Source organism: Mycobacterium numidiamassiliense (genome assembly GCF_900157365.1).
In the GTDB taxonomy this organism is placed as follows: Bacteria; Actinomycetota; Actinomycetes; order Mycobacteriales; family Mycobacteriaceae; genus Mycobacterium; species Mycobacterium numidiamassiliense.
The window spans coordinates 681,819-731,060 of the sequence record NZ_FUEZ01000004.1 but is presented as its reverse complement, the minus strand read 5'-3'; the positions used below and the strand labels follow the sequence as shown (position 1 = coordinate 731,060).

The following is a 49,242-nucleotide window of genomic DNA, read 5'->3' as shown; positions in this document are numbered from 1 at the left end:
CTCACCTATCCACCGGCACCGCCAAATGTGTATAAAACACACACCCCGCACCAAACAAGACACCACCACGACCCCCGACATCACACTCCTCGACTAACCCGGCACCTCGCCCCCACCAACCCGCCGACCTGAAATAGCGAGCAACCACGAACCACAAAGAAAACCGCGCCACTACCTACCGAGTCAATCCACCTCGCGCGCGATCACGGCGCGAACGGCGACCCCACAAACACCAACACGCACACCAACGATCGGTGCAATTCGCAACAACGCTGTCCCGCATTGCATTTCGCAGAACAGTAAATAAGCGTCACTTATCCATGAAATGTAGCTGCACCCGAGGTTCACCGGCGTCCATGTACCGGAAGACGAGTTCGGGCACGGCTGGCCCCGCTTCGCGCAGGCCTCGAGCTCGGCGGCGACGCCCGCTTTGGCGCTGTTGGCGGCGTCGTCGGCCGGCTCGACCCACTCCGACCACTCCCGCAAGGGAAGATTCGGAGTCTACCCACACTCGGTGTACTCATGCGACGAGTACCCCCAGGGTCCGTCAATACTGCTGGAAAAAGCTCTGTACGGTTCCCGAAACTTCTCTCACACACGGCTTCGTTCAGGCTTTAATCTCAGGCTGAGCGGAGTGAAATAGTTTGTCAGATAAGATTTTTCGGTTGCGTAGGCGAGTTCTGGAAGGGCGTTAGTCGCCATTGTCGGCCAGCCACGCTGATAACGCGGCCTCGGCAAGCTCGTCGTCTGTGAGCTCGAGTTCCCGAGCGCGCTGTTGCACGTCTTCGAGGAGGTGCGCGCCGACCTTCCCCGGGATTTTCTGTGCTTCTCCTGCAGGTTGCGGCGTTGGTGCGGTGCGTAATTCGTCTCGGGGGAACAGGTCGATGAGGGACATCATCTGTTCGGCCTTGATTTCCATTGGCTGTCCGCGGACTGCCCACCTCAGGACTTTGGCATTGGCCGACTCTTTGCAGACGCCTTTGTTGTGTACGAAGTCGTTTCGGATGAGGCGGAGGTCGCCGAAGTAGTCGATCAACACGTCACTGGTGCGAATTTTCGCCTCCGCGCGTTGGTCGAAGTATCCGGCGATTCGCTTTCGGAACTGTTCGTCCCAGAGAGCGAATGCGTAGGCAAACCATTGCGCGTAGGCGACAGCTTGAACCTCGGGGTAGTTGTCGAGGGTTTGCCGACCTCCCACCGCCATCCAGATGTTGGCGCCAGAGTCAATGGCGAAGACGAGGTCTTGCATGTGGATGCGGCCGGCATCAGCCTTGTCGACGTAGGTGAGCGTCTTGGCGTCGAAGTAGTGTCCAACGTCGTGGTCCCGGTGGCCTTGCAGGAACCGTTGGTGCTGTTGCACCCATTCGTGCACCTTTTCGACGAGCACGTTGTGGGAGGTCATGGTCACGACGAGGGATACCAGCAGTGCACGCTCGAGCTCGTCGATGATTTCGTCGATCGATGGATTCGGGTCAGTAATTCGCCCTTCGAGGAGCGGTATCGCGGCCTCGGCGGCGGAGTCCAGAGCGTGGAGGCTGTCGGGGAAGCCGTCTCCGAAGGTGAAGTCGCGCAGTACTCGCGACACGTCTTCGAGGATCTGTTTCAGCCAGGAGTCCCCGCTGAGACGCTGGCTTTCGAAAGTGAGGGTGAGTGGATCCCGCGCTTCTAGCGTCATCACTCGCCGATCTCTTTCGCTGATGACGCGCACGTTCGGCATCTGGGTAGCAGCTTCGACATAGCGGTCAATGGCCTGGCGTGAGAGCCCCAGCACGGCGCGGGCCTTGCGCAGCACCGTGAGCCATCGCCTACTGCGACTTTGCAGATACATCGGCGTCCTCCTCGGTTCTGTCGAGGCCGAGCATCATTCAGCATGGGTCTCTTACTCTCGTGGAGGAGACCATAATGCCCTGCTACGACATTGAGGTGACCCGTGAAGGCCGCTGGTGGGAAATCCGCATTCCGGCTCTCGATGGCGTAACGCAGGCTAGTCCGTATGACGGCTCCTACCTGGTCGTCGGCAAGGTCGATTTGGTCGACGTCGCGATGGCGCCGCCGCAGTGGTGGCGGGGGACTGGGCCGACTCCGAGGTTCGAATATCGGGCCCGGGCCGGCACAATCCGCGAGCTGGGCATTCTCGATGCCGAGTCCGCGCCCGCGGTCGATGCGTTAGCACAAGAACTGGCCGCACGGTACGGCGTGCCAGTCCACACCTAGCCGTGTACAGCTACGCGCATTATGGGTCCAGTTGCGCACGTAGTTCTATGATTTTCGCGTGGTGAGCTGCTAGACGCGGTGACCTACCAATCCACGACGGCCGTGTTGCCGTTAAGGCATCCCCAACCTCGATGCAGACGATTCCTAGAACTTGCCGCAAGTAGGCTTCGCCTCCGGCGACAGCGAAGATGCGATCGATGGCGTCGGCGGCGGCCGTGAACTGACCGAGATGTAGATCCGCGATGACCTCGAAATTGTCGAGCATGATGATTTGATGCACAGCGGAAAGCTGGCTTCGTGCCGACTGGATCACTGCCAGTGCAGGAGCGAATTGACCGCTCTTCAAGGCCTTTTCGATCGTGTTGATTATGGCTGAGTCTGGGATCTTCGACAGCCGTTGACGCTTAGCGATCGCGGCTAGCTGTTCGGCAAGCTCACGGGCCTCGGAAGTGCCAAAGCCGTTGATTGACTGTGCTGCTTGGATTGCTAAGGGATAGACAACGTCGCCACGCTTGGGCTGGTCAGTGAACTGCTCAAGAGTCGTGAGTTCCGCGATGGCGCGTTGCGCCATCCGGGCAGCTATGTCAAAGCCTAGATTTCCGAGCTTGGCATCGGATATCGCGTCGCAGGCAGCCTTCGCGACCGCCCCGCGCGCATACACGGTAAGCGTCACGTCTGCAGACTCTTCGAGAACCTGGTCGAGCAATCCGACGCCACGTTGATACTCTCCGCGTACGGCATAGCAGTTGGCGATCTCAGCCCTCAAAAATATTTTGGCACAACGGAATACGTAGAAAACCTGAGCGTTAGCATTTTCGGTGACGGTGATGTCATCGACAAGTTTGAGTATCCATTCGCCGTGTGTGAGTAGCTGTTCGACAGGGAAAAATGCGCCTGTTCGGCGAAAGGCGATGATCCATCCGTACAGGCAACCCATGAAATCACCGAGTAGGGCGATGAGGTCGGCCTCACGGGGCGCTGCCTGCTGATGGATCGTCCGCAGGATCTCGTGAACGAGCGGATGAATATTGATCGTGTCACTCGCCGGATTGGATGCCCCCGACGCATCAATGTAGAGGCGTCGCTGTGCGATCGTCTGTGTCCTCAGATTTGTGAGAATCGCATTTCGACGCTGCTGGCTAGCCACTACCGGTGACGGCGGATTGGTCAGATCGATTGTCACGGAATCAATGTCGACAGTCTGCAAGACTAGGTTCAGTGGGATGAGCTCCGGCGCGAAGAATGCTGAATGATAGACAAGGAGTTGGGTCTCGCGCTTATAAGCACCGCCGGCGCCCGCAGTCTCTCCGAGTCGGCTGACCGCGAACCGAATTGCCGCGAACGCGGTCTTATCAAAGTCCCGGGGCCTTGCTGAGTCGTCGTCGAGGAAGTCCGCAAGACTTGCGAAGTACTTAGCTGAAAGCTGACTGATGTCCTCGTCGGCATTACGAAAGTATGATGCTGCCATAGCAATTGCGAGTGGAAGCCGCTCAAGCCGATTAACGACATCCCGGACCACGTCAGAATGGGCCCCTGATTCGAGGCCAGCGTAGGCTTCAAAGCATTCCACCGCCTCGTCTTCTGTAAAGGATCCGACATGTAGTTGGGTTGCCGTCGGCGCCCAGCCCGTACTGTCGTTTGTGGTCACGACCACCAAGCCACACCCGCTTGTCGGAATGAATGACGCTATGTCCCCTGCGGATTGCGCGCCGTCGAAGACAAGTATGAAAGGCCCGCTCCGGCGCGACATTTCAGTCTGGAAAGCGGCGCCGAGGTCGCTCGCCGAAGCGACGTCGACTTCTAGCCCCGCCAGGACGTCTTTGATCCTGGCCTGCACAAGGTCGACCGAACGGGAATCGACCCAGCACACTTCTTCAAAGAAGTGCCTGTTGAGGTGGCAGAAGTCGGCCGCAATGGTGCTCTTCCCGAAACCGGTGACACCCGTGAGTATTACAACTTTGGGGTTGCGCGTCGTCACTGACTCAGTGAAGAGTTCGGTGATAGTGGCCAGTTCATCGGTTCGCGCCACGGCTGAGACAAGTCGGGGAACCTCGATGAGAGGCACGCCCCAGTCAAATCCCCTTAGGGCGTGAGCTACTTGAGTATCGGGTAGACACAGCAACGCTTTGAGGTCTTCACCATTGAGCCGACGTGATGATAAACCTGCTGCAGATTCGAAGATCGAATCCATCAGCAGCGCGGCCAGTAACCCAACCGAGCGTTCGCCAGGCCCCAAGGCCTGGTCTCGGCGTAACTCGCGAATGAGCTCCAGGATCGCCTGTTTGATGTCCATGGCACTTCGCTGATCGCGCAATACAACTCGGGCCGGGTCTGATTGTCCGCCCGTGATCTCGTCCGCGACGACGACATAAACCTCGTGGCCGTCTGACGACATCGTCGGCGGCCCGCAAGATTCGAGGAGCTTTTTCGCAAGAGGCTTGTTGGTCAAAATCACAGCCTCGCCAGCACTTGTTCCTAATCGCTCGAAAAACAACGACGCGTCCGAGTACCTCAGCGGATTCGTACCCGAGGGAGTCTTTGAGGACTTGACCTGCACGCGCCGAACCACGTTGCCGTCGACCTCTATTCCGAAGTCGACGATGTCATCGTCAGCATCGCTGGCGTTTCCGAGATCTGCGCGCGTCGGTTCGACGATTAGCGCGAGTCCAGTGAGATTGTCGGCACGTTCCTTGACGATGTGGAGAATTTCCTCCGCTGCTGCGAGGTACTGTCGCCGAAAGCCGTAAGCGGCGATCGTGCCGCCATCAATCGTCACTGTCGATCCTCGCCGGGTGCGGCAGCGCCGTGCAGCCACTGAACAGCAATGGCACGGGACTGCACAGGATGTGGGTCACTAGATGCGTTCCAACCCGGGAGCGCCGACGATCCATCGGCACTGGAGGAATTCTGGCGCATTTGGGCTTAGCGCCGTGGTGATCGTCCGGGCGGTGCCGGCCGGATCCGGGTAGGCATCTCCAAAGATGACTGCCCGGATGCAGTTTCCTAGCGGGAGATTGATGGGTGTGTCGAGCTCGTGGTTTTCGAGATCGCGATCAACGACGGCTAGTCGGAGCTCCCTCTCGTAGTCCCACTCGGTGTTCTTGGTCATGTGAAGGCCGGACATCGTGTACCTGGTTTCGAGGAAGTTGTATAGCGCCTCGTCCAGTGCGGCTTGGTCGGCGAAGGCGCCAGTGATGTCGATGCGAATTGGCCTGTCGGCGTAATTGATTCGCCCCCAGTTGCGATATCGGCTGGTCTTGAACCCAACGTGTTCTTCGAGGGCTTCGCAAACTGCGGGAAAGTCAAGGACCAGACAGACGCCTTCGTGGGCATTCGCGTAGTTGGCCCACATTGGCGCTTTGGCCCATCCTCGGTGAAACAGCGAGTCCGGCTCGGCGTCTGGGCTGCGGTCCCGGTCGAGGCTCAGTGACATCAGGTGGGCGCTGCGCCGCAGCACGTCGTCAAGGCGCTGTGTCATCTCGGCATTGGTGTAGGGATGGATCGCGGTAAGACTCCCAGTCGATTCCCACTGCTTCGCTTCGCGGGGGTCGTTCATATTCGACCAGACATTCATGCGCAGGCCGCGGTATCGGATGGTCGCGTCCAAGCCGTCCGAACCCATGTACCGGAATACGTATTCGGGCAGTCGATCCCGGGGCAGCGCCGGGATGGTTGGGTCCGTCAGCCAGTCAAAGAGGCTCGTCACAACGTCAGTCTGGCACCGAATGCTTTGCCTATCGTGCTCAGGCACAGGATCAGAGCGTGGGTCGGATGGTTACTGCGCGGTGATGAAAGTGCGTACATTGCTGGGCCAGGTCCAATCCCATTGTGGGTCCTGCGTAGCTGGCCACTGTGTACCGATGGGGCCGACGGGGCAACCAGTAGTGAAAAGTAGGTCCACTGTGGCTGGCTCCAGCTGGGTCTGCTGGGCGGCCTGCTTGAGCTGGGTGCGTTGTTGGGCCGATCGGCGTGACCACCACTCCTGCAACTGCTTCTCGGCGAACATCGCGTAGTCCTACCTTTCGGATTTACGATGGAACTGTGACCGATCCATCACAGGCTGCCGAAAATCAGCCTAGACCGCAGGCCGAGTCGACGCCGGAGCCTCCTCCGGACGATCTTGGGTGGGTCGAGTTCGAGTTCGAGTTGCGGAGTCAAGACCCGCGCGGCATCGAGCGCAGGATCATCGAGCGCGGGGACTAGTCGAAACCCCGCCGTATGACCACCTCGGGCAGCGAGATTTACGCCGCGTTCATCGATGCGGCATTGAAGGCCGAGAATGATCGCCGCGATTCTGTTAACACTCGAGCCGCCTCGGCAGTCACTAGCGCCACAGGCCTGATTACTTTGGCGCTCGCCGTATTTGCCGTGCTGGTGGGCAAAGACCACGCCTTCCCTGAGTGCGCCAGGCCCTTCCTCGTTGCTGCTCTAGCGTTCCTTCTCGGCGCAGGGGCATGTGCTGTCGCAGCCGGATTCCCGTGGCGCGGGTATGTCGTTAAGGCTCGCACGCTCGACAAGATGATTAACGCGCGCCGCAACGATTCCGAAGAGGTAGCGCGTCGTGCGGTGTCTTATGCCAACATGGTGACGCTTGTGGCGGCCAGGGCCGGGACGACCGTCAAGGTGTGGCTGCTGCTTGCCGCTGGAATCTTTCAGATCCTTGCTATCGGCGCTCTCGGATTCTGCATATGGGCAGTCGTGACCGATCAGCCCGATTCCGACGACCCGGCGCCTGCTTCCTATCTCGACTACATCGGTGCGGCCGCCAGCAGTCGTTTCATCAGTTCCCCCTTGTGATTGGTTGGGTGATCGACCAGTCTCAGCCGCCCGACGGGGGGGAGGTTTTAGCGACGCCAGTGAAACGTCTCGTTCCGGGCCATCAGCTGACGGTGCTCCCAGCCGGCCCGTGCAGCCAGCAGCTTTCCGGCGTCCGGCCACCAGGACCGACCCCACCAGTGTCTTGCTAGACCCCTTTAGGGCATGGAATCCGACACTTTGAGGCCTTCTGGCTGATAGCCCGCCGGCGCCACGACCGCGAAGGTCGGCTGACCATCGAACTGGAAATGGACGGTGCTGCCGTCAGCCAGTTTGAGCCAAACCGTGCCGTCCTGTTCCTTCGTGTAGTTGTTCAGGAAATTGAAGATGTCGGCAACCGACTGGTCCTCGTCCAGGTCAAACACTGACCCGTTGATATGCAATTGCGCCACCTGTCGGGTGTCCCTCCTATTGGGCGTATTTGCCGCAGGATCGCGGCGAGGTCGATGCTATCCCCGCCACCCGTTACCCCTTGGCCTAGTTTGTTCCCCTGACCGGTTCTGTGGTCGACCAGTGGTCGGCCGCCCGACGGCGACGAACGGGTGGAAGCGTTCGCTGCTGAAAGACGGCCTTGGCGATCTGCCGCCGGTGCTCGAAGTCGGCCCGAGCGGCGATCGCGTGGCGCTGGCGCTGGCGCCGGTCCACGACCACCGCGCATACCACGATCAGCACCGGCACGAAGAACCACGGGTAGGCCAGCAGCACGCCGACGACCGTGTACCCGGCCGGCAGCGCGAACAGCACCGCGGCGATCGGATGCCGATCCGCCCAGCTGCCGCGGGAGGTGTGGGCCTCAAGCCCACACCTCCGGCACGCGGTCATTGGCCCTCGACCAGTCCGAAGCCGGCAACATGGCCGGTCCACGCATCAACCTCAGCGGCAGCATCGAGCAGAACCGATGCCAGCTTTCGGGCCTGCTCGCTGGTGAGTCCTTCGCCGATGTACGGGCAGATGTCGATGCGTGGCTCATCCTCGCCGTTGTCGACGCTGCCGTCGGGCAGCTGCATCCCACTGGTCCGCACTTCGGCGATTACTTCGGCCGCTCCGTTCAGCACGACACGGTCCACGCCGCGAAGAGGCGGCACTCGTTGTCCCAAAACGCCCAAGCGTCTTCGTCAGCCATGGCTCCGGCGGGCAGCGGGACGTCAGGTCGCGGATTGAGTGTGGTGGTCATGGCTAGCTACCTCTCAGATAGGTTGCTAGCTCCGTAATCGGCTGGCCCATATTTGGCCCATGGCGTCCGGTGCGGGTCCGGGTTATGGCCCTTGAACTGCATCGAACGTGGTGCGCGATAATGGGATTGAACCAGCTATCCCCCATGCTCCGACACGTTGATGGATAACCGCTGTTATCCGTCAGCTATACGTGTACCTCACTCTCGGTCAGAGTTGCCCGCAATGCGGCGGCATGCCGACACATCTCATGGACGGTCGCTGAGATAAATAAATCGGGGTGTGGCACATCGACCTCGCGTCGGAAGGCGGCGTAAAGCACAGCCCGGTTCGCCGCCTCGGCGCAAGACCGGATCCCGCCACCGAGCAGCTCCGGAACGGTATGGCCTGCGTATTCCTATGGTCGGTGCTTGGTCGGTGAACGCGCGACACGCCGTGGTTCCGAGTGGTACCGGATGGTGCTAAATCGGCTGCTCACGGCACCCTTCGCCTTCCCCATGAGGAGGGCTTTCAGGCTCTCCTAAAACCACTGTCGGCGATTAGGCCGAAGGAGCGCAGATCTCCAACGAAGGCTTTGAAACCATCCGTGTCGATGCAGGTCACCTGAGGCTGGGATCGTTGACCGTCGATGGGTCCGAACCAGAACCACCGAGCGTCGGGTACGACAGCCCCACCAATTTTGCCGTCACTTTGCCGTCAACCCCCACGAATCGGGGCGAACAACGGCGGACTGCCACGAATGCGTATTCGCAGGTGGCGGGCATGCACGAATACCTCCGAACCCGGCCGAATTGGGCTTCACTCGCCTTGTAAGCGAGCGGTCGTCAGTTCAATCCTGACAGGGGGCTCAGACCTTCAGTTCCTCTCGGTGCCGGCAGAGGCGCTTCCGGCGTCGGACAATCGTGCGGTTGCGACGTCCTTGCCCACATTTTGCGGGGCGGCCCGACTTCAGCGTTACCCAAACCGCCAACTGACTAGCGTGTCTCGGGGGTCGCTTTAGACTTGGCGGGGTGGCGGATGTGCTGCACGTCGGCAATGAGGGGCTGCAGCTATTTGCAGCGCACTGCGCGATGGTGTCAGCGGAGTTGGTCGCCGCGACCCCGCTGCCCGGCGTTGGACTACCAGTCCGAGCGACGTCTGGCGTTGTCGGTGCTGCCCATGCGGACCTCGATAAAGCCATCACGGTGCTGTCGGAAAGAGCGCAGGCAAGTACGGCCAAAGCCGCTCTGCCTAGCGCCCACTTTGCACTGACCGACGCTTCTGGTGCGCAGCAAGTCGCTGCTATCAGTGCCTCGATATCTCAGGTTTAACCAGTGGCGGGGGTCGGTGGCAGTGGAGTGCCAAGCCTGTCGGAGGTCCAAGCCTGGGATGTCGCTCACCTGGAAAGTGCGGCCAGCAATTGGAAAGCGACTGCCGAGCTGTGGGAGTCCTCATTCAGCTCGATTCATCGGGCTTCGGTGTCGCCGGGCGGGGCGGTGTGGGAAGGTGTCGCAGCTGAGGCGGCTCAGGAAAGAGCCTTCGCTGATCTGGTCAAGGTACGAGGGCTGGCTGATGTCCTCCATGAATCCGCCGCGATAGCGCGCAGGGGAGCTGAGACTCTCGATTCTGCCAAGCGCAGTGTGCTTGATGCGGTCGAGGAGGCTGACAGCGCCGGATACGTGGTCGGCGAGAACCTTTCGGTGGCTCCACCACGAGGCGGTATGGCGGCTCAGGCCCAAGCCCAGCTATACGCCGCCACCATTCAAGATCGCGCCGCGCAGTTGGTCGCCCAAGACAAAGCAATCGCGGCCAAAATCGCCACCGCGAGCGCACCTTTGAATAGCGTCAGTTTCCCCGAACCGCAGGAGTCGCTTCCGGCGCGGGCGCTCGGCGCCGGTTTCAAGTTGGACCATGAGTGGGATCCCTACACCGATCAACCCGCGCATGGGCCCTTCGAACCAGTCACGCCAGCACCACCGCAGTACGATCCGAAAACCGGAACGGTCCAAGGCGGCGGGGGCGGCGGCGGTCCCATCGGCGGAAAAGGCGGCTTTGGCACGGGCGGCGAAGACGGTGGCGGGGAGCCGCAAAATGTGCGGGACACACTGCAACAGATCGATGCGGGAAGATGGCCTGGGTCAGCCAACGCCCCGGGCACCAAGGGCGGAAGCCGTTGGGACAACGACCCGCCTGAACCCGGCCAACACCGACCACTGCCGACAACGGACTCGTCAGGCAAACCGATCATCTACCAAGAATGGGATGTCAATCCGAAGGGGTCCGGCAACCGCGACTCGGAGCGCATCGTTACTGGCAACGACGGATCCGCGTGGTATACCACTGACCACTACCGCACGTTACACCGGATTCGATAGCGGCAGCAGACACTATGAACTTAGACCAATTCATCTCCCGGGCCGCCGGACACGGCCCTTGCGTGGGCGTGCATCGTGAGATGCCATCACCGTTGGCGGCACCGGCTAGTGTCGAGGTCCGAACGGTCGACGGGGCACTGGTCAAAACCCTCGACGGGCTCTATGACGCCTTCGCGGAGGTTTGGCATTTCCCGCCCTGGTTCGGGCGTAATGCGAATGCTTTCAATGACTTCATGCGGGACCTGGACAACATGGTTCAAACAGCTACCGGAAGGCAGCAGCCTGCTCGCGGGTACGTGACTGACGTGACCAATGCTCACCTACTGTTGATCGAACAACCGGAAGCGTTTTCATGGTTTGCCAATAAAATGGCGTTCTACCGCGATTACTACCGTGACGAACTCAGCCCGCCAGCGGCCTTCGGCTTATTGCTTTCCGCTCCCGCCGACAAGCGACACGAAGTCCGCGAACGCTGGATGTCCGTCGGCATCCAAGTCGCGGAAGTAGACGTCTAAACACGTCCGGACGCGCCTGGAACGCACGCCGATCGGCCCGCCCTGGCTGATCGGGCCCGATTATTCGCGCCGGCGTCGCGTCGCCGCGCATCGCGGCCATCGACTGACCGTGCGGCCTGGCGAGGATCGTGGCATCGAGTCGACCAGCAGGCGAGTCGGCCAGGCGCACTTACATTTTGGTGTATCGGGCCATGGCGAAGCTGTACAGGCCGTAGGTGATGATTCCCAGGCCGGCGGCGATCAGGAGTGCTGCGCCGTAGGGTTGGGCCCCGAGTGTTTTGAGGGCTCCGTCGAGTCCGGTGGCCTTGCTCGGCTCCGAACGCCCCACCGCGACAACGACCAGCACCCCTGCGACGGCGATAACCAGGCCTTTAGCGATGTAGCCCACCACGCCCAGTCGTCGTACCAAGTCGCTGGAATTGCCCTTGAGGTCGTCGAGAAAGTTGCGACTGGCCCCCTTGTAGACGTGATATCCGCCCACCGCAACGATGACGACACCGCCGGCTATGAGTGCGATCGTGCCGGCGCCGGTCTGCATCAGGCGTGCGCTCATCGCCGAATTCTGTTGACCTGTGGACTTCCCGGCACCCCGGGCGAATCCGAATGCGGAGAACGCGAACCCGAAATAGACCACCGCTAACGCGAATGCCTTCACCCGGTCCAATGCTTCCGATGCTGCGCCTTGGGATTTCGGATCGGTCGACCGACCGAGCGCTGTTTCGACAAGGCGCCACAGCGCCATCGCTACAAGCGCGACCACGACAACCCACAGAGCGACGGTGCCACCCGGTTTGGCCGCAAGTGCCGCTAACGCCCCGGATTGGTCAGCGGTGCCGCCGCCGACGCCGAGAGCAATCCGGATCGCGAGGTAGCCGATCATCAGGTGCAGCAGGCCACTCACGATGTACCCGGCGCGGGCGAATCGTTCGAACACGCTGTTTTGGGCGATCTGTGTCGCGAAGGACGACGAAGCGTGGTCAGACATTGCTGGCGGTACTCACCTGGTGAGTACCCGAAGAGCAGTACGTGTGTGGTCGACTCTGATGTCGGCCGGTCACTGAGTCGCCCACCCATCGATCTCATCTACAGCTTCCAGCAGCACAGCCGCGAGGCCTCGGGCCGCGTCAGTCGCCATGGGGTCCTCAGAGCCGCCATTAACCAAGATGCCGCGTTCCTCTACGCTGCCATCCCTGGACTGCGCGCCCCGGATGGTGACCTCGATCCCGTCGCCGTGCCCCAACTCAACCCTGCGTGTGGTGCCAGAGAAAAGTCGGAACGCGTCGGGGGTGTCGGGGTCTTCCCACCCGTACACCTTCACCGCGCCGGCCGGATCCGGGACATCGTCGATCATCGCGGCGGCAAGATTGTCACCCGCGTAGCGGCGGGCACTGGATAGCAAGATATTGTCGTCGACCCGATAGTCAGGATTCCCCGTGATACGCACGAGTACGTCGGGGTCGCACTCCCGCTCCCCCAGGAACTCGACCTGCTCAGGCGTCAGCTCGCTGCTAAGGTCGCGCCACCTCCGCGCGGAATTTTCCGGTGTCATACTCATCGTTGTCACCTCTCCAGTTCGGCTGTGGCACCGTTGCTCGCAAAGCAACGACTCCTTTCCTGCGCTGGGCACTTGCACGCCGGTCGCGACACATGGCGTCGCGTATTCGACGTAGATCCCCACCTACAACAACCCCAGTAACAACGCTACGCCGCCGAGCACGGCGGCCCAGCAAATCCGAAGCCCTCGGAGCAGAGCAGGGCACCGGCTTGGCAGGGATGAGCTTTAATCTCCCGTCAACTGAGGGCCAGGGGACCCACGCTTCGCAAGTCTCTGCGCGGCTTCTAGCTGCCGGGCGGTGGCGATGACGTCGTGGACAACGGGGTGGAGGTGACGGGAGTTCCCTGCGCCGGTGAGACTGGGGCGCGGGAACCGCTCCCCGCAATCGTGCCGTGGACCTCGCGATCGGCCGGGCCGCCAGCGCCGGCATTTGCTGTGAGCCCTAGTGCCCCGACGGTTATTGCCACACCAAGCACGATTGTGGATACCGTTCTCATTGCTGCCCCCTCATTGCGAAAGGCGTTGTCTTCACACCACTTTTTCGCCGATTGATGAGCTAGTCATACCCGCTGCGATCCGCGCCAATCCAGCCAATGCAAACGCTGGAACGGAGACCCACGCAGGCCACGTCGTGAGCGACCGAGATTTATGCGAACGGCGTTGTCAGGAGATGGGCGCGGGTGGCCCTTTCTAGGCGCCGGGCGTGCAGGTTTGCCAGAGTTCGTGCGCTGCGGCGAGGCTGTCGGCTGTGGCATCGTCGGTGGCGTGGTGGAAGGCGTCCTCGAGGCGTTGGCCGATCGCGGGTCGGGTGAGCCACGCTTTGATGGGGGCGGATACCACGTTCTCCGAGGTGGTGTAGGCGAAGTCGACAAGGCTTGCCAGATGCAGATCCGCTGCGGCAACTGGCCGTTGGTCCATGATGTCGAGAAAGCTGGATATCGGTAGGTCGAGCTGGTCGGCGAGTTCCAGGAGGTCGGCGGCCGAGGACACATAACCGATTGCGGTCGGGTACGTCGCGAGCATTCTCTCCCAAGCGGTCTTGAGCACGTTGTCGATCGCGTCGCGTTCGGCAAGCGGCCAGCCTATTGTTCGCCCTTTGAGGCGCTTTAACCCGAACTCGAAGGCTGCCCACTGGTCGCCCAGCAGCACCTCGAACACCCTTGGCAGGAAGTGTCGCAGCGCATCGTCTGGCAGCGACAGTACGTGAATCGCCACCAGGTCAGCGTCCGACCAGTCCCGCACATCCGCACGCGCCAGCCGGGCAGGATCGACGTCCGCTGCTGCGCACCTCGGGCATACCGCCAGCTCCCCGGGTCGCCGGTAGCAGTCGAAAACCGAGTAGAGCCGCGTGATCGCTTCTGCGAGTTGGTTTTCCAACAATCCTCCCGAAGCAATATTTGGGGTCATTGGCCGAACCTATTCGACTGTGAGCCCGAGACCCTATGGTTGGCGGTTTCACCTTTGCGCGCTTCTGACGGCCCACCTGTTTGAGCGGACGCCGGTTTGCGCAGCGGCGGTAGCTCGCCTAGTACTCGATTATTGGCTTTGGATACACCTGGCCGCCCGGCGACGTGAGCGAGATGCCGGTGTGTCGCTCTTGGTAGCGGGTGCCCCGCACGATCCCGCCAGCGATCCGGCCAGGTAGTTCGACGTTGAGTGCGCGGAGTTATGTTGAACTCGTGAAGAGCAAATGGACCGCGGCCGATGTGCCCGATCAATCCGGCCGGATCGCCGTCGTGACCGGCGCCAATAGCGGCCTTGGCTACGACACCGCCGCGGTTCTCGCGGCCAAGGGGGCACACGTTGTGCTTGCCGTGCGAAACCTCGACAAGGGAGCACGGGCCGCCAACCAGATCAAGGCCTCGAGCCCGCACGCCGACGTCGCTCTTCAGGAGCTCGACCTGTCGTCGCTCAACAGTGTGCACAAGGCAGCCGACGAGCTGCGCACGAACTATCCGCGCATCGATCTGCTCATCAACAACGCCGGTGTGATGTACGTACCGACGCGGGAAGCCACCAAGGATGGCTTCGAGATGCAGTTCGGCACCAACCACCTCGGCCACTTCGCACTCGACGGCCTGCTGATGGACAACCTGTTGACGGTCGAGGGCTCCCGAGTGGTGACGATCAGCAGCGTCGGTCACCGGATCCTCGCCAAAATCCACTTCGACGACCTGCAATGGGAGCGCGGTTACAACCGTGTGGCCGCGTATGGCCAATCCAAACTGGCAAATCTGTTGTTTACCTACGAGCTGCAACGACGACTCACGGCCACGGGCGCCCCGACCATCGCACTGGCCGCCCACCCCGGCTTCTCGGACACCGAACTCATGCGCTATCTGCCAAGCATCCTGCCCAAATCCCTGTGGAAGCTGGCCACTCAACCCGCTGAAATGGGTGCTTTGCCGACGTTGCGCGCCGCCACGGACCCGGCCGCACAGGGCGGTCAGTATTACGGACCGGACGGGATCGGCGAAGTGAAGGGCCGTCCGAAAGTCGTTGCGTCAAGCGCACAATCGCACAACGTAGATCTCCAGCGTCAACTCTGGACGGTGTCCGAAAAGCTCACCGGCGTCACCTATCCCGTCTGATGCGACGCGAGCAGTTGCTGGACCTCGCCCGGCTGGTTTCCGTGATGGCTTGGTGTCAGCGGTTGTTCGCGACCCACTCCGTGGTGAAGCGAAGTATTGCTGGGATCTGTTCGGCCAGCAGGCCACCGACATAGCTCTCGATCTTGCTGCCGACCAACGGGATCCTTACCTCCACGGTCGTGCTGTACGCCAGCTGCGAGCCGGTTGGCGCCGGCGCCAGCAAAGCCGCGCCAAGTACGGATAGCGGCGCCCCAGGTACCGCCATGCTGGCCTTCCCGCGCACCTGGCCGCCGCGGATCGGAGTCCACGTCTCGGTGCACACCATCTCCAGATCACCGAGAGATAACCGGGTGACCAACCCAGACAGCCGGTCGCGCAAAAGGCTAAGCGTGGTGGCCATAGCCACGGTGCCGTCGGCGTCGACGATCAACGAGTCCAGCGTCGCGGTGCCCGCGCCGAAGCCGCCCAGCCGCGCGAGCCAGTAATCCTCGTCGCTGAACGCCGAATGGATCTGTTCAACGCTGGCCGTGGAGTCGGCCGACAGGTCGAATGAACGCGGCATATCAGGACAGGCTACCGTTGTCGGCTTGCGGCAGAGCTGGTGATGAATCTTTGCCGCTAGGGCCGGTTTTCGGCCTCACCGGCTGGCCGGTCAGGACTGGCCGGTCGTCGTACCGGAGACCCGCCGGAGCTAAGGGGCATCGGTCCGTGCTGGGCCGCCTGCAACAAGGAGCCTGGCATAAGCCGGCGGGCCGGCTCGCTGGCGAGGAGATTTCGGCGGCTGTCCCACTGATCAGCGCGGTGGCCTTTGCATCGGGATGTTCCGGTATCGGGCAATGTGGCCGAGCGCCATGTTGAGGGCCAGTTCGAGGGGTCGGGCGCTGCGCATGGTTTGGGCCATGAGGAGTCCGCCCTGCAATGCGCTCATCATCGTTAAGGCGAGTTCGTCCACGTCGGCTTCGGCGGCGAGTTCGCCGTTGTCGCGCATGGCCGCGAAGCCCTCGGATAGATACGACTGCCATTCGGCAAAGGACCGCGCGAGCTCATGTCGCGCCGAGTCGGATCGGTCGGCGAGTTCGCTCACGAGCGAGCCGAGAGGACAGCCGCCGACACCTTGCGTCGCGCGGGTCATGGTCACGAGATGATCGCACCAGCGCTTCAGCCCCTCCCACGACGAGACCTCGCGCAGGCATGGCTCCTGCGCGGCGATGACGCGGCCGAGCTGGGTCTTGATCACCTCGCTGATCAGTTCGTCTTTGTTGACGAAGTAGTGATACAGCTGCGACCTGCTGGTGCCGGTGGCGGTCATGACCGCGTCCAGGCTCGTTCCTGCCACCCCGCGCTCACGGACCAGTGATGCCGCTCCAGCCACGATGCGGGCTTTCGTTGCCGCGCCGCGAGCCGTCAAACGCGCGGTAGGACGACCCTCCTTTGACGCCACGACCGCACGCTATCCGGATTGGAATTGTCAGTCCAGTTTTGTCGCAGCATGATGGCCGAGTAGTCAACAAACCACCGTGGAAGGACGCGATGTCGCGACTCGATTATGGCCAGCCGTTCCCCCCGCTCGACGTTCCCGCCGTCGGCGGCGGCGCGATCAGCCTGCCGGGCGACCTGACGGGCTCTTACGGCGTCATTTTGATCTACCGCGGCTCCTGGTGCCCCTACTGCAACGCGCAGCTCGCCGCGTTCTCGCGTGCACTCGACACCCTGAGCGAGCTCAGCGTCAAGGTCGTCGCCTTGTCTGTCGATGATGAGGACACCTCCGCCGCGCTCGTCGCCAAACGCAAGCTGCGCTTTCCGGTCGGCCACAGCGCCGACGCCGACAAGATCGCCGCGGCGATAGGTGCCTACGTCAACGACGATCCCCACTATCTGCAATCGACTGGCTTCATCTTGGCGCCAGATGGGACTGTGCGCCTCGCCGTGTACTCGACCGGGGCCATCGGTCGGCTTGTTCCCGACGACGTGGCCGGCTTCATCAGATATCTGACCGAGCATCCGGACGCGCGGTGAGCAACGCCGAATAGTGTTGCAGTTCGAGCCGACTGCGTTGCTGGACGACGAGTCAGACGTGACGGATGCACCTCGGCAGGCGATTGGCAGCCCTGTATTTCGAATATCGGCGCAGGCGAGCCACCAGTGGTCTATGCGCCCCAAGATAATTCGACAAGGAATGTGACCGACTCCATGTCCCTCCCGCAGCATCCGCGGCACGCAACTCTGTTCCGCTCGACCTCCATCGGCGGGGTTGAGCTCGGTAATCGCATCGCCTTGGCGCCGATGACCCGAGTAAGCGCGACGGCCGACGGCATTCCCACCGATCGGATCGGCGCCTATTACCGGGTTTTCGCCGACGGGGGATTCGGTCTGTTGATCACCGAAGGTCTCTACATCGACGACCAGACCAGCCAGGGTTACTTCTTCCAGCCTGGCATCGTGAATCCCGTTCAGGCCGCGGGGTGGAAACGCGTTGTCGAAGGCGTCCATGCCTCTGGGGCGAAGTTCTTCGCCCAACTGATGCACGCCGGCAGCCAGTCCCAAGGCAACCCACACACCGTCACCACCTGGGGGCCCTCAGCGGTGCGTCCCAAAGGCGAGCAACTGGCTATGTACCGCGGCGCGGGCCCATTTCAGCTTCCCGAGGCGATGACCACCGAGCACATCGGACAGGTCCGGGCCGCGTTCGTCAATGCCGCGCGGTTAGCGCGCGACGCGGGGTTCGACGGTGTGGAGATCCACGGGGCCAATGGTTACTTGCTCGACGCATTCCTCACCGACTACATGAACACCCGCACCGACGACTACGGGGGCAGCGTCGCCAACCGCGTCCGGTTGGCGACCGAGGTCTGCGGTGACGTCGCAGCTGCTGTCGGTGCGGACATCGCCGTCGGTATCCGCATCTCCCAAGGCAAGGTCTCCGACAACCATCATCGGTGGGCTGGCGGCGAGGACGACGCGGCCGCCATCTTCACCGCGCTGTCCGGCACCGGCATCGACTACATCCACACCACCGAATACCGTGCTCTGGCACCGGCTTTCGGCGACGCCGGCCCAACGCTGGCCAAGCTTGCCAAACAATACAGCGGGCTATCGGTCATCGCCAACGGCCACCTCGATGATCCCCGCGACGCCGCCACGCTCATCGACTCCGGCACCGCCGATGTCGTCGCCCTGGCCAAACCCGCGCTGGCCAACCGGGACTGGCCACGCCGCGTGCGAACGGACCAACCACTCGCCCCCGACCTGCCCGCCGCCCTGCTAGGGCCCAATGCGTCCATCAAAGACTGGGAAGTCGCCGACACACCGAACTTGCTCCGGCCGACAAGGTCACGAAACCAGTCACCGGGCACCTAAACGCGTCGAGGGAACGTTCAACGGCGACTCCCCCGCACCAAAGGCCGCGACCTCAGACGAGTATCGGGATCGACAATCGAAGAATGAAAGGCATCCGTTGGGCATACGACTCGCGATGGATAATGTCACAATATTCTGGATGCAACTTCTTATAAGTTGCGTCGTCTGCGCAATCATCGCGAAGTGGTACGTTTGGCCGTACCTAACCAAACTTTCTCGTAATTCTGCACTAGCTCCGCTGCTCTTTGTGCATGTGTTTCGCTATGTGGGAATGACTTTATTGGTCACGGGTATGATCGATCCGAAACTGCCCCGAGAATTCCTTTCCGCTGCTGCTTACGGTGATCTCTTAGCGGCGGCGCTGGCCCTCGCGTCCATCTTTGCTCTGCGGAGCAACTGGCGTGTTGCCGTTCCTCTGGTGTGGCTGGCCAACACGTGGGGATTCGTGGACCTGCTAAACGGAATCCGCGGCGTGTTGCAGTTGAACGTTCCGAGCTTCAACCTGAGTACCGCTTGGTATATCTATACGTTTTACGCTCCCGTGGTCATTGCTTCACATTTGATGATCTTCTGGATTTTGGTCAAATCTAGGTCCTGGAAGAATGAGGATCAATAAACGGGAAGGCGGGCGACTTCAATCCTGACAGGGGGCTCCACACAGTAATCACCCCAGCTCGACAGCCGATGACCGGATTACGGGTGACCCAGAATTCCGTCCAGCGCTCCCTGCATATTTTGCAGATCGCCTTGAACGCCTTGCAGTCTCTTATCGATCGCCTGGATGTCGGAGAGGGCATTCTGATAGGCCGGCGACACCTCGTCCGGGGTGGTGGCAGGTTGTGACTGAGGGCAGTACGAGACGATGGCGCCCGCAGTGACGTTGGCGCTTTGGTCGGCGTCCCAAATGGTCGTTCGCTGCACGAATCCGACCGCAGCCGCGAAATTGGGTTGGCGTGCCAAGAATTCGCAGACCGCGTGCCCTTGGTTCGTCGCGTATTCCTGGCTGGGAACCGGTATGCCTTCGTGCTTCAACGCCGCGACGAAAGCCATGTCGGCGACGTCAATCTGCGGAGCCGATGGTTTCGGCGCGACCGGCTTCGGCGGCGCGACCGACGCCGGGGGGTCCGCCGAGGGCTCCGCTGAATCCTGGCTGTGTACCGCGGTCATCACCACCACCGCAGCGCCGGCGGCGACCAGAGAGAGCGGCAACGCCGCGAAAAGGCCGAATCGGCGCAGCGCACCCTTACGCCGGCGAGGCTTGGTGACCGTTTTGGTGGTCGTCGACCAATCGTCCGGAACGAAGTCGCATTCGCCCGCTGTCACCGAGTTGGTGTGGGCCACCCCCGTGCTGTGGGCCAGCAGCTCGTCAAGCAGTTCGTCGGCCTCTCGAGACGAAGGCTGACGGCCCTGCTCGCGGATCGATTGGCGCCCAAGAGCGATGCGTCGCAATTCTGCGTCGATGGTCTCGCGGTCGCGCATGTCAACCAGTTTGAGAGTGTCTCGACAATGTCACAAGTCCTGGTTAGTGCACGGTTGCGTTCCCGCTGGCCAAGCACACTTTTGTGTAACGGACGCCAGCGTGGATCAGGGGAGGATGTGCAAACCCCATCGGCCCAGCAGTGGCTGCACGAGGACAAAGAATGTGGTGTTGTCATCTCCGTCGAGCGAACCCATCAAGATGCCGACCGCAGTCACCGTCCCGTCCCCGTTGTCCACAAAACCCGCACTGCCGCTATCGCCGGGCTGGGCGTACACGCTGGCTTCGACCACTTCGCCGTCGACGTTTTTGATGGCACCACAGGTCTCACCGGTCATCGCGCCGAGCTTGCAGAACGGCGCACCGACTTTGATCTGCGCCGCGCTCCACACGTCCCGGACGCGCCGGCCGCCGACATCACCCGCGGGCTTGCCGATGCCGGGGTCAAGGCGGATGACCGCGGCGTCACGACGGTCGCCTTCTTCCTCGCTGGCGGTGATTTTTCCGAGCGGGACGGCCTGGTCGTAATTCCAAGGCGCACCGTCATGATGGTCGCAGTGCCCGCTGGTGAATAAGTAGTAGCCACCGTCTTTGCCCTGGGCCGCGAAACCCGCTGTGCACTTGAGGTTTTCGTCGGTGACCTGGATACCCGGCGTGGGGGGTGCTGCCGCCAGCGCCGTGCTCGCGAACATCGTCGCAGCCACGACCGTCGCACCGGCCAACGCAACCCCTTGAAACCAACGTGCCGTCACACCGCTCCCCTCTATTTCACGACCCCGGCGCAGGGACGAAAATGGTCTGCTGCGAACGATTTTCGACCCTGACGCGTCAGACTAGTTCAATCCCGGCAGGGCCTCCACAGTTCGGGCGGCGATCGCGAGCTAGACACCATCCCCCCGCGTGGCGTTACCCTGGCCCGGTGAGCAGCACGCGGATACCGGGCGGGGTGGTGCACAAGTTGCCCACCGACCTGCGCGAGGCGCTGATCGCCAATTCCACGGCATTGTCGGCCTGGAAGGACATCACACCGCTGGCGCGCAACGAGTTCATCTGCTGGGTCGAGGACGCCAAGCAGACCGCGACCCGAGAGCGTCGCATCCGCCGGACCCAAGAGGAACTCGAAGAAGGCATGCGTCGGCCTTGCTGCTGGCCGGGGTGCAAGCATCGGGAACGGACCGGTAAGTGAGCCGTGCCGCTGCGTTGGCCGTCGGCGCGATGATCGCGCTCGCCGGCATTGCACCGTCGACCGCGGCCGCCGCGCCGAGCCTGCCGCTCGGGGCGCAACCCGCGCTGGCGACGGATCCGGCGCAATTGGGCGACGACCTCGTCGCCGACGAGCAGGCGCTGCGCGACCCGTCGACGCCGGAGCCGGCGCTCGCGGCGGCCGCACACCGCGAGCAGGCTGCCTACCGCGCCATCGGGCGACACCCCGAATGGGATGCGACCATCAGGCCGCGCATCCCGGTGCCGTTGGCCGACGTCTACGACCGCAACGTCGACGCTCGCCGCCAGCTTCAGTCGATGGGCTACCCGAAGGACACGCTGCCCGCCTGGCGGATCGACCCGCCGACTCCGGCCGACGAACTGATGAGTGCCTACCACCAAGCGGAGTCGGAGTCCGGCGTCGGCTGGAACTATCTGGCCGCGATCAACCTGGTCGAGACCCGCTTCGGCAGCATTGTCGGCGTGAGCACCGCCGGCGCGGAAGGTCCCATGCAGTTCTTGCCGTCGACGTTCTCGTCCTACGGCCAGGGCGGCGATATCCACTCCCCCCACGACAGCATCATGGCGGCGGGCCGCTACCTCGCCGCGAATGGCTTCGCCAACGACCGCGATCACGCCATCTACGGCTACAACCACGCGCACGCGTACGTCCAGGCGGTCGATGACTACGCCGCCCTGCTCGCCGATCCCGCCGCGTTCGCCGGCTTCCACCGGTGGGACGTCTACTACGTCACGACCTCGGGCGACGTGCTGCTTCCCATCGGTTACGCCGCAGCGTCGCCGATCCCTGTTGGGGACTATCTAGCCAGCCACCCACAGTGAGTCGCGGCGGGCTACCGCTTGCGTGCGAGGAAAGCCTGCATGTGCTGTTGCGGCTCCCCGGTCAGAAAGGCCAGACCGAACTGCTCGACGCTGTCTTCGATCGCGTCTTGAGTCGTCATGTCGAACCATTTGTTGAGTAGCCGCTTTTGTTGCCGGACCGCCTGCGGGCCGAATCCGGCCAGTCTCGTGGTGAGCGCGGCGATGCGGGTGTCGAGCGCATCGGCCGCGACCACCTCGTGCACCAGGCCCCACGTGAGCGCCGTCGGGGCGTCGATCGTTTCTCCGGTCAGCAGCAGCCAGGCCGAGTGCGAGGCGCCGATCAATGCCGGCATCAACGCCGCGTGGATCACCGACGGAATCCCGACCGCGACTTCGGGCATGCCGAATTTCGCGCCGGGCTCGGCGATCCGCAGATCGCAACACATCGCGACTTCCAGGCCGCCGCCGAGACACCAGCCCGCGAGCCGGGCGACGACGGGGACGGAGCATTCGCGAATTGCCGCACAGAGTCCGGCAAGTCGCCGAATGAACGCCTCACCACTGAAGCGGTCGAGGGTGGCCATCTCGTTGATGTCGGCACCGCCGATGAACGCCTTCTCGCCCGCACCCCGCAACACGATGACCCGCACGTCCTCGTCTTGGCTGACGGCGCGAAATGCTTCGGTCAGCTCCTCGATGGCGCTCGAGCCGACAATGTTGAGCGTTTTGGAGTTGATCAACTCGATCGTGACCAAGCCGCCATCGCGACCGATCCTGACGAACTCTTTGTCCATGGCGTTCATGATGCCGAAGTAGTGAGAGCCGCCCCGACGAACGCCGGGGCGGCTCTCACGAAGGGTCGATCAGTACAGCGGGACCCAGACACCGAAGAACCAGTAGCCCCAACCGCCGTACTGCCAGTTGAAGACCGGGACAACGGTGAAGGTGTCGTAGGCGAACGGGCCGAAGTCGGCCCGTGCGACGGCCACGTCACGCGGCGGACCGCCCCATGGACGGTTCCATCCCCCGGGAGGAGGCGGACCGTCCCCCCCGCCCTGCGGCGGCGGGCCTTCCCAGTTGGGCGGCGGATGTCCGGGGGCCGGGCCGTCGTTCCAGCCCCATCCGTGCTGCGGCGGTGGAGGTGGCGCGCCACGGCCCGGGACGATGAATTGGACCCGGGCGTCGCCGCCTGGCCCGCCGATCTGCGCGCTCGCGGTCACCAGGTCGTCGCGCCGCGGGATGTACGGCGGGTGCGGCGGCTGGGTGCTCGGCGGGTTGAGCACCACGGTTATGCCGGGTTTCTGCGGCGGGGTCGAGTGCTCGTTCGCCGGGGTGGTGGGTTGCGCACTCGGCGCCGTGGTGTGCTCACCCGGCTGCGTGGTCTCTGGCCGCGGGGGCTCACTGCTGTGTGAACCTGGCGGCTCAGAACTTTGCGGCGCCTGACTGGTCATGGCCGGCGGCGAGCTATGGGTGGCGGGCGGCTCGGTGGACTGCGTCGCCGGCGCCTGACTGGTCATGGCGGGCGGCGAGCTGTGAGTGGCCGGGGGCTCGCTCTGCGTGCTGGGCGGCGGTGTGCTCGCCGGCGCATGGGTCTGCGGCGGGTTCTGCGGGGCCTGCGAGCCGCCACCCGCAGGGGCCCCACCGGGGTTGCCACCACCGCCGCCGCCGCCACCGTGGCAGCCCGGGCAAGGAGGTGGCGGGTCCAGCGGGGCGGAGTTGGCCAAGCCCGGGTTCAGCGTCATCGCGGAGATGCTGAGGCCGGCTGCGACCGCCGCCGCGCTGACGACACGTTTCATAGACATAGTTGTGTCCCTTCTCAGGTGTCGATCTGCGCTACGGGCAGGTCACGTCAAGTTCGAATGGCTTTGTCACCGTTTGCGGTTGCTGCGGATTGCTCATGTCCGTACCCGTCGCGGTCCCCTTGATCGCGTAGGACTTGCCGTTGACGGCGGCCCCTGCGTTGCTGGCCTGGTTGGGGGCGGCATCGGAAAAGCCGAGCCCGACGCCATTGACGATGCCCAATCCGACCGCGTGGACGATAGGCGGGTTATCGGTGCTGAGCACCGCGCCGATTCCGGCTGTCGCGTCGCCCACACCGATGGTGATGGCCCCGTTGGCCGTGTTGCACGTGACTTGGCCGCTGATGTTCTGGTTCTGGCCGTCAACAGTGAGCTGGGGGCCGGCTGGTGCCGCCGCCGAACTCGATGATGCGCCCGTACTGGACTTGTTGCTGGAACAGCCGACGCACGCCGCGGCCACCATGGCCACACCGGCTACGCCGACAACGATCTCACGTCTCACCACTGCACTCCTTCGTGTTGCTGGGTGTCGCTACCTTCGTCGCCTTGTCTCACCACCTGCGGACCATACTCGCCCGTCCTGGCACCCTGCTCATGACGCCGGGTCGGCGAATACCCCGAACCACCTTCGGCAAAACAGTCGATACCGCCGAGAGGCTCAGCCCGCTTCACGGCAGCAGCCGCAGGCCCCACTTTTCGAGCAGCGGAGACACCGGCACGAAGTACGAGATGTTGTCGTTGCCGTCCGGCGAACCCATCAGCGTCCCGACCGCCCCTACGGTGCCGTCCAGGTTCTTGACGAAACCGGGACTCCCGCTGTCACCGTTCAAGCTGAAGACGCTCGCTTCGACCACGCCGTCGTCATGCACACTCGTGACGGCACCACACGTCTCGCCGGTCACGGCACCGAGCTTGCAAAGCGGCACGCCAACTTTGATCTCGTCGGAGGCATACACGCCGTGGACCGGCCGGCCGCCGATGTCACCCGAGGGCACGCCGAGACTCGGGTCGAGACGGATGATCGCGGCGTCCTTGTTGCCGCCCTCGTTCTCACTGGCGGTGATCGTGCCCAGCGGGACATTCGGACCGTACGTCCACCCCGAACCGTCGCGGGCGTCGCAGTGTCCACTCGTCAGGAAGTAGTAGCCACCATCGTCGCCGTGGGCCGCGAAACTTGCTGTGCACCGCATATTTTCGTGCTCGACCCGCATGCCCGGCCGCGGCACCTCGGGGCTCGCGGCCGCCGGCGCGGTGTTCTCGAGCACCAGCAAGGCCAGCACGACGACGCTTACTGTCAACGACGGTCTGGCCACACCGCTCTCCTCTGCGTGAAACGGCCTGCATCGTACCATCTCGGAAATTACTGTCCAGCAAGGTATTACGCGCCTGAACGCCACCGCTCATCTGCGAGCGATGGCATGCCATGCCAGATCGACAATGGCCGCGCAGTAGTCGTCACCGACGAGTGTGTCGGAGTAAAGGGCGCGGATGTTCAGCGGTGCCATCACAATCTGCACCGCTGCCATCGTGTTCACGCCGTCGCGCAATTCACCGCGCTCCCTTGCCCGATCGATCACTGCGCGCACGACAGAAAACCGCGCCCGCCAGAACATCATCCGGGTGTCTTCGTCGTGGCGCCCACGCCGGTCCATGACCAGCGCCCGCAGAAACGTCCGGCCGACCTCACTGTTGATCCGTTCGGTCACGATTCGGGCCAAGGCCGTCAGGTCGCCGCGCAACGATCCGGTGTTCGTGGCTAAAGCCACCTCCTCGATATCGGCCAGAGCGGCATCGACGATGAGTCGTTGGCGATCTCCCCAATAGCGGTAGATCAGTGCCGGATCGAGCCGATGACGCTCGGCCAAGGCCTCGATGCTGAACCGCTCGACACCCCAGCGGGCCAACTCGTCAAGCACCGCCGGCATGACACGCGCCCGCACGTCAGCGGGAACATCGCGCGCATACTCCTCGGGCGATTGAGACTGCTCCATCGCGTCTCCCATCGGACCTGGTAACGGCCACTAGTGTGGCATCCGTCGGTCAGCGGTAACGGACTTTCGCAAGCGGCCGCGTCTTGACCGTCATCCAGCATCGACATGGCGGCCCAGGAAGTCCAGGACCGCGCCGGCGAAAACGTCGTTGCGATCGCCGGCGACCATGTGCCCGGCACCGCGGACATCGGTGAACTCGACCTGCGGGAACCGCGCGAGAAATTCGTCCGCGCGCTCCTGACTCACCAGGTCACTTACTTGGCCCCGGATCAGCAGCATGGGCACGCCACTGCCCAGGATCGCCTCGACGGCCGCATGCATGCGGTCGGGGTCGGTCACTTCGAACGGCGGAAAAGCCGCCTTGCCGCTGATGAACTGCGGGTCCCAATGCCAGTACCAGCGATCACCGCGAAGGCGCAGGTTGGTGGTGAGGCCCTCGAGGTCGGTGGGCCGCGGCCGATGCGGGTTGTATTCGGCGATAGCGTCGGCGACCTCTTCGAGTGAAGCGAATCCCGATTCCACCCGGTCGGCCATGAAAGTGTGGATGCGATTGGCCCCGGATTGCTCCATGTTCGGCACGATGTCGACCAGGACAACCGCGCTGGCAATGCCCGGCGAGATCTCCCCCGCGAGAAGCATCGAGGTGAATCCCCCCAGGGAGGCGCCCACCAGCACGGGTTTGGGCGGCAGGCCGCGCAGTACTTCGGCGACATCGGCGGCGAAGCTGACCACCCGATAGTCGCCGTCGGATGACCAGTCGGATTCGCCGTGGCCGCGCAGGTCGATCGTGACGGACTGCCACCCCCGTTTGGCGACAGCGGCGGCGGCCCGGCCCCAGGAGCGTCGGGTCTGCCCGCCGCCGTGCAGGAAAACCACGGCACGCGCTTGCGGGTCGCCTTGACGGTCGGCGGCAATGCGAACGCCGCCTGACCCCGGGGTCGAGAACTGCTCAGGTGCCAGGGCATCGCCGCTCATCAGAAGATGGTAGGACGTGACACGACGACGCCTTCGGGGACGTGACTCAAGGTCTAGCGGAAATGCTGTCGTCGCGGCAGCGTGAGCACTGTTCTAGCGGAGCGCATGGCGCGGCAGCGTGAGCGGAAGGTCGAGGGCGCTCAGCAGTCCCGGCTTGGCGCCCACCACGTAGGGGATCGCGTTGACGACGCGCATCGCCGTCGCCACCATGGCACCGGCCCCCGAATCCATGGGGGAACCAGAGGCTTTCGGCTCGCGCAGGCTGGCCGTCATGTCGCAGGCGATGTCCGGCTCGCCCTCGATCCGAATCCGATATACGGGCTGTGTCATTTCCTCGGCCCACTCCAGCCCGAGATCGGGGGCGATCCGGTTGACGTGTTCGATGGTGATCACTTCGCGGCCGTCGATGACGGCGATCGCCTGCGTCCGGAGCGCACCGCAGGTGCCGGCCTCCGCGGTGCCGAACGCCACGTGTAGATCGCGGTCGGTGGCGACCCTGTCGAAGTTCTCCCGGATCTCGTCGATCTGCAATCCGAGACCCCGGGCGATCAGGCGCAGCCCTGGGCCCCATTGGAACGCGATAGTGCCCGGGTAGGAAAGCAGCGCCTGATAGTCGAGTGGACGCCCGAAGCCCATGGCATCCGTCATCGTTTCGACGACGGGATAGTCGTCGTACAAGGCGATCTCGCTGGCGTGGATCGACGTGATGGATTTCGACTGCGTCGTCAGCATCAACACCAAATGGTCTGCAGCGAAACCGGGTTCAATGCCGCTGGCGTACAACGACGCCCCTCCCGCCGAGGCGGCCTGCGCTAGCTGTTCCCTCCACACCTCGGGTTCGAACCCGGCGGGATCGATCAGGCGGTGGACGCTCGTGGTGACGACATTGACGCCGGCCTCGAGCAGTTTGACGTAGTCGGGCACCGCGGCCGCGTCGCGGTCGGGCCCCATGGCGGCGTACACAACACAGTCCGGCCGCAGTGCGATCAAGGCGTCGGCGTCGTTGGTCGTGGTCACCCCGATCGGACCGATGCCGACGAGGTCACCGGCATCGCGACCGGCCTTCTCCGGGGAGTGCACCCACACGCCGACCAGATCGGTGCCCGGATTCTCCGCGACGGCGCGCACGGCGATGGATCCGATGCCGCCGGTGGACCAGACGACCACGCGGATCGGGGTACTAGACATTTCTGGGCTCCGCCGCAGCCATCGGGCAAGGGTATACCCGGGTAGCGCAAGCCCTACGGCGCTACAGCCTCAGTCCGCTTCGCCACCACCGGGGCGGTCCCGCTCGCCGCGGAAGATGTTGGCGACTCGGCGCAATATTCTGCCGAGTGGACTTCCCGCTCGCTGAGCGTCCTTGATCCTGCCCAATGCCTGCTTACCCTCGGCGGCGTAATCCTTGACCGATTCGTCGCCTTCTTCGGCGCGCATACGATACCTCCGTCCTGATTGAGCCAGGGCTCATCGAGCCAGTGTTCAAGGTGGCCTACCCGCGAAGGCGGGCCGTCAAAACGACCGGCGCGGCGACGGGCCGTCAGGCCGCTGGGTCCTTGTGCGCCTTGATCGGCGCGGTGCTCGGCGGCAGCTTCAGCAGATTGCCCCGCAGGCTGCCCCGCGCGGTGCGGATGGCCACCAACAGCCAGGTGAAGAGCAGGCCGGCGTAGGCCAGCGCCGCGGCCACTTTGAAGGCAGGCAGATGGGTGTGCGCGGCGAGCTGCGCAGTGCCGGTGACGAAGGTGCCGACCGGAAACGTCAGGCTCCACCAGGTCAGCGCGAACGGCATCCCGCGCCGCAGCGTCCGCACCGTCAGCGCGGACGCCAGCGCGATCCACAACACCGCGAAGCCCCATACCGGAACTCCATAAAGCACCGCGAAAGTGTTCATGTCCTCGGCCATGTCGTGCTCGATGGCCAGGTGCGCGGCGGCTCCGAGAAGGCCTGCGGCCGTGATGGATTGGCCAAGCGGGCCCAGCACGATCCACAACGTCGGCACCCTCGCGGTGCCAGAGGTGCCGTAGAGCACCAGCCGGCTCCAGATCATCGCGATGATGTTCAGCGAGGCCAACAACGACAAGCCGAACATCGCGTAGCAGCCGTACAACATGGTCTGACGACCGGTGCCCGGGTCCATGTGCGAGAGCAACAGCGCCCCCATCGCGGCCGACACCATGGGCGGCACCACCGGCATCAGCCATCCACCGAAGGCTGCGTCGGGCTCGACGTCGTGCTGAGTGAACATCAGAAACGGGATGCTGACGGCCGTGAACAACCCACCCAGCGTGCCCGCGGTCCACAGCACCCAGTCCAGGTCCACGGCGATGCGCTCACCGATGAGATCCCTGCCGACCAGCACGGCTCCGCCGCCGACCGTCAACAGCGCCATCGGCGCGGCCCCATAGAAATGCGCCATTTGCGGATTGCGGGCGTGACGGCGCGCCACCGTCGGGTGGCGCAACCAATGACCGCCGACCAACACGATCAGCACCACCAGCAGGACGGTGGCAAGGACCCAGACCGCTTCGGCGAAAACACGTAACCCCACTACGTGCACGGGCAAACTGGCACCGGCGGTGGCGACGATCCCGGTGCCCATGACCGAGGCGAACCAGTTGGGCCCGACGTTGCCCAGTACCTCGACTCGATTCTGTGACGGCGGTTGCCCGTCGACGGTTGGAGTGGCCATCGACGACTGACCTTACTTCCCCGGGATTGCCGAATGTTCCGCTTAGACTCCAACCCGTGACGCGATCCCTGCAAACGAGACACGCAATCAATAGGGTCCCCGCCGTGGTCGGGATCGTCGTCGTAGTGCTGCTCGCGGTGCTCGCGATCCCGATCAAGGCGCGGTGTGGTGCACCGGGCCTGTCGTGCGCTTCGGCGCTGGACCCCAACGGCTACGTTCACTATTACTACGAGGTTGAACCACTCGGTGTTTTCCTCGCCGAAATCTTCACGGGCACCAATATTCGAGTCTTCTATCAATCGGGCGAAGACCTCGAAAAGGCCCGATAGCCCCTTTGCCGAGAGGACCCCATGCGCATCAGCGTCGGCGCAGGCACCGCGTCAGGACTGGCCGTGACGATCTTGTTGACGCTCTCTACACCCGGCAACGACGTGGTGCCGGCCAACGCCCGGCAAAGCGTTTGCGACCCAAACACACTGTGCGCCAACGATTCACCGCCCGATGGCGGTGACCAGGCAACCGCCGAGCAAAAGATCATCGACGGCTATAAGGCCAAGCAGATCAGTTGCACGCCGAGCCTGCCGCCCAACCCGCAGTCGATCACCTGGGATCCGCCCGGCTTCGCGCCCTCCGTCGGAGGCACCGGAACCATCCGCGATGCCAACCCGCAACTGGGCGGGCAATATCGCGCCGACTACGTCAACGGCCGCTGGCACATCGAGTACCCGTACTGCTGAACGCGCTGTCGCCCGGCCGCAACGGGTTTCGTTACGCGTGGCAGATCTGCATCGCGTTGCCCGCGGACGAGACGGTGAGCGTCGGGCTGACCAACTCTTTTTCGATGCCGAACTTCGTCAGGTCAAGCACCATCTCGACGGGGCCGGCCGCGGTCCGGTCGGCGTAGGTGCCTTTGCCCGGACGGACGTCGGTGCCCGGTGTCTTTCGTACATTGCGGATCGCCATCTCGTTGCTGCCTTGTTGCGGGATCAGTAGAGCGAATGGTGTGCCGTTGTTGGCCAGGCTGTAGGTGAGTTGATCGCCGGGCGGCGGCGGGAGTGGCTGGGCGAAATGCACCATCAGCCCCAACACGTTGCCGCGGGGATGGGTGACGTCGACCCACGCGACGGTCACCGACGGCGCTGGGGTTGCTCCGGACTGCACCTGGCAAACAAGCCGGCTCGGCAGCATCGACCAGTCGTCCCGGGCAGGCTGCACCCAGTTGTAGAAGCCGACGATCACCACGGCCAGCAACACGGCGATGGGGAGGACCAGTCGCGGTCCCTCCGGGATGCGCGCCCACAGCCGCCGTAAGCCGTGGTCAGGGCCCGATGGGCCGGCATCGTCGGGACGGTGGTCTCCGTCGGGTGACGAGTTGGGCTCGATCTCGTCAACCACGCATTCCTCCTGTGACGGTGCCGAGCCGCTTGCCGACCGCGCGCTCGGCGAATCTTAGCCAGAATGCGCTGGTAGCGGGGAGATTGACGCGGTAGATTTCGCCCGATCGAGTGGGTGAGACAGCCCACAGCCGCCTGTTGCGGGGCCTTCTCGATTGGGGGCTTCACAGCAAGCTATCGCATACTTGACCTCATGCTTTCACCGACATCACCGCAAACGGCCGTGCCGGTAGCGGATGTTGCGCCGGGGAAGGGTCGAGGTATCTGATGGCAAGCGCTGGCGGTGCTCGTCACCGCCATCGGGCGGTTCGTCAGCCATCGCCTCTCCGCAAAGGATTGAGCCGCGGCTTCATGTCCGTGGTCTCGGTGGCGGCCGTGCTGATGACCGGCGCCGGATATTACGTGGCTCACGGAGCCCTGGGCGGCATCACCGTTTCGGAAGCCCTGAGCCCGGAGGATCCCCGATCCAGCGGATCCGAAATGAACATCCTGCTCATCGGCCTGGATTCGCGAAAGGACCAGGACGGCAACGACCTGCCCAACTCGATCCTCAAGCAGCTGCATGCGGGCGATTCCGACGACGGCGGCTACAACACCAACACGCTGATACTCGTGCATGTCGGCGCCGACGATAAGGTCGTCGCTTTCTCCATCCCCCGCGATGACTGGGTGGCATGGAACGGTGTTCCCGGATACAACCACATCAAGATCAAAGAGGCGTACGGGCTCACCAAACAGTACGTCGCGCAGAAGCTGGTCAACCAGGGCGTCGGCAGCCAGAAAGAACTCGAGACGAAGGGACGCGAGGCGGGCCGGGCGGCGACATTGCGCGCGGTGCGCACCCTCACCGGGGTACCGATCGACTACTTCGCCGAGATCAACCTGGCCGGCTTCTACGACCTGGCGCAAACGCTGGGCGGGGTGAACGTGTGCCTGAACCACGCCGTCTACGACTCGTATTCCGGCGCGGATTTCCCCGCCGGGCCGCAGCGCTTGAACGCCTCCGAGGCGCTGGCGTTCGTCCGGCAACGGCACGGCCTGGATAACGGGGACTTGGACCGCACCCACCGCCAGCAGGCATTCATCTCGTCGGTCATGCGGGAGCTGCAGGACACGGGTACCTTCACGAACCTGGACAAGCTCAAAAGCCTGATGGCGGTGGCGCGCAAGGATGTGGTGCTGTCCTCCGGTTGGGACGACGACCTGATCCGCCGGCTGGGCGGGTTGGCGGGCGGCTCCAGCACCGACCAGGTGGAGTTCCGGACGCTGCCCGTGGTGCGCTACGACAACATCGACGGCCAGGACGTCAACATCATCGACCCGGCGGCGATCAAGGCCGAGATCGCGACCGCGATCGGCGCCTCCCCGTCGACATCCGGCAGCACCACGGCCACCAAACCCAGCCCGAACACCGTTGTGGACGTGGTCAACTCCGGCAGCACGAGCGGGGTTGCCAGCGAGATATCCCGGTCACTGAAGAAGTACGGCTACACCGCGGGCCAGGTGCGCGACCGCAACTCCGGCGAACCGGCCGGCGCCTCGGTCCAGTACGGCGCCGGCGCCGAAACAGACGCGCACAATGTGGCCACACTGCTCGGCATGGACGCCCCGAAGCAGGCCAATCCCAGCCTGCAGCCCGGGCACATCCAGGTGACCGTCGACACCAACATCTCGATACCCACCCCGGACGACACCGCCCTGGACGACAGCTCGTCCAGCAGCGCTACGACGTCGACGAAGTCCAGCACCTATCCGGGCTACGGCTACGGCACCAGCGCCTATCCGACACCGGATCAGGGAAAGCCCATCGATGGCGGCGGAGTGCCCTGCGTCAACTAGTGGCCGGGCACGTCTCGCCTCAGGCGTGCGTGCCGCCGTCCATGCGAATTTCGGTGCCCGTGATCCAGGCTCCGTCATCGGACACCAGCATGGCGATGACGCCGGCGACCGCGTTGGGTTCGGCCATCCCCGCCCCGCTGGATTCCGTCGTGGCCGGCAGGATCGGCATCAGCCGGGGAAACAGGGACCAGTCCGCGTCTTTCGGGAGGTATCCGCCGGTGGCATCGGTGATGCCGGACTTGATGCTGCCCGGCGCGACGCACGCCGCGCGCAGGCCCTCCTTCGCATATTCCAGCGCCAGGGAATGGGTGAAGGCCTGAATGCCGCCCTTGCTCGCGGCGTAGGCCGCCATGTAGGGGTGCGCGAACGACGCCGACGTCGAGCTGAAGTTCACGATCGAGCTACGCGAATTCGCCAACAGCGCGGGCAGCGCTTCCCGGACCACCAGAAACGTCCCGGTCAGGTTGACCGCGATGATCTGATTCCACTGTTCGAGAGTGGTCTGATGCGTATGCCAGGCACGCAGAATGCCGGCCGCGTTGACCAGCGAGTCCAGACCGCCGAGTGTTTCGGCAGCCAGCGACACACCGTCGACGACCGAATCCTCGTTGGCGACATCCATGCGGATAGTCGTAAGCCGCTCAGCGCTTTTGGCCTCGTCGGCGTGCGCCCGGGTGGCGTCCAGGCCCTCGGTCGCGACGTCGGCGGCCACCACCGCGGCTCCCTCGTCAAGCAACCGCAGCGCGGTCGACTGACCGATGCCCGACGCGGCGCCCGTGACCAGGATCCGCTTGCCCTCGAGTCGCTTCATCTGCTGCTCCTGTTATGCCGCAACGCTTTTCAGTTGACCACTCCGCGCAGGCCGTCGGCGCCGAAGGCGGGTTCCAGCATCGCCGAAAAGTCCGGCCCGCGCCGCAACAGCACACCGCCGTCCACGTTGATGATCTGCCCGGTGACATAGCTGGAAGCATCGCTGAGCAGAAACATCGCCATGTTCGCAATGTCTTCGACCTCACCGGGCCGCGGCAGCGGCGTGATGGCGCGGTAGTCCGCGCTCAGCTCGGGCGAATCAAGAACGGGAGCGACCAGCTCCGTGCGGATCAGGCCGGGGCGGATGCTGTTGACCCTCACCCATGACGCGCCGAGTTCGTCAGCGGCCAACTGCATCAAGTGGTCCAGCGCCGACTTGCCGACGCCGTAGGCGCCGAACCAGCGGTGGGTATTGCTGGCCGCGATCGACGAGATGCCGACGAACGAGCCGCCGCCACCGCGCACCATCTCGCGCGCGGAGTGCTTGAGCACGTACATGGTTCCGTTGACGTTGAGGTCGATGGTCCGCCGCCACGCCTCCGAGTCGATCTGGGTGATCGGCCCGATGGTCTCCGATCCGCCGGCGCAATGGACCACCCCGTGCAGCCGGCCGTGCCAGGCCGTCACGGCCTCGACGGCGCGCGTCGCCTCTTCCTCGCTGGTGACGTCGGTGGGCTCGTAGCGAATCGAACCGCCGTTCGCCGCAACCTGTTCGATCTCTTTGACGGCCTCCGCCAGCCGGTCGGGATTGCGCCCGATGATCATCACCGAGGCCCCGGCCGCGACCAGCCCGGCGGCTACGCCCTTACCGATTCCGCTGCCACCGCCGGTGACCAAGTAGGTCCGGTCCTGGAAAGAAAGCTGCACGCGAGCTCCTCTGCAAACTGAAACACGTTCCAGATATAGAACCACGCGGGCTGCGGCGGGGGTAGCGCTGCCCCCGATCGCCGGTGCTAAGGCGTATCGCGGCGAGCAACCTTCGTCGGCTTCGCGGTGCGCCAGTCCTCGACGTGCGGCGGCTGGCCAACCGGCCACCGGTTTTCGTTGAACGCCGCCCAGTGCGCGTGTCCCAGCAGATGCACGTGGAACGCATGCCGCAGTGCCTCGGTGTAACCCATCGCGTCGGAGGCGGCGTTGACCGAATCCTTGATCAGCAGAGACGCCATCGTCGGCCGCTCGGCGATGCGTCGCGCGAATTCCAGCGTCTTTTCTGCTAATTCGTCGACCGGGAAAACTTTGGACACCATGCCCAGCCGGTGGGCTTCGTCGGCGTCCACCGAATCACCAGTCAAAAGAAGCTCTTTGGCCTTACGCGGCCCGAATTCCCAAGGGTGCGCATAGTATTCGACGCCCGGCATGCCCAGCCGGACCGCGACGACGTCACTGAACTTCGCGTTGTCGGCCGCGACGATCAGGTCGCACGCCCAGATCAGCATCAGCCCGGCCGAGATCGCGTTGCCTTGCACCTGGGCGATGGTGATCTTACGCAGATCGCGCCAGCGGCAAGTGTTTTCGAAGAAGTAGTGCCACTCCTGGTGATACAGCTTCTCCATGATCGGCTCAAGCGTCGCGCCGCGTGAGCGGAAACTTGGATGCTGGCCCGGCCCGGGCGCGCGCTCGGCCAGGGCCTGCTCGGAGCCCAGATCATGGCCGGCGGAGAAGTTCTTGCCGCGGGCCGCCAGGATCACTACACGAACGGTGTCGTCGGCCTCGGCGCGGCCGAACGCTTCGTCGAGCTGGACCAGCAGGGTGCGACTTTGCGCATTATGCGCCTCGGGGCGATTGAGCCAGATCCGGGCGATGCGACCCTCGTCGAGGGTTTCGTAGGCGACCTGCTCGGCCGCGTCGGCGTTGGTCGCCTCGCCGTTGGCTTGGTCAGAGACTGTCATTGCGCCTACCTCGCTTCTCGGGCTTGCCGCGTATCGCGTCGACAGTTTGCACATTACGGCCAGCGCCGAAAGTGTTACGCGCTGGGTTGGCTGTCAGCCCGCGGGAAGGGGCGTCGGAGTCCCTACTGCTGATCCAGCGCGGCGGCCAAGAGAGCCGCGGCGGATTTGATCAGTCCCAGGGAACGGGCGAGTTCCGCGTTCTCCTTTTTCAGTTGTCCGATCTCGTCGGCCGGTTCGGCAGCAACTACCGGACCACCGTTCTCGACCGCGCTCCTGCGTGTCCGCTCGTGGACCGTCTCGGTCACCGTGTTACCGAGCGGGTCGGTGACCGCCCGGATCGCCATCCGCTCCATGTCATGACGGCCGTGTACCGCGGCGACCCGGGTCTCCTCGAGGTGCGATGCTCCGTTGACCGCCACCGGCGTCGGCACCGCCCGCAATTGCTGCGGATAGGGCCGCGCCAGCTGCCTGGCCGCGACGTCCACTTCCGCCGCCTGCGGTTGATCCAGGAGCTCCTGCAGCTTGATTTCCTGCTCCTGTAACTCGGTTTCCAGCTGGCCCAGTTCGGACTCCCGCTCGGCGAGCTGGGCGTCCTGCTGTTCGAACTCGGCCTCTTGTTCGCGCAGCTCGCCCTCCCACCGGGCGAGCTCGGCTTGCCGCTGACGAATCTCGACTTCCCGCTGCGCGAGCTGGGCCTCCTGATGCGCGAGCTGAGCTTGGTGTTGGGCGATCTGGGCTTCCCGCTGGGCCACTTGAGCTTCCCGGTGCCGAATCTGGGCTACCTGCTGAGGAAGCGGAGTCGACCGGTGGGCGAGCTGGGCTTCCTGGTGCGAGAGCTGAGCTTGATGCTTGCGCGTCTCGGCTTCGTGCTTGCGCACTTCTAGTTCGCGCTCATGCAGGGCGGCCTCGCGCCGCGCAAGCTCGGCTTCCCGCTTCTTGAGCCCCCCGTCGCGATTGCGCAGCTCGGCGTTGCGGTGGCGCAGTTCGGCATCTTCCTCGATGTGTCGAATCAGCTCCTGTTCAACAAGATCGATGAAAAGATCGACTTCTTGCTCGCTATAACCACGCTTGCCAACTCGCGCCCTGGAGAACGCGACATTGTGAACATCGGCCGGAGTGAGAGCCATGTTCTTCTCCCGAAGTCTTAGACGTCAGCGGAGCCACAAAAAGTGCGGCGCTGCGGTTTAGGATAATGCCTTTGTTCCGGTGCCATCCTAGTTTGCCTTTGAACAGCTGACATCTGTCAGTAGACGGACAGGTGCGACCGTCCGCCGGCAGGCGCGACGGGGTCGGTCAACTCCGACTCTGACAAGTGTTGGCGCACTTGGGAGTGGGTGATTGGGGGCGCTGTTCACTTGCATGGCGAAGTTGGTCGACGGTCAATTCAGACCCGCCGCCGGGTCGTCGGCCGCGTGGCGGGCGATCCGTCACAAATGTTCGCCAAGAACCCCCGCAATCGGTGTTCGATTTCACCCCGAAGGCGATCTAGGGATTTCAATCGGCGGATTGCATGTTCGTATCTGCGCGCCCGCCGAGACGGCAATCGCGAATCGCTCCAGGCGGATATTTGGAACGTGTTAACAAAGCCTCATATTTGCGTGAACGCCCGGCGGCCCAGGGGTTTCCACTAGGCATTTCAGGCAGAGCCCGGGGCGCCCAGGCCCGGGTCGGCGGGCCTCGTCGGCCGGCCTCGCGAGATGGCTGCGACCGAACGATCCGCTTCGCCTAGAGTTAAGTCATGCCTACGAAATCTGATCCTGGCGAAATCGGCGATGTCGAGCCGGTAGCCGACAGCACCGCAAGCCAGGCCAGGCGGGTTGTCGCTGCGTACGCCAACGACGCCGACGAATGCCGCGTTTTCCTATCCATGCTCGGTATTGGACCAGCGAAACTCGACGCGTAAATGGCTCCAAGGGCAGGCCAGGGCGCGAAGGCCCCGTCCTTCGGGGATTCCGACTTCGTCGTAGTCGCCAACCGTCTGCCGGTCGATCTCGAACGGCTCCCCGACGGCACCACTACCTGGAAACGCAGCCCGGGCGGATTGGTCACCGCCTTAGAGCCATTACTGCGCAGCCGCAGCGGCGCGTGGGTGGGCTGGCCGGGCGTCACCGACGATGTGGTCGATGTGGGCGACGAACCGATCGAACAGGACGAACTGCAACTTCACCCGGTACGCCTGTCCGCCGACGACGTCGCCGAGTATTACGAGGGATTCTCCAACGCCACCCTGTGGCCGCTCTACCACGACGTCATCGTCAAGCCGATCTACCACCGCGAGTGGTGGGACCGCTATGTCGACGTCAACCGCCGCTTCGCTGAAGCAGCGTCGCGGGCCGCCGGCCGCGGTGGCACGGTGTGGGTCCAGGACTACCAACTTCAACTCGTCCCAAAGATGTTGCGCTCGCTGCGCCCCGACCTGACGATCGGGTTCTTTCTGCACATCCCCTTCCCGCCGGTCGAGCTGTTCATGCAGTTGCCGTGGCGCACCGAGATCATCGAGGGCCTGCTCGGCGCCGACCTGGTGGGATTCCACCTGACCGGTGGCGCCCAAAATTTCCTGATCCTGTCCCGACGCCTGATCGGCGCCAACACGTCCCGGGGAACGGTCGGCGTGCGCTCGCGCTTCGGCGAGGTCGAGCTGGCGGATCGCGCGGTCCGGGTGGGCGCGTTTCCCATCTCCATCGACTCCGGTGCGCTCGATAAGGCGGCCCGCGACCGCAACGTCAGGCGCCGCGCCCGCGAGATCCGGAGCGAATTGGGCAATCCGCGCAAAATCATGCTCGGCGTCGACCGGCTCGATTACACCAAGGGCATCGATGTCCGGCTCAAGGCATTTTCCGAGTTGCTCGCCGAGGACCGCATCAAGCGCGACGACACCGTGTTGATTCAACTGGCGACCCCGAGCCGCGAGCGGGTGGAGAGTTACCAGCTCCTGCGCAACGACATCGAGCGCGAGGTCGGCCACATCAACGGCGAATACGCCGAGGTCGGTCATCCGGTGGTGCACTACATACATCGCCCGGTCCCCCGCGACGAGCTCATCGCGTTCTTCGTGGCCGCCGACGTCATGCTTGTCACGCCGCTGCGCGATGGCATGAACCTGGTCGCCAAGGAGTACGTCGCCTGCCGCAACGATCTCGGCGGCGCGCTTGTTTTATCCGAATTCACCGGCGCAGCAGTGGAATTACGGCAGGCCTATCTCGTCAACCCGCATGACCTCGAAGGGGTCAAGGACGTGATTTACGCGGCACTCAATCAGTCGGAAGAGGAGGGTCGGCGCCGGATGCGTTCGCTGCGGCGTCAGGTGCTCGCCCACGATGTGGACCGCTGGGCCCGGTCGTTTCTCGATGCCCTTGCCGAGGCGAGTCCCGCCGGGACCAAGTAGCAGCGGCGAACCCATGGTGTTGCCGCCCAAACGCTGTGATACTCGTTGCAGCGTGAAGGGAGTTTCGACGTGAAGATCCGTCGCATGCTGGCCGCCGGCGCCGGCGTTAGCTGCGCAGTTGCAATCGGGATCGCGCTCGAATCGGGGAACCCGGCGCGCGCGGTCGGACCACCCGCGGATGGCAACTACACCTTCAACCAGGCAGGCGTGTCAGGGGTGACGTGGACGGTCACGGCGCTGTGCGATCAGGTCAACGGAAGCCGTTACTACAAGGACTATTCCAACCCGGACATTCAGGCCGATTTCTGCTCTCTGAACATAGTCAGCACCACCGACGAACAGATCAGCCGTCAGGACAAGCTGGGGAACTACAGTGGCCGGGCCCGGCTGGTGGGCCAACGGTGGACCTTCAAGGTGGACGTGGCCGATGGTGTTTCCTGCCCGGGCGGCGGGACCGGGACATCCACTGAAACCTATGCGTTCGACAACGACACTCTCACCGGTACGCACACGAGTTTGCACGGCGCCGTCTGTGGCCTACAGCCGTCGATGAGCAAGCAGCCGTTCTCGCTGGCGCTGAACGGGCCTCCGCCCAGCCCCATCCAGCGTTATCCGTTGCAGTGCAACGACATTGCGATCTGCTACTGAGGACTAGATCGGCGTGATGTAAGCGATCAGCCATTTCTCGCCGATCCTCTTGAAGTCGACCCGCAGCCGGCTGCCGTCATAGAGCGGCTGCCGTGACTTGTCGGTCACGGTGCGGTTCAGATAGACCATCACCGACGCGGAATCCCGCTTGGCGGACATCACCCCGACGCCGACGACGTTGGCCTGGACAACCACCTCGCGCTTCTTCGCCTCCGGGATGATCTGCGTATTGGCGCTTTTCTGAAACTCCTGCCGGTAGTCAGGAGTCAGCAGCGGATACGCCTCGGCGAGGCTACGCTCGACGGTCTGATAGTCGTAGGCGAAGACCTCGGGTATTTCCCTGGCGGCCAGCTCGGGCAGCACGGCCCGCGCCGCCTGCTCCCCGCGGGTCTGCACCCGGTCCCAATAGAACCACCCGGCCGCTGCGGACAACCCGACAATGCCGGCGACCAACAAGTAACCCACGCCCGCGAGCAGCCAGCGCCGCCACCGCATCAGTTGCCCCCGTTGGGATACTTCAGGTCGTATCCGGTCATTCGTCCCTGCTCGTCCTCGTGCACGATGACCCGAAGCCGGTACGGCATGGACGGCTTGTGGACCCCGTCGATGTCGGCGACGGTGACACGCACCGACACCAACACTGAGGCGTTGTCGGTGACTGGATCTTTGGCCTCGAGAGCGGCGCCATTGATCACCGCTTCCGACGTCGCGTTGGTAGAGCGGAACAGGGCCTTGAGGTTCTCGACGGCGTTGTTGGCGCCGAGCATTCCCCGCAGCGGGCCACTGGTGCTGTTGTAGAACCGATTCACGCTCTCGTCGATGTTGTCCTGCTTGTAGCTGAACATGTTGACCACCATCTGCGTGGCGGTGTCGACGAAGCGTTGATCGCGAGCCTGTTGGGCCTCGGCGTGCCGTTGCTGGACAATGAGAAAGGTCAAACAACCGGCCAGCGCGCCAATTGCCAAGAGCGCGGCGGCAATTGAGATCCATCGAACCAGGGCTCGGTGCGGCTGCCGCCGCGGCGGCGGCTTGACCCGCTTGAGCGCCTTGACCGGCTTTGCCGGCCGCTTCGGCTCGGCCGGGACGTCGATCTGGACCTCGGCGATCGGGGTTGATTCGGCCTGCGCCGGGCCCGCCGCGCGCGAAGCCCGCCGACGAACCCGTTGTGTCTCAGAAGCCACTACATCGGCCTCGGATCAAGCATGAGGTCCACCCAATTCTCGGCGCTGGAGACGCCGCTCGCGCCGGCCGCGAAGATACCAGTGCCGCCTGCGGGGTCCTTGAAGGCGCCGGTGTTCTGGTCGTAGGTGGCATAAGACGGACCGCTGGCCTGCGGCTGCAGACCGGCCGCGGCGGGGCCGGGCGGAGGGCCCCACGGCTTTTCGGGACCCGGCCCTGCCGGCGGCGGATTGATCCCCTGCGGCGGTCCTGGCGGCGGCAACCACTTCGGAAACGGGAGCTGGGGCGGGGCCGGCGGGACTCCCGGCGGCATCCACGACGGGTTGCCCGGCGGCGGCCCGCTGTCGTTGGGTGGCGGCGGATCGAACGCCGGCTGGCGCGGCACCGGCCCGGGGCCGGGAGCCACACCGGGCGGGGGCGGCCCCGCAATGGGGACGCCCGGATCGGGATCAGCACCCGGCGGTATATAGGGAAACTTGTTGGGCGGCAACGTGTTTAGCCCATTAGTCTCCGGCGTGTTGTACGGGACCGGCGGGCCGCGCCACGGGTTGCGGCCGACCGGTACGTAACCCTTCGGGTCACGACACTGCTGAATCGTCGGCGCCCGTTTGCCGGGGAACTCCTGGCACGGATAGTTGCGCGCCCCGCGCACGGTACTGGGATCGTTCTGAGCGACCTTGCAGTACATGTCTCTTGGAAGTTCCCGCACCGTCTCGTCGGCGGGCGTACGCATCAACGGCGGCGGCAAGAAACCGACGGCGCACGGCGGCGGGTCGTTGAGATCGAGCTTGAAGTCCAGCTTGGCGCCCTCGTCTTGCGGCGTACCGCCGGCGGCCGTAGTGATCGCGGCGAACAACGCCGGCAGCACGACCAGCAGCTGCTCGATCGACTTGTGGTAGATGACACCGACCCGGCCCAGGTTGGCCAGGCTGGCAGCCAGGGCGGGGAAAGAGGGCCGGATACCGGAGAAGGCCGTGCTGGCCTCGTCGGCCGCACCCGGGGCGGTTTCCAGGGTCGACCGAAGCTGCGGGTCGGCCTGACGCACCTCGGAGGTGAACCGCGCCAACCCATCTGACAGCGACTTGATGTCGGCACCGGCGCGAATTTGCGCTTGCAGGAAGGGACCTGCCTGGTCGATCAACTGCGATATCTGTGGGTAGTTGGCGTTGGCCTCGTCCACCAGCAGCCGCGCGGACTCGATCAGCCTGGCCAGCTCGGGGCCCGACCCGTTGGCAGCGGTGAACGTCTCGTGCAGGAGCTCTTTCAACCGGGTGTCGCCGAGGCTGTTGACCAATGTCTCGGCCCGCTTCAGCAGATCGGCGACGTCTTGGCCGATCCGAGTGTTGGCCCGATCGATCCGAGATCCGTTGTGCAGCTTGGTCGACGCCGGATTCCCGGGCGGCACCAGGTCGATGTATTGCTCACCGATCGCCGACACGCTCTTGACGGTCGCGGTGACGTTCGACGGAATGGGGGTCCCGCTGTTCAACCGCATTTCAGCGATGACGCCATTGGGACTGAGCCCCACCGACTCCACCCGGCCGACTGCGACGCCGCGGTAGGTGACGTTGCCGTTCTTGTACAAGCCGCCGCCCGCCACGAAATCGGCGCTCACGCCATACGTCCCGATCCCGAACGTCGCAGGCAGCCGCAGGTAGAAAATCGCCATAATCGTCAGCGTGACGGCGGTGATCACCGCGAATATGCCGAGCTGAATCTTGGTCAGTCTGTCGATCATCTGCGCCGCCCCTACTGTCCCGATGCCGTGCCGGGCGGAATCTTGAACGGGTCGGCCGCCTGTCCGGACAGGTTGGCCATTTCGCCGACCAAGAAGTCAGGCGCGTTGAGCACTTCATTCATGTGCATCATGTTCGGGTCAAGTGCGTACGACGTGGTGAAGAACGTCTCACCGAGCCGGCGCAGGGTCAGGTCGAAGGTGGTGAACACGTTTAGGTAATCGCCACGCACGGCTTGCTTGATACCGAAATTCGGGAAGGGGAACGTCAACAAGAGCTGCAGCGAGGTGACGAAATTCTTTCGATTGTCGTTAAGCGCCTTTAGGGCCGAATAAATGCCTTTGAGGTCCTCAGCGAAGTCCACCTTGGTTTTTGAGAGCACGTTCGAAGTCACCGTCGCCAGCCTTTTCAGTGCCGCGAACGCATCGACGATATGGTCCCGGTTCTTGTTGAGCACGCGAATCGCTTCAGGCAGTGTGTCCAGTGCCCGGCCCAGATTGTCTTTGTCCTGCGCCAGGGTCGCCGAGAATCGGTTCAAGCCGTCGATCGCATCGATGATGTCGTTAACCTGTCGGTTGAGTCCCCCGGTCAGCTCGGCCAATCTGGGCACCAAGTCGACGAACTGGCTCTGCCGGCCCGCGAAAGCCTGGTAGGCCTCATCGGTGATCTCGCCCAACGCACCGAGATTGCCCTTGTTCACCACGACCCCGAGGGCTGAAAACACTTCCTCGGTGGTGGGGAAGCGGCCGGTGTTGGACTCGGCGATCTTCGACCCGTTGACCAGCTTGCCGGTCGGTGGCTTGTCCTTCGGCGCAGCCAAATCGATGTGCAGCGACCCCAGCAGCGACGTCTGGGCAACCGTCGCGGTCGCGTTGGCCGGCAGCACGACGTTCTTGTCCAGCGCCAATTTCACTGCGGCATAGAAGGATCCGTCGCTGCGCTGCTCGGCCGAGATGCCGGCGACGCTACCGACGGTGACATCGTCGACCATAACCGGAGAGTTCTGCGGCAACGTCGCCACGTCGGGCATTTCCACGGTGATCGAGTAGGCGCCACTGCCGTGACCCGCGGTGCCGGGCATCGACAGCGAGTTCAGGCCGCCGAACTGACAACCGGCTAGCAGCGCGCTGCCCGCCGCTAATGCGCTGCCGCGCAACCAGATTCGGCTCATCCGCCACCGCCGGGTGTGGTACCTGTCTGGGCCGGCGCGGGGCCGGGCAAGGGCCCGTATGCGGAGCCCGGAGCCTGCCCGAGGCCGGCGCTCGGGCCGGCAGGCGGCGGACCAGGAGGTGGTCCCGTCTGCGGGGCGCTCGGGACGAGCAGAGCCTGCAGATCCGCGGGGTTCTGGCTGGGAGCCGGCGTTTGTCCGCCGTTGGCGGGTATCCAGGTCAGCTGTGGTTCCGGCGTGGCCGCTTTGGCCTGGGTGGCTGGGGTGTCGTAGATGATCTGGCCCTTGTATGCCGTGATCGTGTTGAGCGGGTGGAACATAAGCGGCGGAAAGTTCACCGCCAGCCGGCGCAGCACCGGTCCCAGGCGCTCGCGGCAGAGCTCGGCGCGCCGGTAGTAGTCCGGCGCTCTTGGCCCGGCCGCGGTTTCGAAGGATCCTCCGCAGATGAATTGCACCGGGTTAGCGAATTCGGGTATCGACAGCAGCCCGTTCAACGTGCCCTGCGCCGGGTCGTAGATGTTGTAGAAGTTGGCGATACCGGGACCGGCCACGTGTAGCACCTGCTCGATGTTGTCGCTCTGGTCGTTCAACGTCTGGGCAAAGTCGTTGAGCTGGTTGACCGTATCGACAAGCGTCGAGTTGTTTTCATGCAGGAATCCCCGGATATCCGAGAGCGCCTTGTTGAGGGTGCCCAGCGTGTTGTCGAGGTGGCGCGAGCTGTCGGCCAGGACCTGCGACACCGACGCGACGCTTCCGGCGAACTGCACGATCTGCTCATTGCTCGCCGACAGGGCGTTGACCAGAACCTGCAGATTCTTGACCGTGCCGAAAATGTCGCTGCGCGAATCCCCAAGCCGCCCAGCGACTTGCGAAAGCTCCTGCAGGGCGTTGTGGAACGACTCGCCCTTACCGTCAAACGTGTCCGCGGCCTGGTTGATCGCCGCGCCCAACGGCCCGTGCATCGATCCCGCCGTCGGACCCAGCTGTACGGCCAGTTGGGTCAGCGCCTCCTTCACCTCGTCCCACTCCACCGGGACCGCGGTGCGGGCCAGATCGATGCTGCCGCCGTCGGGCAGCGTCGCCCCGCCGGTATATGCCGGGGTGAGCTGAACGAACCGCGCCGCCACCAGGTTTGGCGACATGATGACGGCCTTGGCGTCTTTCGGGATCTTTACGTCGTCGGACACCGACATGGTGATCTTGACGTCGGAAGGCCGTGGCTCGATCGTATCGATCTTTCCGACGGGTACTCCGAGAATCCGGACCTGATCTCCGGGATAGAGACCGACAGCAGAGGTGAAGTAGCCGACGATCTTTCGGCCACCACCGTTGGACGAGTACAGCGTGTACACACCACCGATCAGCACCGCGACCAGCGCGATGATGGTGATGTTGCGGAGCCCCCGGCTGCCGTTAGCCCGTTTGATCATGGCGACTTCGGCCTAATGATCCAGCGTTCCTGAATGAGGCCACGCAGGTAGTCGGCGAGGCTGGCCGGCAGCTTGCCGGGCTGATAGAAGAAGTCGAACATCGCAGCGAGCAGCGGCGCCGGGATCACGCCATAGACGTTGACGTTGAATCCGGGTCCGGACCCAACCACCTCGCCCAGCTCTGTCGCGTAGGTGGGCAGCCGTTTGAGGGCCTCGGTGATGTAGTCGCGGCGCTCGTTGAGGTTGCTCAGTACGTCGTTGAGCTTGCTCAGCGCCGGGCCGAATTCCTTGCGGTTGTCGGCGACGAAGCCCGAAATCTGTGCTGAGACTTCACTGATGCCCGAGATCAATTGCTGCAGCGAGGAGCGCCGCTCGTCGAGCGCGGCGAACAACTGGTTACCGTCGTCGACCAACTTGTTGACCTGATCGGCGCGCTGGGACAACACCCCAGTCACCGACTTGGCATGGGCCAGCAGGCTTTGCAGCGCTTCGTCACGACGGTTCAGGGTGCGTGACAACGTCGTCACCCCGTCCAGCGCGCCCCGAAGCTCGGGGGTCGCGTCGTGCAGCGTGTCGGTGAGAACGTTCAACGCTTGTTCGAACTGTGGCTTGTTCAGGTTGTTTGCGTTTTGCCCCAGATCCTCGAGCGCGCCGGCCAGCGTGTACGGCGTGGTCGTCCGGTTCAGCGGAATGGAAGTCGCTTTACCGCCGCCCGCCGGAGTCACCGCAATGGAACGCTCACCGAGGATGGTGTCGGTGCGGATCGAGGCCAACGACTGGTCACCGACCGCGACGTGCCGGTCCACCGAAAAAGTCACCTTGGCGCTGTCGCCGGCCAGACCGACGGATTGCACTTTGCCCACCTTGAAGCCCGACACGTAAACAGCGTTGCCGGGCGAGATTCCGCCTGCGTCGGTGAAGTAGGCGTCGTACACCTTGCCCTGGGGGTAGAACGGCAAGCCTGAATAGCCGAAGGCGATCAACACCACGCAGATGACCAGCACCACGCCGAAGACGCCGGTGCGTAGCGGGTCCCGTTCGCGCTTTGGATTATTTGACAAAAGCGCACCTCCCTTGGCTGGGATCCACCTGGCCACCGAGGGGCAACAGGATGTCGCCACCAGCCGGTCCGTTGATCTTGATCGTCACGGAGCAGAAGTAGATGTTGAAGAACGATCCGTAGGCACCCAGCGCGGCCAGACGCAGATAGTCTTCGCCGAGTTGCTCGACGTCGTTGTTCACCTCGGCCTTGCGGTTGTCCAGCTCGGTGGCCAGCGGCCGGGTGTTTTCCAGGATGCCCTGCAGCGGCCGGCGCGAAGTCTGCAGCAGCTCAGTGAGATCCGTTGTCGTCGACGCCAGCGGCGGGATCGCGCCCGCGATCGAGTCTTTGTTCTTGGCCAGCCCGGTGATCAACTGCTGCAACTGGTCGACGCTGGCCGAGAACTGCGCGCTCTTCTGGTCGATGGTTCCCAACACCGTATTGAGGTTGGTGATCGTGTCACCGATGAGCTGGTCGCGCTGACCGAGCGCGGTCGAGAATGCGCTGGTGTCGGCCAGCACGTTCGACAATGCGCCGCCTTGCCCCTGCAACAACTCGATGAGGGCGCTGCTCAGCGTGTTGACTTTGTCGGCGTCCAAACCCTTGAGCACCGGCCGTAGTCCACCCAGCAGCGCGTCCAGATCCAGTGCCGGCTGCGTGTGTTGGGCGTTGATCGTCGCGCCGGGCGCCAGCTTCCGCAGCTCCCCCGGACCCGACGTGATTTCCAGGAACCGGTCACCGACCAGGTTTTCGTACCGAATCACCGCACGTGTCGACGAGTACAGGGTGTAGCGGCGGTCGACGACGAACTCCACGTCGACGCTGTTGTCCGGGTTGAGCTTGATGCCCTGCACCGAACCGACCGGCACTCCGGAAATGCGAACCTTTTGTCCCGCTTTCAACCGAGACGCGTCGATAAAGGTTGCGTGGTAGGTACTTTCGGGACCAAACCGGAAGTCACCGAAGACCACCACCAGGCCCGCGGCCACCAACAGCATCGCCAGCGCGAAGAGGCTGACCTTGATCACCATCGACCGGTGCGACGGCATGACCTTTTCCGCCATCAGAAGTCGTCGCGTTCCGCGAAGGAGCCGTGGAACAAGAACTGCAACGTCGACGGTGCGTCGAACTGCAATTCGGTGAACGGCTCATACGGGATATTGGCGTTATCGGTGACCAGGAAGGGCGCGCGATAGAACGACCCGCCGGTCTGCTTGGTCGGAATGTCCGGCAAGCCACGGCAATTCGGGCCTCCGGAGGCGTTGACCTGCGGGAGCGACTCCGGATACGTGTAGGCCGGCGCGCCCAAGACAAAACTCGACGAGGTGAACAGCCCCGCTTTGCGGACACCGATCAACGGGGCGAATTCCTTGATACCTCGCCCGATACCGGCGAAGAGGCAACCGAATTCCGGTGAGTAATCGGCGGCGACCTTCAGTGGCGCCCGTAGCCTGTTGATGGCATCGATGAGGTTCTGCTCGGCTGGCTCCAACGTCTCATAAGCGTTGTTGGACAAGCCGATCGTGGCCAGCAGCGTGTCGTTGAGATTCTTCTGCTGATCGACGACGGTCTTGCTGATGGTCGGCAAGTTGTCGAAAACCCTGTTCAGGTCGGGGGCCGCATCGGCATAGATGTTGGTGACGACAGCGGTCTTGCGAAAGTCCTCCTGCAGTGCACCCAGCTTCGGGTTCGCCTGCAGCGTCAGGGTATTCAGTCCCGACAGCAATGCACCGAAGTCGTCGCCGTGACCGCGCAGACCTTCCGCAAGTGCGCTCAGCGTCCCGTTCAATTCGACCGGGTCGATCTTGTGCAGCAAGTCGACGAGCGACTGGAACAAGGTGTTGACTTCGAGCTGCACCATCGAAGCGCTCACGTGCGCATCCGGACGCAGCGACGTCGGCGAAGGCGATTGGGGCGGAATGAATTCCACCGATTTGGACCCGAAGATGGTGTTGCCCGCGATGTGCACCGTCGCGTTGGAGGGGATGTAGTGCAAGTCGTCGCTGTTGATGGCCAACGTCAGCCGGGCCTGGTCACCGGCGTAGTCGATGTCGGTGACCTTGCCGATCTGAATGCCGCGGAACTTGACCTTGGCGCCGTTGTCCATCACCAGCCCGGCCCGCGGCGACGTGACCGTGACGGTGTCGACCGAAGCGAACGCGGCCGTGTAGGAGAGGTACGTCAAGACGGCTGACGCCACCAAGAAACTGGCCAGCAGCGCCGCTGCCAGCCGGACAGTTGTACGTCGCGCTTCGCCCTCTGCCATATTTTTAAGCGGTCCCCTTAACCCGAGAGGTTGAAGTTACCGGACGCGCCGTACACCGCCAGCGAGATGCACAAAGTAATGACGACAACGACGATCAGCGAGGTCCGCACGGCTTGGCCGACTGCGATTCCCACGCCCACCGGACCACCGGTTGCGTTGTAGCCGTAGTAGGTATGGACGAGCATGACTGCGATCGACATCACGATGGCCTGCAGGAATGACCACAGCAGGTCCGACGGGATGAGGAAGGTATTGAAGTAGTGGTCATAGAGGCCCGATGACTGCCCGTTGATGAACACCGTCGTGAAGCGGGCGGCAAAGAAGGCTGCGAGCACCGACAGCGAGTACAGCGGGATGATCGCGACCAGGCCGGCGATCAGCCGGGTCGACACGAGGTAGGACACCGAGTGCACCGCCATGCATTCCACGGCATCGATTTCCTCGGACACCCGCATCGCACCCAATTGGGCGGTCGCGCCCGCGCCGATGGTCGCCGCCAACGCGATACCGGCGATCACCGGCGCGACAACGCGGACGTTGAGGAAGGCCGACAGGAAGCCGGTCAGCGCCTCGATGCCGATGTTGCCCAGCGACGAATAGCCCTGAACGGCAATGACGCCGCCGGAGGCCAGCGTCAGGAACGCAGCGACGCCGACCGTGCCGCCGATCATGATCAGGGCGCCGGCGCCCAGCGTCATCTCGGCGATAAGCCGGATGGTCTCTTTGCGGTAGCGGGTCAGCGCGTTGGGGACATAACGCACCGTCTGGCCGTAGAACAGCGCTTGCTCGCCGAAATCGTCAATCGGCCCTTGCAGTTTCGATATGGCGTTGCGGAAACGGTAAGTGAGGTCGTAACTCATCGGCCGCTCACTTCGCCGAAATCCGCACGCCGATCGCCGTCATCACGACATTGATGACGAACAGACAAATAAA

At 63.8% G+C, this 49,242-nt stretch carries 54 protein-coding genes, 1 tRNA gene and 1 pseudogene (1 of these 56 cut by a window edge); 18 read left to right on the top strand and 38 right to left on the bottom strand.

Annotation, left to right across the window (positions count from 1 at the left end; all coding sequences use genetic code 11):
* Positions 1–691 precede the first annotated feature (691 nt).
* On the bottom strand, positions 692–1,828 hold the full coding sequence (locus MNAB215_RS11970; RefSeq protein ID WP_245830269.1) for a hypothetical protein: 1,137 nt from the start codon (positions 1,826–1,828) through the stop codon (positions 692–694).
* Between the two features lie 74 nt (positions 1,829–1,902).
* Between MNAB215_RS11970 and MNAB215_RS11965 the strand changes: the two genes are divergently transcribed.
* Entirely contained in the window at positions 1,903–2,214 is a 312-nt protein-coding gene (locus MNAB215_RS11965; protein ID WP_077079053.1) for a hypothetical protein, read from the top strand.
* A 19-nt stretch (positions 2,215–2,233) separates the two neighbouring features.
* Here the strand turns inward: MNAB215_RS11965 and MNAB215_RS11960 are convergent, their stop codons facing one another.
* Both MNAB215_RS11960 and MNAB215_RS11955 read right to left on the bottom strand, forming a co-directional pair.
* Positions 2,234–4,990: an NB-ARC domain-containing protein gene (locus tag MNAB215_RS11960; protein ID WP_077079052.1), complete on the bottom strand. Its 2,757-nt coding sequence runs from the start codon at positions 4,988–4,990 to the stop codon at positions 2,234–2,236.
* Between the two features lie 78 nt (positions 4,991–5,068).
* On the bottom strand, positions 5,069–5,920 hold the full coding sequence (locus MNAB215_RS11955) for a DUF2971 domain-containing protein (RefSeq protein ID WP_077079051.1): 852 nt from the start codon (positions 5,918–5,920) through the stop codon (positions 5,069–5,071).
* A 512-nt stretch (positions 5,921–6,432) separates the two neighbouring features.
* On the opposite strand from MNAB215_RS11955, the gene MNAB215_RS11945 reads away from it, so the two are divergent.
* Entirely contained in the window at positions 6,433–7,011 is a 579-nt protein-coding gene (locus MNAB215_RS11945; protein ID WP_077079049.1) for a hypothetical protein, read from the top strand.
* A 176-nt stretch (positions 7,012–7,187) separates the two neighbouring features.
* Here the strand turns inward: MNAB215_RS11945 and MNAB215_RS11940 are convergent, their stop codons facing one another.
* The 4 genes from MNAB215_RS11940 to MNAB215_RS30510 all read right to left on the bottom strand — a co-directional run bounded on the left by MNAB215_RS11940 (position 7,188) and on the right by MNAB215_RS30510 (position 8,203).
* A complete protein-coding gene (locus MNAB215_RS11940) occupies positions 7,188–7,394 on the bottom strand; it encodes a hypothetical protein (RefSeq protein WP_131829104.1) in 207 nt (68 codons plus the stop codon).
* A gap of 112 nt (positions 7,395–7,506) precedes the next feature.
* Positions 7,507–7,851: a hypothetical protein gene (locus MNAB215_RS11935; RefSeq protein ID WP_077079047.1), complete on the bottom strand. Its 345-nt coding sequence runs from the start codon at positions 7,849–7,851 to the stop codon at positions 7,507–7,509.
* Positions 7,848–8,084: a hypothetical protein gene (locus tag MNAB215_RS11930; protein ID WP_131829103.1), complete on the bottom strand. Its 237-nt coding sequence runs from the start codon at positions 8,082–8,084 to the stop codon at positions 7,848–7,850. The genes MNAB215_RS11935 and MNAB215_RS11930 overlap by 4 nt, the downstream gene beginning before the upstream one ends.
* Complete coding sequence (locus MNAB215_RS30510) at positions 8,078–8,203, bottom strand: hypothetical protein (protein WP_281253313.1); 126 nt, start codon at positions 8,201–8,203, stop codon at positions 8,078–8,080. The genes MNAB215_RS11930 and MNAB215_RS30510 overlap by 7 nt, the downstream gene beginning before the upstream one ends.
* A gap of 783 nt (positions 8,204–8,986) precedes the next feature.
* On the opposite strand from MNAB215_RS30510, the gene MNAB215_RS29735 reads away from it, so the two are divergent.
* The 4 genes and pseudogenes from MNAB215_RS29735 (at position 8,987) to MNAB215_RS11910 (ending at position 11,070) form a co-directional block, all read left to right on the top strand.
* Positions 8,987–9,049 (top strand) — tRNA-Leu (locus MNAB215_RS29735).
* Between the two features lie 162 nt (positions 9,050–9,211).
* Positions 9,212–9,511, top strand: a complete 300-nt coding sequence (locus MNAB215_RS11925) for a hypothetical protein (RefSeq protein ID WP_077079045.1) — start codon at positions 9,212–9,214, stop codon at positions 9,509–9,511.
* A 747-nt stretch (positions 9,512–10,258) separates the two neighbouring features.
* Positions 10,259–10,555: pseudogene (locus MNAB215_RS30210) on the top strand (ribonuclease domain-containing protein); the annotation flags it as partial.
* A gap of 14 nt (positions 10,556–10,569) precedes the next feature.
* Positions 10,570–11,070, top strand: a complete 501-nt coding sequence (locus MNAB215_RS11910) for a barstar family protein (RefSeq protein ID WP_077079043.1) — start codon at positions 10,570–10,572, stop codon at positions 11,068–11,070.
* Between the two features lie 169 nt (positions 11,071–11,239).
* On the opposite strand, the gene MNAB215_RS11905 is transcribed toward MNAB215_RS11910, so the two are convergent.
* The 3 genes from MNAB215_RS11905 to MNAB215_RS11895 all read right to left on the bottom strand — a co-directional run bounded on the left by MNAB215_RS11905 (position 11,240) and on the right by MNAB215_RS11895 (position 14,032).
* A complete protein-coding gene (locus MNAB215_RS11905; RefSeq protein WP_077079042.1) occupies positions 11,240–12,055 on the bottom strand; it encodes a DUF1206 domain-containing protein in 816 nt (271 codons plus the stop codon).
* A 69-nt stretch (positions 12,056–12,124) separates the two neighbouring features.
* Entirely contained in the window at positions 12,125–12,625 is a 501-nt protein-coding gene (locus tag MNAB215_RS11900; RefSeq protein WP_131829102.1) for a hypothetical protein, read from the bottom strand.
* Between the two features lie 690 nt (positions 12,626–13,315).
* Entirely contained in the window at positions 13,316–14,032 is a 717-nt protein-coding gene (locus MNAB215_RS11895) for a hypothetical protein (protein WP_131829101.1), read from the bottom strand.
* Between the two features lie 272 nt (positions 14,033–14,304).
* Here MNAB215_RS11895 and MNAB215_RS11890 point away from each other — a divergent pair, with 272 nt between their 5' ends.
* Positions 14,305–15,216, top strand: a complete 912-nt coding sequence (locus MNAB215_RS11890; RefSeq protein WP_108637615.1) for an SDR family NAD(P)-dependent oxidoreductase — start codon at positions 14,305–14,307, stop codon at positions 15,214–15,216.
* Positions 15,217–15,271: 55 nt separating this feature from the next.
* Here MNAB215_RS11890 and MNAB215_RS11885 read toward each other — a convergent pair whose 3' ends face one another.
* Positions 15,272–15,778, bottom strand: coding sequence for a DUF2505 domain-containing protein (locus MNAB215_RS11885; protein ID WP_077079038.1), 507 nt, complete (start codon positions 15,776–15,778; stop codon positions 15,272–15,274).
* A 231-nt stretch (positions 15,779–16,009) separates the two neighbouring features.
* Positions 16,010–16,588: a TetR/AcrR family transcriptional regulator gene (locus tag MNAB215_RS11880; protein WP_425436536.1), complete on the bottom strand. Its 579-nt coding sequence runs from the start codon at positions 16,586–16,588 to the stop codon at positions 16,010–16,012.
* A 158-nt stretch (positions 16,589–16,746) separates the two neighbouring features.
* Between MNAB215_RS11880 and MNAB215_RS11875 the strand changes: the two genes are divergently transcribed.
* From MNAB215_RS11875 to MNAB215_RS30020, 3 genes are all read left to right on the top strand, one after another.
* A complete protein-coding gene (locus MNAB215_RS11875; protein ID WP_077079036.1) occupies positions 16,747–17,232 on the top strand; it encodes a peroxiredoxin family protein in 486 nt (161 codons plus the stop codon).
* Positions 17,233–17,406: 174 nt separating this feature from the next.
* Positions 17,407–18,573, top strand: coding sequence for an oxidoreductase (locus MNAB215_RS11870; RefSeq protein WP_077081949.1), 1,167 nt, complete (start codon positions 17,407–17,409; stop codon positions 18,571–18,573).
* A 292-nt stretch (positions 18,574–18,865) separates the two neighbouring features.
* Positions 18,866–19,189, top strand: coding sequence for a hypothetical protein (locus tag MNAB215_RS30020; RefSeq protein WP_217348929.1), 324 nt, complete (start codon positions 18,866–18,868; stop codon positions 19,187–19,189).
* Positions 19,190–19,266: 77 nt separating this feature from the next.
* Here the strand turns inward: MNAB215_RS30020 and MNAB215_RS11860 are convergent, their stop codons facing one another.
* Entirely contained in the window at positions 19,267–20,052 is a 786-nt protein-coding gene (locus tag MNAB215_RS11860; RefSeq protein WP_077079034.1) for a DUF732 domain-containing protein, read from the bottom strand.
* A 105-nt stretch (positions 20,053–20,157) separates the two neighbouring features.
* The gene (locus tag MNAB215_RS11855) at positions 20,158–20,742 is read right to left on the bottom strand and encodes a S1 family peptidase (RefSeq protein ID WP_425436535.1); all 585 of its coding nucleotides are present in this window, start codon (positions 20,740–20,742) and stop codon (positions 20,158–20,160) included.
* Between the two features lie 227 nt (positions 20,743–20,969).
* Here MNAB215_RS11855 and MNAB215_RS11850 point away from each other — a divergent pair, with 227 nt between their 5' ends.
* Together MNAB215_RS11850 and MNAB215_RS11845 are read left to right on the top strand one after the other, a co-directional pair.
* Positions 20,970–21,236: a YdeI/OmpD-associated family protein gene (locus MNAB215_RS11850; protein WP_077079032.1), complete on the top strand. Its 267-nt coding sequence runs from the start codon at positions 20,970–20,972 to the stop codon at positions 21,234–21,236.
* Between the two features lie 29 nt (positions 21,237–21,265).
* The gene (locus tag MNAB215_RS11845; protein WP_077081948.1) at positions 21,266–22,096 is read left to right on the top strand and encodes a lytic transglycosylase domain-containing protein; all 831 of its coding nucleotides are present in this window, start codon (positions 21,266–21,268) and stop codon (positions 22,094–22,096) included.
* An 11-nt stretch (positions 22,097–22,107) separates the two neighbouring features.
* Here the strand turns inward: MNAB215_RS11845 and MNAB215_RS11840 are convergent, their stop codons facing one another.
* From MNAB215_RS11840 to MNAB215_RS11805, 9 genes are all read right to left on the bottom strand, one after another.
* Positions 22,108–22,878, bottom strand: coding sequence for an enoyl-CoA hydratase (locus MNAB215_RS11840; protein WP_077079031.1), 771 nt, complete (start codon positions 22,876–22,878; stop codon positions 22,108–22,110).
* 60 nt (positions 22,879–22,938) lie between these two features.
* Positions 22,939–23,871, bottom strand: coding sequence for an MAP_0585 family protein (locus MNAB215_RS29730; protein WP_077079030.1), 933 nt, complete (start codon positions 23,869–23,871; stop codon positions 22,939–22,941).
* A gap of 37 nt (positions 23,872–23,908) precedes the next feature.
* Entirely contained in the window at positions 23,909–24,376 is a 468-nt protein-coding gene (locus MNAB215_RS11830; protein ID WP_077081947.1) for a lipoprotein LpqH, read from the bottom strand.
* 166 nt (positions 24,377–24,542) lie between these two features.
* Positions 24,543–25,226 carry a S1 family peptidase gene (locus tag MNAB215_RS11825; protein WP_108637614.1) on the bottom strand — a complete coding sequence of 228 codons (684 nt, stop codon included), beginning with the start codon at positions 25,224–25,226 and terminating at the stop codon, positions 24,543–24,545.
* A gap of 48 nt (positions 25,227–25,274) precedes the next feature.
* On the bottom strand, positions 25,275–25,865 hold the full coding sequence (locus tag MNAB215_RS11820; RefSeq protein WP_077081946.1) for a TetR-like C-terminal domain-containing protein: 591 nt from the start codon (positions 25,863–25,865) through the stop codon (positions 25,275–25,277).
* A gap of 90 nt (positions 25,866–25,955) precedes the next feature.
* Positions 25,956–26,840, bottom strand: a complete 885-nt coding sequence (locus MNAB215_RS11815) for an alpha/beta fold hydrolase (protein ID WP_174604585.1) — start codon at positions 26,838–26,840, stop codon at positions 25,956–25,958.
* Positions 26,841–26,933: 93 nt separating this feature from the next.
* Positions 26,934–28,028, bottom strand: coding sequence for an NAD(P)H-dependent amine dehydrogenase family protein (locus MNAB215_RS11810; RefSeq protein WP_077079028.1), 1,095 nt, complete (start codon positions 28,026–28,028; stop codon positions 26,934–26,936).
* A gap of 69 nt (positions 28,029–28,097) precedes the next feature.
* Entirely contained in the window at positions 28,098–28,274 is a 177-nt protein-coding gene (locus MNAB215_RS29725; RefSeq protein ID WP_165691567.1) for a hypothetical protein, read from the bottom strand.
* Positions 28,275–28,377: 103 nt separating this feature from the next.
* The gene (locus MNAB215_RS11805) at positions 28,378–29,526 is read right to left on the bottom strand and encodes a TDT family transporter (RefSeq protein WP_077079027.1); all 1,149 of its coding nucleotides are present in this window, start codon (positions 29,524–29,526) and stop codon (positions 28,378–28,380) included.
* Between the two features lie 86 nt (positions 29,527–29,612).
* On the opposite strand from MNAB215_RS11805, the gene MNAB215_RS11800 reads away from it, so the two are divergent.
* Together MNAB215_RS11800 and MNAB215_RS11795 are read left to right on the top strand one after the other, a co-directional pair.
* On the top strand, positions 29,613–29,855 hold the full coding sequence (locus MNAB215_RS11800) for a hypothetical protein (protein WP_077081944.1): 243 nt from the start codon (positions 29,613–29,615) through the stop codon (positions 29,853–29,855).
* Positions 29,856–29,876: 21 nt separating this feature from the next.
* The gene (locus MNAB215_RS11795) at positions 29,877–30,263 is read left to right on the top strand and encodes an integrase (protein WP_245830267.1); all 387 of its coding nucleotides are present in this window, start codon (positions 29,877–29,879) and stop codon (positions 30,261–30,263) included.
* 31 nt (positions 30,264–30,294) lie between these two features.
* Here MNAB215_RS11795 and MNAB215_RS11790 read toward each other — a convergent pair whose 3' ends face one another.
* Positions 30,295–30,921, bottom strand: coding sequence for a hypothetical protein (locus tag MNAB215_RS11790; RefSeq protein WP_077079026.1), 627 nt, complete (start codon positions 30,919–30,921; stop codon positions 30,295–30,297).
* A gap of 266 nt (positions 30,922–31,187) precedes the next feature.
* Here MNAB215_RS11790 and MNAB215_RS11785 point away from each other — a divergent pair, with 266 nt between their 5' ends.
* Positions 31,188–32,759 carry an LCP family protein gene (locus MNAB215_RS11785; protein WP_077079025.1) on the top strand — a complete coding sequence of 524 codons (1,572 nt, stop codon included), beginning with the start codon at positions 31,188–31,190 and terminating at the stop codon, positions 32,757–32,759.
* Positions 32,760–32,778: 19 nt separating this feature from the next.
* Here the strand turns inward: MNAB215_RS11785 and MNAB215_RS11780 are convergent, their stop codons facing one another.
* The 4 genes from MNAB215_RS11780 to MNAB215_RS11765 form a co-directional block, all read right to left on the bottom strand.
* Positions 32,779–33,570: an SDR family NAD(P)-dependent oxidoreductase gene (locus MNAB215_RS11780; protein WP_077079024.1), complete on the bottom strand. Its 792-nt coding sequence runs from the start codon at positions 33,568–33,570 to the stop codon at positions 32,779–32,781.
* A 29-nt stretch (positions 33,571–33,599) separates the two neighbouring features.
* Positions 33,600–34,436 carry an SDR family oxidoreductase gene (locus MNAB215_RS11775; RefSeq protein ID WP_077079023.1) on the bottom strand — a complete coding sequence of 279 codons (837 nt, stop codon included), beginning with the start codon at positions 34,434–34,436 and terminating at the stop codon, positions 33,600–33,602.
* Between the two features lie 86 nt (positions 34,437–34,522).
* Entirely contained in the window at positions 34,523–35,458 is a 936-nt protein-coding gene (locus tag MNAB215_RS11770) for an enoyl-CoA hydratase (protein WP_077079022.1), read from the bottom strand.
* A gap of 122 nt (positions 35,459–35,580) precedes the next feature.
* Positions 35,581–36,585: a DivIVA domain-containing protein gene (locus MNAB215_RS11765; RefSeq protein ID WP_077079021.1), complete on the bottom strand. Its 1,005-nt coding sequence runs from the start codon at positions 36,583–36,585 to the stop codon at positions 35,581–35,583.
* 611 nt (positions 36,586–37,196) lie between these two features.
* Between MNAB215_RS11765 and MNAB215_RS11760 the strand changes: the two genes are divergently transcribed.
* The 3 genes from MNAB215_RS11760 (at position 37,197) to MNAB215_RS11750 (ending at position 39,491) form a co-directional block, all read left to right on the top strand.
* Positions 37,197–37,361: a hypothetical protein gene (locus tag MNAB215_RS11760; protein WP_008263763.1), complete on the top strand. Its 165-nt coding sequence runs from the start codon at positions 37,197–37,199 to the stop codon at positions 37,359–37,361.
* On the top strand, positions 37,362–38,843 hold the full coding sequence (locus MNAB215_RS11755) for an alpha,alpha-trehalose-phosphate synthase (UDP-forming) (RefSeq protein ID WP_077079020.1): 1,482 nt from the start codon (positions 37,362–37,364) through the stop codon (positions 38,841–38,843).
* A 69-nt stretch (positions 38,844–38,912) separates the two neighbouring features.
* The gene (locus MNAB215_RS11750) at positions 38,913–39,491 is read left to right on the top strand and encodes a hypothetical protein (RefSeq protein ID WP_077079019.1); all 579 of its coding nucleotides are present in this window, start codon (positions 38,913–38,915) and stop codon (positions 39,489–39,491) included.
* A gap of 3 nt (positions 39,492–39,494) precedes the next feature.
* On the opposite strand, the gene MNAB215_RS11745 is transcribed toward MNAB215_RS11750, so the two are convergent.
* The 10 genes in view from MNAB215_RS11745 to MNAB215_RS11700 are tightly spaced (at most 17 nt apart) and all read right to left on the bottom strand, a layout consistent with a single transcriptional unit that may run on beyond the window.
* A complete protein-coding gene (locus MNAB215_RS11745) occupies positions 39,495–39,986 on the bottom strand; it encodes a mammalian cell entry protein (protein WP_077079018.1) in 492 nt (163 codons plus the stop codon).
* A complete protein-coding gene (locus MNAB215_RS11740; RefSeq protein WP_077079017.1) occupies positions 39,986–40,672 on the bottom strand; it encodes a mammalian cell entry protein in 687 nt (228 codons plus the stop codon). Before MNAB215_RS11740 ends, MNAB215_RS11745 begins: the two co-directional genes overlap by 1 nt.
* Positions 40,672–42,408 carry a virulence factor Mce family protein gene (locus tag MNAB215_RS11735; RefSeq protein WP_077079016.1) on the bottom strand — a complete coding sequence of 579 codons (1,737 nt, stop codon included), beginning with the start codon at positions 42,406–42,408 and terminating at the stop codon, positions 40,672–40,674. The genes MNAB215_RS11740 and MNAB215_RS11735 overlap by 1 nt, the downstream gene beginning before the upstream one ends.
* An 11-nt stretch (positions 42,409–42,419) precedes the next feature.
* Positions 42,420–43,577, bottom strand: a complete 1,158-nt coding sequence (locus MNAB215_RS11730; RefSeq protein ID WP_077079015.1) for a virulence factor Mce family protein — start codon at positions 43,575–43,577, stop codon at positions 42,420–42,422.
* Positions 43,574–45,004 carry a virulence factor Mce family protein gene (locus MNAB215_RS11725; protein WP_077079014.1) on the bottom strand — a complete coding sequence of 477 codons (1,431 nt, stop codon included), beginning with the start codon at positions 45,002–45,004 and terminating at the stop codon, positions 43,574–43,576. Before MNAB215_RS11725 ends, MNAB215_RS11730 begins: the two co-directional genes overlap by 4 nt.
* The gene (locus MNAB215_RS11720) at positions 45,001–46,065 is read right to left on the bottom strand and encodes a virulence factor Mce family protein (RefSeq protein WP_077081942.1); all 1,065 of its coding nucleotides are present in this window, start codon (positions 46,063–46,065) and stop codon (positions 45,001–45,003) included. The genes MNAB215_RS11725 and MNAB215_RS11720 overlap by 4 nt, the downstream gene beginning before the upstream one ends.
* On the bottom strand, positions 46,055–47,107 hold the full coding sequence (locus tag MNAB215_RS11715; protein ID WP_077079013.1) for an MCE family protein: 1,053 nt from the start codon (positions 47,105–47,107) through the stop codon (positions 46,055–46,057). The genes MNAB215_RS11720 and MNAB215_RS11715 overlap by 11 nt, the downstream gene beginning before the upstream one ends.
* A complete protein-coding gene (locus tag MNAB215_RS11710; RefSeq protein WP_077079012.1) occupies positions 47,107–48,309 on the bottom strand; it encodes an MCE family protein in 1,203 nt (400 codons plus the stop codon). The genes MNAB215_RS11715 and MNAB215_RS11710 overlap by 1 nt, the downstream gene beginning before the upstream one ends.
* A 17-nt stretch (positions 48,310–48,326) precedes the next feature.
* The gene (locus MNAB215_RS11705; protein WP_077079011.1) at positions 48,327–49,169 is read right to left on the bottom strand and encodes an MlaE family ABC transporter permease; all 843 of its coding nucleotides are present in this window, start codon (positions 49,167–49,169) and stop codon (positions 48,327–48,329) included.
* Between the two features lie 7 nt (positions 49,170–49,176).
* Positions 49,177–49,242 carry the end of an MlaE family ABC transporter permease gene (locus tag MNAB215_RS11700; protein WP_077079010.1) on the bottom strand. 699 nt of this gene lie beyond the right edge of the window, so 66 of the gene's 765 nt are visible here — the last part of the coding sequence; its start codon lies beyond the right edge, outside the window — the gene reads right to left on this strand; it ends in the stop codon at positions 49,177–49,179.

What these genes read in the sequence shown, in the direction of transcription:
- MNAB215_RS11845 (WP_077081948.1), top strand. Translation starts at nt 21,266, where the DNA reads ATGATCGCGCTCGCCGGCATTGCACCGTCGACCGCGGCCGCCGCGCCG.
- MNAB215_RS11840 (WP_077079031.1), bottom strand. Translation starts at nt 22,878, where the DNA reads ATGAACGCCATGGACAAAGAGTTCGTCAGGATCGGTCGCGATGGCGGC.
- MNAB215_RS11910 (WP_077079043.1), top strand. Translation starts at nt 10,570, where the DNA reads ATGAACTTAGACCAATTCATCTCCCGGGCCGCCGGACACGGCCCTTGC.
- MNAB215_RS11780 (WP_077079024.1), bottom strand. Translation starts at nt 33,570, where the DNA reads ATGAAGCGACTCGAGGGCAAGCGGATCCTGGTCACGGGCGCCGCGTCG.
- MNAB215_RS11805 (WP_077079027.1), bottom strand. Translation starts at nt 29,526, where the DNA reads ATGGCCACTCCAACCGTCGACGGGCAACCGCCGTCACAGAATCGAGTC.
- MNAB215_RS11730 (WP_077079015.1), bottom strand. Translation starts at nt 43,577, where the DNA reads ATGAGCCGAATCTGGTTGCGCGGCAGCGCATTAGCGGCGGGCAGCGCG.
- MNAB215_RS11715 (WP_077079013.1), bottom strand. Translation starts at nt 47,107, where the DNA reads ATGGCGGAAAAGGTCATGCCGTCGCACCGGTCGATGGTGATCAAGGTC.
- MNAB215_RS11885 (WP_077079038.1), bottom strand. Translation starts at nt 15,778, where the DNA reads ATGCCGCGTTCATTCGACCTGTCGGCCGACTCCACGGCCAGCGTTGAA.
- MNAB215_RS11875 (WP_077079036.1), top strand. Translation starts at nt 16,747, where the DNA reads ATGTCGCGACTCGATTATGGCCAGCCGTTCCCCCCGCTCGACGTTCCC.
- MNAB215_RS29725 (WP_165691567.1), bottom strand. Translation starts at nt 28,274, where the DNA reads ATGCGCGCCGAAGAAGGCGACGAATCGGTCAAGGATTACGCCGCCGAG.
- MNAB215_RS11900 (WP_131829102.1), bottom strand. Translation starts at nt 12,625, where the DNA reads ATGAGTATGACACCGGAAAATTCCGCGCGGAGGTGGCGCGACCTTAGC.
- MNAB215_RS11970 (WP_245830269.1), bottom strand. Translation starts at nt 1,828, where the DNA reads ATGTATCTGCAAAGTCGCAGTAGGCGATGGCTCACGGTGCTGCGCAAG.
- MNAB215_RS11785 (WP_077079025.1), top strand. Translation starts at nt 31,188, where the DNA reads ATGGCAAGCGCTGGCGGTGCTCGTCACCGCCATCGGGCGGTTCGTCAG.
- MNAB215_RS11855 (WP_425436535.1), bottom strand. Translation starts at nt 20,742, where the DNA reads ATGTTCGCGAGCACGGCGCTGGCGGCAGCACCCCCCACGCCGGGTATC.
- MNAB215_RS11860 (WP_077079034.1), bottom strand. Translation starts at nt 20,052, where the DNA reads ATGCGCGACCGCGAGACCATCGACGCAGAATTGCGACGCATCGCTCTT.
- MNAB215_RS11820 (WP_077081946.1), bottom strand. Translation starts at nt 25,865, where the DNA reads ATGGAGCAGTCTCAATCGCCCGAGGAGTATGCGCGCGATGTTCCCGCT.
- MNAB215_RS11745 (WP_077079018.1), bottom strand. Translation starts at nt 39,986, where the DNA reads ATGCGGTGGCGGCGCTGGCTGCTCGCGGGCGTGGGTTACTTGTTGGTC.
- MNAB215_RS11810 (WP_077079028.1), bottom strand. Translation starts at nt 28,028, where the DNA reads ATGTCTAGTACCCCGATCCGCGTGGTCGTCTGGTCCACCGGCGGCATC.
- MNAB215_RS11710 (WP_077079012.1), bottom strand. Translation starts at nt 48,309, where the DNA reads ATGGCAGAGGGCGAAGCGCGACGTACAACTGTCCGGCTGGCAGCGGCG.
- MNAB215_RS11895 (WP_131829101.1), bottom strand. Translation starts at nt 14,032, where the DNA reads ATGACCCCAAATATTGCTTCGGGAGGATTGTTGGAAAACCAACTCGCA.
- MNAB215_RS11725 (WP_077079014.1), bottom strand. Translation starts at nt 45,004, where the DNA reads ATGATCAAACGGGCTAACGGCAGCCGGGGGCTCCGCAACATCACCATC.
- MNAB215_RS11760 (WP_008263763.1), top strand. Translation starts at nt 37,197, where the DNA reads ATGCCTACGAAATCTGATCCTGGCGAAATCGGCGATGTCGAGCCGGTA.
- MNAB215_RS11795 (WP_245830267.1), top strand. Translation starts at nt 29,877, where the DNA reads ATGCGCATCAGCGTCGGCGCAGGCACCGCGTCAGGACTGGCCGTGACG.
- MNAB215_RS29730 (WP_077079030.1), bottom strand. Translation starts at nt 23,871, where the DNA reads ATGAAACGTGTCGTCAGCGCGGCGGCGGTCGCAGCCGGCCTCAGCATC.
- MNAB215_RS11870 (WP_077081949.1), top strand. Translation starts at nt 17,407, where the DNA reads ATGTCCCTCCCGCAGCATCCGCGGCACGCAACTCTGTTCCGCTCGACC.
- MNAB215_RS11770 (WP_077079022.1), bottom strand. Translation starts at nt 35,458, where the DNA reads ATGACAGTCTCTGACCAAGCCAACGGCGAGGCGACCAACGCCGACGCG.
- MNAB215_RS11825 (WP_108637614.1), bottom strand. Translation starts at nt 25,226, where the DNA reads ATGGTACGATGCAGGCCGTTTCACGCAGAGGAGAGCGGTGTGGCCAGA.
- MNAB215_RS11755 (WP_077079020.1), top strand. Translation starts at nt 37,362, where the DNA reads ATGGCTCCAAGGGCAGGCCAGGGCGCGAAGGCCCCGTCCTTCGGGGAT.
- MNAB215_RS11705 (WP_077079011.1), bottom strand. Translation starts at nt 49,169, where the DNA reads ATGAGTTACGACCTCACTTACCGTTTCCGCAACGCCATATCGAAACTG.
- MNAB215_RS30510 (WP_281253313.1), bottom strand. Translation starts at nt 8,203, where the DNA reads ATGACCACCACACTCAATCCGCGACCTGACGTCCCGCTGCCCGCCGGA.
- MNAB215_RS11735 (WP_077079016.1), bottom strand. Translation starts at nt 42,408, where the DNA reads ATGATCGACAGACTGACCAAGATTCAGCTCGGCATATTCGCGGTGATC.
- MNAB215_RS11935 (WP_077079047.1), bottom strand. Translation starts at nt 7,851, where the DNA reads ATGACCGCGTGCCGGAGGTGTGGGCTTGAGGCCCACACCTCCCGCGGC.
- MNAB215_RS30020 (WP_217348929.1), top strand. Translation starts at nt 18,866, where the DNA reads ATGATCGATCCGAAACTGCCCCGAGAATTCCTTTCCGCTGCTGCTTAC.
- MNAB215_RS11965 (WP_077079053.1), top strand. Translation starts at nt 1,903, where the DNA reads ATGCCCTGCTACGACATTGAGGTGACCCGTGAAGGCCGCTGGTGGGAA.
- MNAB215_RS11765 (WP_077079021.1), bottom strand. Translation starts at nt 36,585, where the DNA reads ATGGCTCTCACTCCGGCCGATGTTCACAATGTCGCGTTCTCCAGGGCG.
- MNAB215_RS11815 (WP_174604585.1), bottom strand. Translation starts at nt 26,840, where the DNA reads ATGAGCGGCGATGCCCTGGCACCTGAGCAGTTCTCGACCCCGGGGTCA.
- MNAB215_RS11905 (WP_077079042.1), bottom strand. Translation starts at nt 12,055, where the DNA reads ATGTCTGACCACGCTTCGTCGTCCTTCGCGACACAGATCGCCCAAAAC.
- MNAB215_RS11945 (WP_077079049.1), top strand. Translation starts at nt 6,433, where the DNA reads ATGACCACCTCGGGCAGCGAGATTTACGCCGCGTTCATCGATGCGGCA.